Genomic DNA, 56718 nt, shown 5'->3' on the forward strand with positions numbered 1-56718 from the left:
GACCGTGAAACGACTCCACGCCGATGATAGTGCGGATACCCGTGTGAAAGTAGGTAATCGCCAGGCTCTCCCTTGAAACCCCCCAGTACGAAAGTACTGGGGGGTTTTGCTTTTGCGGCTTCGTTTACGCTGATCGGTACACTTGTGCCTGATTCTTTGCGCCGGGCGTCAGCTGCACGCATAATCACTGTTCCGGCTGCCTTTGCGCGTCGCCCCTCTTAAATCATCCGAATGCCAGCCGACGGCGAAGCCTCGTGGTTTCTTTACCTGCTCGAATGCGAGGGCAACACGATCTACACCGGCATTACAACGGATGTCGAACGACGTTTTGCCCAACATCAGGCGGGAACGGGTGCTAAATATACGCGATCGCGCAAACCCATCAGGATCCTGGGCTGGCAGCGCTTTGATAACCGCTCTGAAGCCTCAAAAGCCGAGGCGGCGGCAAAGAAGATGACTTCTGCGCAGAAGCGGGTGTTTTGCGTGAGATTGGCGGAAAAAGTGGCCAGGACTCCTGGTGTCGATCCTGTTTGAGCTTTACCCCCGTACCGTTATCCACCGCCCATCGGCGGAACCCTTCTTGCCCACCGACAGTGCCCTCTAACCTTCCTTAAGTCTGGTTTAAGGATCGCGCTTTAGGATGGTCCTGTCGCGTCCAGCCAGCCCGGACGCCTGAGGTAACCAAGAAAGGGAAAACGCCATGATTCGCCAGACGCTCGCACGCTCAGCCATCGGTATTGCTGCCCTGGCCGCTCTTGCCGGGGGGTATACCTATCTGCAGAAGGAAGTCATCACGCCGGGATATGCCGCACAGGCGCCCGTAACGGCCCAGGCCCAACCCCTGGCTGTGGCGGCTCCCACCGATTTTTCCAGCATTGTCGATCAGTACGGCCCGGCGGTGGTCAATATCAGCGTGACGGCGCGCGCGCAACGTACGTCGGCGCAAGTGCCGCAGGGTATGGACCCGGATGATCCGCTGTTCCAGTTTTTCAAGCGTTTCGGACCGCAATTCCAGGCCCCGCAGAATGGCCAGCAGCAACTGGTGCGTGGCCTGGGCTCGGGCTTTATCGTTAGCCCGGATGGCCTGATCCTGACCAATGCGCACGTGGTGGACGGCGCGCAGGAGGTGACTGTCAAGCTGACCGATCGCCGTGAATTCAAGGCCAAGGTCCTTGGTGCGGACGCACAAACGGACGTGGCGGTGATCAAGATCGATGCCAAGGAATTACCAACGGTACGCCTGGGCGACCCCTCGCGCGTGCGCGTGGGTGAGCCGGTGCTGGCCATTGGCTCGCCTTATGGTTTTGAGAATACCGTGACCGCCGGCATCGTCAGCGCGAAATCGCGCTCCTTGCCCGACGATACTTATGTGCCGTTCATTCAGACCGACGTAGCTGTCAATCCCGGCAACTCGGGCGGACCGCTGTTCAACCAGCGAGGCGAAGTGATCGGCATCAACTCGCAGATCTACAGCCAGACCGGTGGTTATCAGGGGCTGTCGTTCTCGATCCCGATCGACGTGGCAACCAAGGTGCAGGCGCAACTGGTGGCGCATGGCAAGGTCACGCGCGGCCGCCTCGGTATCGGCGTGCAGGAGGTCAACCAGGCCCTGGCGCAATCGTTCGGGCTGCCAAAGCCTAGCGGCGCGCTGGTCAATTCGGTCGAGCCGGACAGCCCGGCAGCCAAGGCTGGCCTGAAGCCGGGCGACGTGATCGTGCAACTCGGCAACGACGTGATCGATCACTCTGGCGACCTGCCGGAACATGTGGCGGATATCACCCCAGGTACGCAGACGTCGCTGAAGGTGATCCGCAAGGGCGAGCCCCTGACGTTGACGGTGAAGGTCGGTACGGCAAAGGATGCGGTCGTCGCCGGCAAGAGTCCCGCCAATGACACCGGCGGCAAACTTGGCCTCGCCGTGCGCCCGCTGAGTCCGACGGAGAGGCGCGACAGCGGCATTGACGGCGGGCTGGTGGTCCAGGATGTCGCGGGCCCGGCCGCAAAGGTCGGTATTCAGCCGGGCGACGTCATCCTGTCGATCAACGGTACGCCGATCAGTTCGGCGGAGCAGTTGCGGGCACTGGTGGCGAAGTCGGGCAAGCAGGTTGCACTGCTGGTGCAGCGCGACGATGCCCGTATCTTTATCCCGCTGGATCTGGGTTGAGAATGAAGTTAACAGCCGAGTTAACCACAGAGTTAACCGCGGTGTTAACATCGGCATGAAGTACGGGCGGGCCGGCGCGAAGGTATACGTGCCGGCCCGCCAAGCCTTATTGGGCGCCGAATTCCGGTGCAGAAGGGCTGCCAGAACGCTCGGTAACAGGTATTATCTCGACTGCGACGCAAGACACGCCGCGATGGCCTCGGCCATTGATGCGTAAATCATCTTGCTGACTCGATGACACAAGGAAGTCTATGCAGTTGGATTTCACCCGGACGTCCGCGACCACGGGGACCGAAAGGGCGCGGCGCCTGCCGCAAGCCAAGCCCGCCCCGCGCCGACGCAAGAAGGCCGAAGCCGCTCCGCATTGGGAGCGTGGCTACCGTTCGCACTTCTACCGCAATGAGCGCGGCGAGAAGCTGGGCGAGGTACGCCTGTCCGATCGCGGCGATATGCCGGTGGTCTATCACTGGGCGGCCGGTAATTACTCCGGCGCGGAGGGCTCGCTCGCACATGCCCGCATGCGCGTGGAAGAAACCATTGGCTTTGGCATGCGCCAGCTGGCGCTGTTTTAAGCAGACCGCCAACAGAACGTTTTTTTGCGAAGAACAGTACGCGCGCGCTCGGCGCCGCGTTTCAGCGGAGCGAACCGCTCCGGCACGGCCAGTCAGCTCCTCGCGTGGACATGACGCGGCCGGCACGGCAGACAGCTCTGCCTTCTCCCCGGCACCAACCTCCCAGTCGTCGGCAAGCGCTGTTCAATCGAGGCGGCGTTGCGCCAGCATAAAGACAGCTCCCGTCAGGGCAAGCACGGCGATCAGCCGGTAGAGATCCTCGCACGCGATCAGCCTGGCCTGTGTATCCACCAGTCCAGCCAGTTGCACGAGCGCGACCCGGTGGGCATGGATTGCATCGAGCCCGCGAGCGCCCAATACCGCTTGCGTTATGTCCATCCACTGCTGCGTCTGCTCCGGATGCTGRCCGAGCGCGCTGGTCAGGCTGGTATGCACGGCAAACTGCCGGTTCTGCAGGAGTACGGCGCCAAGCGCTGACGCAAAGGAGGCAGCGATCTGGCGAAGCAGGTTCTTGCTGCGATAGCCGTGGGCGAAATCGTCACCGGCCAGCGAACGAAAGGTCAGGCCCGCAATGGGGATGATGACCATCACGCCAAACAGTCCCTTGCCGACCAGCCCCCATGCCAGCGCAGCCGGACCGGCGTTGGGCGGCATCGAGGAAAACCACCAGGCCGCAGCGGCCATCAGCAAGAGGCCGCTCGCCATCAGCGGCTTCTTGCGCGGCAGGCGCGGAGCGAAGCGCAGGTAGATGAAGATGCCCGCCAGGCTAACCGTGGCCGCGAAGGTGTTGAGCCAGCCGGTTGTCGCCAGCGGCAGGCCTAGTGCCTGCTCGGCGTAGATCGGGAACACGTAGCCGCTCAGGTTGCTGATCAGGTAGTAAACAAAATACATGGCCAGCCCGGTCAGGTAGACCGGGTTGCGCAACGCCCGCAGATGGAGCACAGGCGTGCTGTGGTGCCATTGCTGCCAAAGGAACCCCATCAACAGGCCGATGCCCAGCGCGCAGATCAGGGCCAGCCGCAGCGGGTGCGAGAAGATATCGAAGCGGGCTTCCGTCATGGCGGCCTGCAAGCTCACCACGGCGGCACCGAAGAGCAGCAGCGGGCCCAGCGCGGGGCCGGAATCATCCTGATACGGCTCGGCATCGGGCAGCAGCAGCCAGGCACCCAGCGCTGCCAGCGCGGCGAAGGGCAGCACGCCATAGAACACGTCCTGCCACACGCCATGCTCGATCAGCTCCGCAGCCATGGCCGGCGCCAGCGCGGATGCCGTGAAAATACCGAGCATGAAGATGCGGGAGGCGCGCGGCCGGTCTGCCGGCGCAAACATCACATTGACCAGGATGCGGCAACTAGTAAACAGCGCGCCGCCACCGACGCCCTGCACGAAGCGCGCACCAACGAGCTGTGGCAGCGAATAGCTGGTGGCCGCCGCCAGCGTGCCCGCCATGAAGATCAGCAATGCGCCGGTAAGGTAATAGCGATAGCCAAAGCGTTGCGCCAGCCATTGTTGCTTGAGGATCATCAACATGCTGCCCACGGCGTAGGCGGCCTGGACCAGGGCGAAGCTGCGCGGGTCGGCATCGACGCCGCCGACGATATGGCTCGATGCGAACACGAACATGATGTTCTCGAGGAATTCCACTGACGTGGCCAGCGCGAGCAACAGCATGACCAGCGTCTGGCGCTGCCGATGGCTGAGCAGGCGCAGCCAGCGCAGTCCCAGCCGCAGCGGTTGCAGTGCGGAAGCTGTTTTCATGGTTCCAGCTTGAGCAGGTTCTGGTGCATGCGGCTCAGGGCGCGCGTGGAGGTGGCAAGGCCGCTTTCTCCCAACGGTTCCCAGGCCTCGGCGTAGGCAGCGTGCACGGCCGGCGCGACGCGCTGCAGCATGTGCAGGCCGGCGGCCGTCAGTACGAGTTCGGTACTGCGGCGGTCCTGTGCCGAGGCGTGCCGCCGCACAAGGCCACGCGCCACCAGGCCGTCCATCAGCCGGGTCATCTGGGTGCGCGTGGCGTCGAGCGTGATGCCAAGTTCGGACGGCAGGCTGGGCTGGCTGTCGTCGGTGGCGAGCATGCTGATCGCCAGGTATTGCTGCAGGTCCAGCCCGAACGGCGCCAGCGCCCGGTCGATGTGGCTGCGCAGCAGGCGCGCGGTGCGCATCAGGAGCCGGGAGGCCAGGATGAGGTCGCGCGGTGCTTCCGGATGGCTGGCACAGAAGCGGTCGATTCGGTCTTCGAACGACATGGTGGGGGAGTCGGGTGATGCCGGCGCAACAGAAACAGATTGCGCCCGGCTATTTAGTTACATACGTAACTATATCATATGAAACTAACCAGGGCGGCGACGTTCCTCAGCGCGCGAGCTGTCGCGACAGCCGCCGCAACGCTTGCCGCAGGCCCGCGAGTTCGCCGGAACGCAGCGCCGGGGCCTGGCGGCCGTAGCGCAGCCGGGTGTAGCGCTCGCTGAAATCCTGCACCGCTTGCGCGGCGGCAGGGAGGCGGCGCGCGGCCCGCGCGGCAAAATCCTGCGGTCCTTCCGCCGGCCCGCGCACGCACCCATGGCGTGCCAGGTCGCGACAGAAGCGGGCATACAAGGCTTGAACGGGATCGGCCTGGCGGCGCCTGAGCACAAGCGGCACGAGTACCAGCAAGCTCAGCGTCGCCAGCCCGGCCAGCAACGCCTGCGGCACGCTGTCGCCGATGCCGAGCTGCTGCATCAGGCGTGACTGCTGGCCGCGATCGTATTGCAGCACCCAGCGCTGCCAGGTGTAGACCATGCCGTCCATGCCCCAGCGCAGGTCGCGCAGCCAGCCGGGGTCCCGCACCGCACGCAGCGCTTCGATCTCGCTGGCCTCCAGCGCGGCGTCGATGCCGTGTTCGACACGGCTGGGCGCCACCGCGCTGGTGGGATCGACGCGCACCCAGCCGCGCCCCTCCAGCCAGATCTCCGCCCAGGCGTGGGCATCGGCCTGCCGTACGATGTAGTTGCCGCCGATCGGGTTGTACTCGCCGCCCTGGTAGCCGGTGATCACCCGCGCCGGCACACCGGCCGCGCGCATCAGGAAGACAAAGCTGCTGGCATAGTGCTCGCAGAATCCTCGCCGGGTATCGAACAGGAAGCTGTCGACCTGTTCGCGGCCAAGCGGCGCGGGCGACAGCGTATAGCTGAATGGTGCCGCGGCGAACAAGCGCAGTGCGGCCCGTGCCCGCTGCGCGGGATCCGCGTATTGCTCCGCCCATTCGGTGGCCAGCGCCCGGCTGCGCGGATTGCCGGGCGGTAGTGCCAGCGCCAGTTGTCGCGTCGGGAGATCGAGCGCCTGCGCCTTGGCCGGGGCCGAACGCGCGCGGTAGCGCAAGCGCCGGTCGATGGGATCGCTGGCGAAAAACTCGCCGTCGGCGTTGACTACCGCACCGGCACCCGGGTCGATCGCCTGGCCGCGGTCAAGCAGGAACAACCACTGGTGCTGATTGGGTTCGAGCGTGATGTTGTAGCTGATGCTGTTGCCAGCGGATGCCTTGCCTGCCATTTCGCCAAGGTCCCTGGCATAAGGCGGTGCCTCGTCGGTGGCCGGCAGGCCAGGTGCCGGCTGCGCGTGCCGCTGCCGCAAGGGCGCTGGCCGCCAGGTCTTGCCATCGAATTGCCACAGCACCAGCGCTCGCCAATACAGCGCGCTGGCGGGCAGCGGCTCCCCTTCCACGTCGGCGCGCAGCGCCACTTCTGTGGACTGCGTCAGCTGGCTCACGCTGCCCGGGCTCATGGTGTCGCTGATGCCGGTGGCGGCCACGGTCTCGGCTTGCGGCAGCCGCCACAGCGGGCGATCGAGGCGCGGGAACAAGACGAACAGCAGCAGCGCCCAGGGCAGGCCGATCAACACCAGGCGGCCGAGCAGCGGCCATGCCGCGAGATAGCCGCGGGCCTCGGGATGGCCCAGGAACAACCAGTTGCGCAGCAGCCAGGCGGCGATGGCAAGGCTATACAAGGCCAGCCAGAAAGGCTGGTCGAACAGGTACAGGCTCAGCAGCAGGTAAAAGCAGAGCTGGGTCACCAGCGTGGCGTCGGCCAGCACGCTGCTCTCCAGCAGCTTGAGCACGACGAAGGCGCCCAGCAGCGCCACCGACAGGTCGCGCCCCATGTTGCCGCCGGCTTGCCAGACCAAGGCGGCCGCGACCAGGATTACCAGCCCGGCGACGAGCGCGAGTATCAGGCGCGAGGGCAACGGCGCACGCTGGCGCCACAGCAGCCAGCGCCAGCTCATCAGCAACACCAGCAGGACGCTGATGGTGACGGGCAGGCTGCGTGCCTGCGGCGCGAGCACGAGCGCCAGCTGGCCCAGCAGCAAGCCATGCTCCTCGTGCGCGAGGGGGCGCGGCGACGGCTTCACGGCGTACCTTGCCCGGCCCGGTCCGGCCACAGCGCCAGGGCTTCGAGGCAGGCGCGGCGATGCGCGCCGCCGCGGCCGGGCGGAATTTCCACGCCGGGCAGGCGCAACCCGATCTCCATCGTATCGCCCGAGGCCAGCACCCAGGCGCACAGGCGCGAGAGCCGCGCTTCGGTGGCCAGTGCCGGCGGCAGTGCCTGCCAGTCCAGCCAGCACGCGGGCTGGCCGCCGGCCTGCCCGGTGCGGCTCAGCAAGCGGCCGGTGCGCGCGCTATGTTTCCAGGCGACGCGATGCAGCGGGTCGCCGCTGCGGTAGCGCCGCAACTGGTCTATGCCATCGTCCGACGGCAGGGACGCCACGCCATCGTCCCCGGGCTGCGCGGCGAACGGCAGCGGCGGCGCGCCGGCTTCTGGCTGCGGGTAGACCAACGCGACCAGCGGCAGGTCGGCATGACTCCATACGCGGAACAGGCCAAAAGGAAAACGGCTCGATAAGGTGACGCGCGGCAGCGCCAGCCAGCCGCGCCGGCCGGTGGGCAGATGCAGCGTGAGCAGGCCACTGGCATCCCGGGCCAGGCTCAGGCTTGCCGGCAGCGCCCCGGCCTGGGATGGCAGGCTTGCCTCGATGCCGATGCGTACCCGTGCGTCGGTGCCTGCAATGCCGGCGATCCGCAGGCTGAAGGCCGCGGGCTCGCCGGCAAACGCTGGCTCCGTGCCGGCGCCGGCGACTGTCATGTCGAGCAGGTTGCGGTAGGCGTGCCACATGCAGGCCATGCCGATGCCGCCGAGCAGGAAGGTGAGGGCGAAGCCCAGGCTGATGTTGTAGTTCAGCGAGGTCAGCAACATGGCCAGCAGCAACAGCGCGAAGCCCAGGCCGGCGCGGCCGGGCAGGATATACAAGTGGCGGCGATCGAGCGTCACCACGCCTTGCCGGGGCGGGCGCTGGCGCTGCAGCCAGGGTGGCGAGGCCCAGGCCCGGCGCTTGCGGGCAGGCGCGGCCGGGGTCGCCATGCGCGGCGATGAGAACGGCCGGCTGCGGGACATCGCGGATCAGGGAATGGCAACGTCGGACAGCAGGCGGGCGAGCGCCTCCTGTCCACCGCCGGCGGCGCCGGCCGGCAGCAGCCGGTGGCCGGCCACCGGCGCGAAGACCGCTTGTATGTCCTCGGGCAGCACCATATCGCGCTGGTGCAGCAGTGCCCAGGCGCGGGCACAGCCCAGCAGCGCCAGGCCCGCCCTGGGCGACAGCCCGGCGGCAAAGGCAGCGTTCGCGCGCGTGGCCTGCACCAGGGCCAGTGCATAGTCCACCAGGGCAGGGCTGGCATAGACCTGGGCCGCGGCTTGCTGCAGCGCGCCCACCTGCTCGGCATCCATCACGGGCGTACCGGCCGCGGGTGTCGCCCCGCCGAGGTAGAGCACGCGCTCGAAGGCCGGATCGGGATAGCCCAGCGACAAGCGCATGGTAAAGCGGTCGAGCTGGGATTCGGGCAGGGCGTGGGTGCCGATCTGGTCCAGCGGGTTTTGCGTGGCGATGACGAAGAACGGGGACGGCAGGGCATGGGTGACGCCGTCGTGGGTGACCTGCCCTTCCGCCATCGCCTCCAGCAAGGCGCTCTGCGTCTTCGGCGGGGCACGGTTGATCTCGTCGGCCAGCACCACCTGCGCGAACACAGGGCCCCGATGGAAGCGGAACTCGGCGCTGTCGCGCACGAAGACGGACACGCCGATCAGGTCGGCCGGCAGCAGGTCGCTGGTGAACTGCACGCGCTGGAACTGCAGGCCGAGCGTGCGCGCCAGCGCATGCGCCAGCGTTGTCTTGCCCACGCCGGGCAGGTCCTCCAGCAGCAGGTGGCCACGCGCCAGCATGCAGGCCAGCGCCAGCCGGATCTGCCTGGGCTTGCCCAGGACGATGCGGCCAAGCTGGGCTTCCGCCTCGGAGAGCGATGCGACGATGCGTGGGCGAGCTGTCACTTGAGGCCTTGCGGGTCGGAAGGAGGACCCGGCCATTGTAGCGGCGCGTGTGTATCGGGGAACAGTCTGTTTGCGCACGCAGCACATGCCGGGCGCGCCGGATTGCCCGGCTTCTGGCATTATCGAAGCTGTCGGCCCTGCCAACCCCACATCCCCTGCAATGAACTCCCCGCTTGCTGTACCGCCGGGCGCCGCTTCCACGGCGGTTTCCACGGTTTCCACCGCTTCGGCCATCGCCCCGACCGCCGCTGAATTGAACGAACTCAACCGAGTCTTCCACGCCGACGGGTATATCGTGCTGCGCGGCTTCGCCCCGCCGCAGGTCTGCGACCGGATCGAGCAGGTAACGCGCGAGCAACTGGCCGCGGCGGTCCCGCCTGTGGAGTACGAAGCCGAACTGGGTTATCCCGGCGCACCCGCCAGCCGCGAAGCCGCGGGCGGCGGCACGGTGCGGCGCTTGCGCCAGGCTTACGGGCGCGACGAGGTGTTTCGCCAATGGGCGGTCGACCCCGCGGTAACGAAGGTCGTGGCGACCCTGCTGGGCGAGCCGCCGCTCCTGACGCTGGCGCATCACAACTGCGTGATGACCAAGCATCCGCACTATGGCAGCCAGACCGGCTGGCATCGCGATACCCGTTACTGGTCGTTTGCCAGCCCGGAACTGGTGACGGTGTGGCTGGCGCTGGGCCGGGAGGACGAGAGCAACGGCGTGTTGCGCGTCATTCCAGGCTCGCACACGGTTGCCCTCGAACCGGGCCAGCTCGATGCGGCGGAATTCCTGATCGAATCGCATCCGGGCAGCCAGGCCCTGCTGCGTGGCGTGCGGCCCCTTGCCCTGGAGCGCGGGGACGTATTGTTCTTCGATAGCCGGCTATTTCACAGCGCGGGGCAGAATCTCTCGGAGGCGGTCAAGCTGTCGGCCGCCTTTGCGTATTTCGGTGCCGGCAACCATCCGCTGCCGGGCACGCGTTCGGCCGAATTCGGCAGCATTGCGCTGCCCATGCCCGCGGCAAGCTAACCGGCATCCACCATGCTGGCTCGTCGCGGGCCAGCGCCCTGGCCGGCCTGTGGGCGATGCCGCAATGCCGGGCGCATCAGGTGCGCAGGCCGACCAGGTTGGAGATCTTCTCGGACGCGGCCAGCAGTGGCGGCAGGAAGTTGCCGGCCATCTCGTCGGCGCTGGTGCGGTTGGCCTGGCCACTGATATTGATGGCGGCGATGACCTGGCCGCCGCGGCTGCGGATCGGCGCGGCCAGCGACACCAGCCCTTCTTCCAGCTCCTGGTCGTTCTGCGCCCAGCCGCGCGCGCGGATGCCGGCGATGATGGCCTTGAGCGTTTCGATGTCGGTGACGGTCCGGCTGGTACGGGCGCGCAGGTCGGTGGCGCGCAGCACGCGGTCCAGCTCCGCATCCGGCAGGCCCGCCAGCAGCACGCGGCCCATCGACGAGCAATAGGCCGGGAGCCGGCTGCCGATGGACAGGTTGATGGTCATGATCTTGCGCGCGGGCACCCGCAACACATAGACGATTTCGGTCCCATCCAGCACGGAGATCGAGCAGCTTTCATGCACTTCCTGCGACAGCGCTTCCATGATCGGCTCGGCCAGGTTCCAGAATGGCATCGAGGTCAGGTAGGCGAAACCGAGGTCGAGGATCTTCGGCGTCAGGCGGAACAGGCGGCCGTCGGCGCGCACATAACCCAGGCCCACCAGGGTCAGCAAGATGCGGCGCGCGCCGGCGCGGGTCAGGCCACTGGCCTGCGCGATCTCGCTGAGGGTCTGGGCCGGGTGTTGGGCGTCGAAGGCGCGGATCACCGAGAGGCCGCGTGCAAAGGACTGCACATAGGTATCGCTCGGCTTCTCCGTGCCCGCGGCGGCGGGCTCCACGGAAGCATCCGTGGCCGGGTTGTCGGGATTGTCGGGAGCGGCAGGGCTGGCCATCGGTCAGTTCGGCGGGTTGCCGAATACGCACGGAAAGGCCGAAAGGGTAGAGGAAATGCGCGCAGTACGCCAGTGGCGCATGGCCGGGGCGCCGCCGCCACGGTGAGAACCGGCGCAGGCGTCCCGGCTGCCGCATAATGTCGCGCGTTTGGGCAACATTGCTTGTAAAGGAAACATCGTCCGGTGAACGAGACAATCCAGTGGAATGATTGGGAGGCCTTCTGCTGCGTGGTGGAGCAGGGCACCTTCACTGCCGCCGCGGAGCAGCTGGACTGCCCCAAATCCCGGGTCTCGGCGGCCGTCGCACGGCTCGAGCTGGCGATCGGCTCCAAGTTGCTCCAGCGCACCACGCGGCGCATGCGCCTGACCGATGCCGGCAGCGCGGTGTATCGCGACGTGGCTCCGCTGTTCGCGCGGCTGCGCGAGATCCGCCAGGAAACGCTGGCGCGCGAGGAACGCGTGCAAGGGGTGCTGCGCATCGCCGCGCCCTACGAGTTTGGCGCGCACCAGCTTGGCGGCGTTATCTGCCGTACGCTGGCGGCCCACCCGGCGCTCGATGTGAAGGTGGAGATCACACAAGGCATGGTCGATCCCATCCGCGATGGGTTCGATGTGGCCTTTGTGGCGGTGGATGCCGATCTTCCTGATTCAGGGACGGTGGCGCGGCGTATCTATCACGTCGAGCGGGGACTATTCGCGGCGCCGGCGCTGGCCGCTGGCCTGCACCCGCAGTTGCTGCCAGAAGACCTGGCAAACCTGCCCACCCTGACCACACCCGGCGATGACATGTGGGAGTTCATGCGCGAGGGCGAGCGCGTGGCGGTGCCGATCCGGCCGCGCATGCAGACCGCCAACGCCGAACTCCGGCTCCAGGGCGCGCTGGCCGGCCTCGGCATCGCCCGCTTGTCGCTGATCTATTGCGAAGCGGAGGTGGCCCAGGGGCGCCTGGTCAAGGTATTGCCGGACTATCCGCCACCGCCGCTGCGGATCTTCGCCTTGCTGCCGGACCGCCGGTTGCAGCCGCGCAAGGTGCGCGTGTTCATGGAAGCGGTGGAAGCCATGATGGCATCCGGATTGCTGGGTAGCGGAAACGACGCAGCCGCGCCCGGCCCGTGAAGGCGGCGCGGCTGCGGGGTCATGCGCAAGGGGCGGCTGGCAGGCCGGCCCGTTGGCGCCTGGCTAGGCTGTGGCCACTTCTTGACGACTACGGTTGATAGGCCACAACTGCTGTCTCTTCCATCCCAGGTGAATGCCGGGGCGCAATCAGGCGCCGTCGCTGAAGCTGCTGCGGGCTTCGTTCGTGCCGCGGGCGCCGTCGGTGTACGGGTCACGCGGGCCGTTGTGGGCACCATCCGTGAACGGGTCGCGGCGGCCGTTGTGGGCGCCATCGGTGAACGGATCGCGCGGACCGGTGCGGGCGCCGTCGGTGAACGCGTCCACCGTGCGGCCGATGCTGCCGTCGAGGCGGGCGAGGTCGGAAACCGGCGAGTTGGCGTGCGCGGAGGCGGCAGCCATCGACAAGCCGATGGCGCAGAGGAGGGTAACGGCGAGGGTGCGGGGCTGTGTGAGAGTCTTCATGATGCTGCTTTTTCCTTCTGGCATGTCGTGGTGTGTTCCACGTTGCACGTACTGTAGGCGGCCTTCTGCCCAGGAAAAAGAGCTAATCCTCAAAACACTGTTCGTCAGTCTGGATAATCCCGCCCGGATTTTTGGCCTGGACGGCCATCCGCACCCGCGCCGGCTTGAGTCAGAGACCGAAACGTGCGCCAAACAGCCCTGCGCCAAGCCGGGCAATGATCATCAGCAGGATCTGCGCGATCACGAAAAGGACCAGCGGCGAGATGTCAAAGCCGCCCAGGCGCGGCACCACGCGGCGGATCGGACGCAGCAGCGGTTCCGTCAGGTGGTTGATGGCAGGCGTGACCGGCGAATGCGGATTGACCCAGGAAAGGATCGCCATCAGCAGCGTGACCCACATCACCATGCTGATGCCCCACTTCAATACGTTGAGAACGGCAATCAGCAGGACCAGCGGCAGGTAGGGCGCGAGGTCGCCTCCGGAAAGCAGCAGCACGAGCAGCAGGAACACCAGGGCGGTCAGCCAGGCGCCGATCAGGGTCGCCCAGTCGATGCCGCCAAGGCCCGGAATGACCCGGCGCAATGGCCTGACCAGCCAGTCGGTAACCTGGAATACGCCTTGCGAGACGGGGTTGCGCGTGGGTAGCCGTGCCCATTGCATCCACAGGCGCAGCAGTAGCGCCATGCCGAACAGGGTGAAGACGGTATCGAGCAGGAAAAGGGCGATTTCCGTGAACATCGGTTTCGGTTCCGGTGGCAGTAGTGATGTCGGCAGTCAGGAGTGTCTGCGGACGCACAGATTCTGCCATACCCGCACAGGCGGCGGTCGAAACCGGAGCCTGCCTTTGTCAACTGGCTAACGCCGATGAGTCGGGGGACCGCCGGAGGCAGCCCCTATAATGAGCGTCGAGCCAAGTTCCCCCAGCGTCCGCACGCTGCCCCGCCATGACCCGCCAGCCTGCCGCATCCCGATCCCTGCTCGACAAGCAGGACTTCGAAGCCCTCTCCGATTTCCGCTACCAGTTGCGGCGTTTCCTGCGGTTTTCCGAAGATGCCGCGCACAACGAAGGCCTGACCGTGCAGCAGTACCTGCTGATGCTGCATATCCGTGGCTGCGCCGGCAAGGACTGGGCTTCGATCGGCGAACTGGCGGAGCGCCTGCAAGCCAAGCAGCACGGCGTGGTGGCGCTGGTCAACCGCTGCGAGGCAGCCGGCCTGGTCAAGCGCAAGGCCAATCCGGATGACCGCCGGATCGTGGAAGTCCATTTGCTCGCCAAGGGCGAGCGTTTCCTGAACCGGCTGGCCATGCTGCACCGGAGCGAACTCGAATCGCTGCGCGGCACCTTCCGCGTAGCGCGCCTTACGGCCTTCAACGACGATGGCGCGGAGCGCGCCTGAGCCGTCGTGAAGCAGGCGGCCCGGGTTTTTCGACCCAAACCGCATGCGCCGTTACAGGCAGTTACCATTCACAAGGCTCGGTGACACCCGAGGCGGCCCCGCGGCCCTAGACTCGCGCGCATTCCCACTCGCGATATCCGCAGGAGCTACAAATGCCTTTCCCCTCTTTCCCCCTTCGTACCAGCGCGCTCGCCCTGCTTGCCGCGGGCGCCCTGGCCGGTTGCGTGACCGCGCCATATGGCGGCGGGTATGGTGGCTACGGGAGCTATGGCAACTCCGGCGCGTATGGCAGCAGCACGCAGGCAAGCGGCGGCTATCCCGTTGCCTATCCGCAGCAGGGCTACTCGCAACCGGCCTACCCGCAGCCGGAATATCCGCAGGCCGGCTACCCGCAGCAGGCGCCGGTGCAGGAGAGCTACCCGCAGCAAGGTTATCCCCAGCAGTCCTATCCGCAAGCGGGCTACCCGCAGGCTAATACGGCCCAGGGCGCCTACGGCAGCGATGCCTATGGCGTGCGCTACGGCAACGTCGAATACATCGAGATGTTGCCCGGGCAGGCGCCGGCAGGCGGCGTCGCCGGCGCGCTGATCGGTGGCGTCGTCGGCGGCCTGCTTGGCCACCAGGTGGGAGGCGGCCGTGGCAATACGGTGGCGACCATTGGCGGCGCGGTGGCCGGTGCCCTGGCTGGCAACGAGGTCGAGAAGCGTACTACTACGGCGCCGCCCGCGTACCGCATCCGGGTACGCACCACCGACAACGGCTATCTCACGCTGACGCAGTCGACGCCCTACAACCTGCGCAACGGCGACCGGGTCAAGGTGCAGAACGGCGTGGCGATGCCCTACTGAAGGCGTGGCTGCCGGGTCTTCCATTGCGTAAGGGGTTCCCAGGTGGCGTAGCCGGTGCCGTGCACCCGCTACGCCACATGGCGCGATCTGTCCCACACCAGGGCGCACAGCTCCTGGCTCAGGCGCCGAACAAGCTGGCGTAGTCTTCCCGCAGTTGCCGTTTGAGCAGCTTGCCGGCGGTGTTGCGCGGCAGGTCCGCCACGAACACGATGCGTTTGGGCACCTTGAACGGTGCGAGCGCGGCGCGGGCATGGGCGAGCATCCCCTCCTCATCCGCGCCCGCGCCGCGCTTGAGCACGACGCAGGCCGCCACCGCTTCCACCCACTTGGGATGCGGCAGCGCGAAGACGGCCACTTCGGCCACGCCTTCATGCTGGTACAGGCACTCTTCGACTTCCCGGCTCGATACGAGCACGCCGCCGGAATTGATCACGTCCTTGATGCGGTCAACCACGTACAGATAGCCCGCCTCGTCCATATAGCCAAGATCGCCGGAGTGGAACCAGCCGCCGCTGAAGGCTTCAGCGGTCTGTCCCGGCTTGTCCCAGTATTCGGTAAGCAACTGCGGCGAGCGGTGCACGATCTCCCCGAGCTCGCCGGGTTTGGCATCCTGCATCTTCTCATCGACGATGCGGGTTTCCACGTTGAGCACGGGCCGGCCTGCCGAGGCAGGGCGTTCCCGGTGCGCTTCCGGCCCGAGCACCGTGGCCAGCGGCCCGATCTCGCTCTGCCCGTAGCAGTTGTAGAAGCCCAGCGCCGGCAGGCGCTCCCGCAGCTCCAGCAACACCGGTAGCGGCATGATCGACGCCCCGTAGTAAGCCTTGGTCAGCGAGGTCAGCTCGCGCGGATCGAAGTCCTGGTGGCGCAGCAGCGCGATCCATACGGTAGGCGGCGCAAAGAAGCTGGTGATGCCGGCCTCGCGCACAGTGCGCAGGCAAAAACCCGGCTCGGGGCTCTGCGCCAGCAAGATGGTGCCGCCCATCAGCAGCAGCGGCATCAGGAAGACATGCATCTGCGCGGAATGGTATAGGGGCAGCGCGGCCAGCGAATAGTCTTCCGGCTTGATATCGCACGTTGCAATCGCGCTCATGTACTCGGCCAGCAAGGCGCGATGAGTCATCAGCGCGCCCTTGGGCGCCGACGTGGTGCCGGATGTATACAGGATCTGCGCCGGCATGGCCTCATCTAGCGTGGCAAGAATATCCGCGCCGGGGCCCTGGGCGGCGGCGAGCACATCGCGCGGGCCACCGCCATGCAGGCTGCCCAGCAGGGGGCAAGGCAGGCCGTCGACTTGCGCGGCCAGCGCCGGATCGGCGAACAGCGCGCTGGCGCCGGACTGGTTGACGATGTACTCCACTTCCCCGCGCGTCATCGAGAAATTCACCGGCACATGGATCAGCCCGGCACGCAGGCAGCCCAGCCACAGCAGCACATAGGCATCCGAGTTCTTGCCAAAAGCCGCCACCCGGTCGCCGGGGCGCAGGCCCCACCGTTGCAGCGCCGCGCCCACGCTGGCCGCCGCGGCCTCAAGCTCACGGTAGCTCCAGCTGCGCTCGCCGAAGCGCAGGGCGATCTTGTCGGGACTGCGCCTTACCGCACGGGCGAGGGCATCGGGGACGGTGTTGCGCAGGACGCGTTGCTGCTCTGACTGCATGGTGGTCTCCGTTCTGTTTTTTTTAGGGTCCAGCAAGTCTTGAGCCGATGCCGCAGCGGGTCATGGGTCGATCATGCACGGATCAGTACCGATGGCGGGCGATGATGCGCGATGGCTGCGGCGTTGGCGCTCGGGAGCCAGGATACGGGCGGGGCGCCCGCGGTGCAAGGCACCCGGGCGAGGGGGACGCTGGGGGAGGCGCTGCGCCGCAGCTTGTGCAGCGCAGCGATGCGGCGGACGGGCTTACAGCGCGCCGGCGAGGAAGGTCAGTGCGCGGCCATGTGCCAGCGCGGCAGAGGGCTGGTGATAGGAACCACGCGCCCAGCAGTTGAAGCCGTGATCGGCCTGGGCATAGACGTGGATCTCCGCGCGCGGATTGCCGGCCACCGCGGCGCGCACCTGCTCGACAGCCTCCGCCGGGATGTGCGCGTCGAGCGCGCCATAGTGGAACTGCACCGGCACCTTGATGCTGGCGGCTTCCTTCAGGTTGTTCTGGATGCCGCCACCGTAATACGGGACCGCCGCGTCGACCAGGCCGCGCGCGGCGCTCAGGTAGGACAGCAGGCCGCCGAAGCAGTAGCCGACCGCCGCAATCTTCGCACCCGCGCCGAGCTGGGCGCGCAGCGCCTTGGCGGTAGCGGCGATATCCTTCACCGCCAGTTCCACGTCGGTCTTCTGGCGCAGTTCCATGGCGCTTGCCCAGTCATCGCCGGAGTAGCCCAGTTCCACGCGCGGCGCGTGGCGCCAGAATACATCGGGCGCCAGCACCACATAGCCGTCGAGCGCGTACTGGTCCGCTACCGCGCGAATATGCTCATTGACGCCGAAGATTTCCTGTACAAGCACGATGCCCGGCGCGCTGGCGGCCTTGCCGGCGGGGGGCAGGGCCAGGTAGGCATCGAAGGCGCCGCCTTCGGTTTCGACACGGATCCATTGGCTGTTGTCGGGCATGGTGGCTTGCTCCATCGGTGTTGGGTTTGAGGAATGAAAAGGTAACGCGGGGATAAGACGGCGGTAAGGCAGTGACGGGACGTAAATCCGGCAAACCGCAAGTGTGCCACTGTCCGGCCAGACGTGCCGGGCGTGCAGCAACCCGTGCCGCCACGCCGCCGTGGCGGGCGCGCGCTTGCCACGCGCCCGCCACTTCCCTGCCGCGTCGGCGCCGGATCAGCTCGCAGGGTGAACGCCAGGCAGGAACTCGATTCCGGTGCGCTTCACCAGTTCGCCATAGGAGATCGGCTTGCCGGGCCGCGCGGCGTCTGAATTCTCGATCCAGTGCGCCCAGGCCCGGTTCGTCGACGGGTCATAGACCAGCTTGTAGAGATACGTCGGGACCCAGACTTTCCCGCTGCCGATCGTGCGCACGTTCCCGTCGAATACCGGGCCCGTAATGACATAGACATCGCCGGTCGCGCGCATCGCATACTTGCGCGTGGCCTTTTCGATGGAGGCCCACGCCTTGCGGTTGTTCTGGCTGTATTGCGGCACGACGTTAGCCAGCGTGAACGATTGCGCCATGGCCTGCGCGGTCGGCTGATCGGCAGCAGGCGACATGTGTCCCCGGTCCAGTCCTTCATTGCCCTTGTAGTCGTCCAGCTCTGCCCGCTCCGAGCGCGGCAGGCGCGCATCGGAGAAGAAACGGTTGGTTCGCTCTTCGTCCTTGGCATCCATCAACTGCGCGCGCGACAGGCGCTCGGCAACAAAAAGCGGTGTCTTGCTGCGGCCGGAGTGCATGACCGCGAATGCGTCGTAGCACAGCGCACGCAGCTTGAGTTCCGGCGAACCCGGCGCCTTGGGTGCTGCCTGTTGCGCGAAGAATTGAGGGCACTCGGAAAAGCCACCGGAAGCGCTGGCCAGGCCGGAGGTCAGGCACAGAGCCAGCGAGAGGAAAAGCTTCTTCATTCGGGAACGGAATCCTTAAAGATCAGGGTGAACACCGCAGGCGTGCGCCGTGCCGGCGTTCATCACAGTTAAGCCCGCGCAAGGCGACCGCATGGACGCGAGGGCAGGCCGTGCGGCGCCCGGACAGTGGCTCGGTCCGGGCCGCGGGCGTCGGGCATTCTGCCAGACCGGGGCGCAATGAGCGAGGGAGATAGCGCAGGGCGTCAATGAGAGGGATCTCATCTCGCACGGCAGCAGCTTTTATAATCGCGCTTTGCATAATCATCAGACGCCCTCACTTCCACGGCGCATATCACCATGCTTAACCGGCTGGAAATGCTTAGGATCTTCTGCGCGGCGGCGGAGTCGGCTTCGTTCAAGGCAGCCGCCACCCGGCTGGGCACGTCCCCGCAAACCGTGACGCGCGCGGTCAAGGACCTTGAGGAAGCCGTGGGCGAACCGCTGTTCCACCGCAATACGCGTCAGATCCGCATCACTGCCGCCGGTGAGCGGCTGGCCGAGCGCGCGCGCTCGGCATTGCTTGATGTGGACAGCTTGTTCGCGCATCCGGCCGGCCGCTCGGACACCGAGCTCAAGGGCACTGTGCGGATTACCGCGCCCAGCACGCTCGGCCGGCTGCACTTGCTGGCGGCGCTGCGGCAGGTGGCGCTGGCGCATCCGGGCATCACGCTCGATATCCGGCTCTCGGACCAGATTGCCGATGTGGTCGACGACGAAATCGATATCGGCCTGCGCCTTGGCATGTTCCGCGACCAGCGGCTGGTCGCGCGCATGACGACGCGGGTGGGCTTCCATGTGGTGGGCACGCCGGAACTGGTGGCGCGCGTGGGCAAGCCGGCCGACCTGGCCGGGCTGGCCGCGCTGCCCACCACCGGCCTGATCGACCGCAGCAGCGGCCGGGCCTGGCCGTGGTATTTCGCCCAGGGCGAGCAGTTCAACCCGCGCTCTCCGGCCTTTCTTACCGACGATCCGGAAACCGAGATGGAGGCGATCCTCTCCGGACTCGCTTACGGCCAGTTGCCCGACTACCTCGCGCAGCCCCACCTGCGCTCGGGCCGCCTGGTCAGCGTGCTGGACCGGCATGCACCGGCACCGTGGGGCTTGTATATCTATCGCTCGCGCCGCAGCCCGGTGCCGATGCGCATCCGGCTGGTATTCGACGCGCTGGTGGCCTACTTCACTGGCAGCGCCGCCGTGGCGCCCTGAGCTACCGTTCTCTCGCTCGCCGGCGAGAGGCCGGCGGCAGCTATCCGTGGAGATAATTCCATCCGGTGGAATACTGAAATCAAAACATTTCCATTTTTGTTGATGCCGTCAGCCAACATAATCGTCTCGTCGGCAGGCAAACCGCCTGCGCACGGATACGGAGTGGATGATGAGCACAAATATCGCAGGCAAGGTCGTTGTCATTACTGGCGCCAGCAGTGGACTGGGCGAAGCCACCGCGCGCCACCTGGGCGCCGCCGGCGCCTCGCTGGTGCTGGCCGCGCGGCGCGGCGATCGTCTGGAGACGCTGGCCGCGGAGATCCGCGCCAAGGGCGGCAAGGCCGAGGTGGCGATCGCCGATGTGAGCCGGCGTGCCGATGTCGAAGCCCTGGTGCAGAAGGCGGTCGACAGCTATGGCCGGGTCGATGTCATGATCAACAATGCCGGCCTCATGGCCATCGCCCCCATGAGCGAGACAAAGGTCGAGGAATGGGAGCGCATGATCGACATCAACATCAAGGGCGTGCTGTACGGCATCGCCGCCGCGCTGCCGGTGTTCCAGAAGCAGGGCGCCGGGCACTTCATCAATATTGCCTCGGTCGCGGGCGTAAAGGTGTTCAGCCCGGGCGGCACGGTGTACAGCGGCACCAAGTTCGCGGTGCGCGCCATCTCGGAAGGCTTGCGCCATGAAGCCGGTGGCGCCATCCGCACCACGGTGATCTCGCCGGGCGCGGTGGACTCAGAGCTCAAGCTGGGCAGCAGCCACGCGGAGAGTGCGAAGACGGTGGGCGAGTTCTACCGGCAGGCCATCCCGGCGGACTCGGTGGCACGCGCGATCGCCTACGCGATCGAACAGCCGGCCGACGTGGATATCAACGAAATCGTGTTGCGTCCTGCCGTGCAGGAATTCTGAGCAAGGTGGCAGGCAGCACGCGCTCCCGCGCATCAGGCGGCGCGCGGCGTCGTCTTTCGGGACCGCATGGCCGATGGCCGCACCTGTTGCAGCGCGCGCAGGCTCTGGATGGCGTCCTCAATGGCCTCGATACCTTGCGTGAGGCGGTCGCGGGCCTGGCCCAGCGCGGTCTGGGTCTCGGCGTCGAAGATGGCAAGGTGATCCAGCGAGTCGACCTCGGCCTGCAACTGGCCGACCAGTCGCCTTAACTGTGCGGTACTGTGTGAAGCGGTGGAGCGGATTGCCATTGCGGTCTCCGGAAAGGCAGGGCGCACATTCGTAAGGTAGAACGTATGCGCGGGAAAGGACAAACACTTTCTCGGCGCATGCATGCGTTTTACGCATTTGGCAACACATCGCAACGGGCAACGCGATGGCATGATCCTTGCCGGCGCAAACACCGAGCCCCGGCCGCACCGTCTCAGAAAATCTGCCGCATGCCAAGCATGACACCGAACCGCGTCGTGCCGGCGGACGCAGTCACGGGGCTGCCGCCCCAGTACTCCGTCTCGCGTCCCGCGGCCCCGCCGCGCGCCCTGACCGCATCGACTTCCAGGAACAGACTGGTTCGCTTGGAGAACGCGTAGTCCGCCACGGCGGCCACGGCATCCGCCGATCCTCCCCCGAGCCACTGGGAGGTGGCCTGGAACTGCGTGGTGACGCCGCCGCCTTGCTGGTAGCGATAGTACGCGGCCGACAGGTGCAAGGCCGGCATGGCCTGATGCCCGAGTCCGGCAAAGTAGATGCCGAAGCGCGCGGCGCCGGCATCCTCGTGGCGGCCCATATGCCCCAGGTAGAGGGTGGTCTTGCCGACGGCGTACGAGCCGCCCGCCGACCAGTTGCGGATGGTGCCGGCCCCGTCCGCCGTGCGCCGCTGGTCGTACGACAGGCCAAGCGCRAGCGGTCCCTTCTGGTACATGGCGCCGCCCCCGAGGGTCTGGCCTTTGCCGGCGCTGCCGGGCTGCTCGCCAAAGCCGTAGTCCAGTTGCACCGTCACCGGCCCCAGCGTGCCCTTGTAGACCACGCTGTTGTTGATGCGGTAGTCCTGGAAGAAGATATCGCCGCCGAGGTACAAGGGGTCCGACCAGAAATTGCCCCAGCCCTGGTCCAGCGGATTGAAGCTCCAGCCCACGTTGTTCAGGGCGTTGTACTGCCGGCCGAAGGTGAGGCTGCCCCAGGCGCCAGCCAGGCCGACATAGGCCTGGCGGCCGAACAGCGCGTTGTACGCGGTCTGGCCGTTGTCGATGCCGAAGCCGTTTTCCAGCAGGAACACCGCCTTGTTGCCGCTACCCAGGTCGTTCTCGCCCTTCAGGCCCCAGCGGCTGCCGCCGATGCCGCTCGCCACCAGTTCCGCCTGGTCGTGATGCAGGCCATCGATATTGCTGGTGTAGCGCACCGCGGTGCTGACCACGCCGTACAGGTTGACGCTGGATTGCGCGTGGCTACCGCCGGCGGCGGGCAGCAGCGCCCCCGCAAGCAGCCAGCGCAGGGCTGTCTTGTGCATTGATGTCTCCTCCGGTCTGTGGGATAGCCAGGTGGGCGGGTGCCGTCCCCGGATTGGCCGCTGCTTACAGGTCGAGCACGATCCGCTGTCCCCTGGCCCGGGAAACGCAGATCATCATGGTCTTCTGTGCGGCCTTTTCGGCGTTGCTCAGGTACTGGTCGCAGTGCTGCGCCTCGCCTTCGAGAATGCGCGTCTCGCAGGTGCCGCACACGCCTTCGCGGCACAGGCAGTCGACGCTTGCCGCGTTCTCGCGCTCGATGGCCTTGAGAATGGTTTCGCCGCTGGCCACCTCCACGGTCCTGCCGGATTTCGCCAGCACTACCGAGAAGGCGCCGCCGCCTTGGGGCGCCGCGGCGAACTGCTCCCAGTGCACGCGCTCCCTGGGAACGCCGTGCGCCGCCGCCGCGTCCTGCACGGCTTCGATCAGCGGCTGCGGCCCGCATACATAGACATGCGCGCCGTCCTGCAGCCTGCCCAGCAGCGTGCCGAGGTCGAGTTTCTGCCCCAGGCTGTCGGCGTAGAAGCGGAAGCGGCCGCTGTCCGGCGCGGCGGCGAGCTCGTCGCGAAAGGCGCCATGCTCCGGGCTGCGAAAGGCGTAGTGCAGCTCGTAGTCCGCGCCGCGCCGCCGCAGTTCGTGCAACTGCGACATGAACGGCGTAATGCCGATGCCGCCGGCGATCAGGACGTGGCGCCGCGCCTCCTCGCGCAAGCCGAACAGGTTGTTCGGCGTGGTGATCGTCAGCGTATCGCCGGCGCGTACCTTGTCATGCAGGAAGGCGGAGCCGCCCTTGGATCGCTCCTCGCGCCGGACACCGATCTGGTAGCAACTGCGGTCCTCGGGCGAGTTCATCAGCGAGTACGCATTGCTGTAGCGCTGGCCGCTGTCTTCCATCTGCACGATCACATGGCCGCCGCCGGAGAAGCCCGGCATGGGGCCGCCTTCCGGAAGCGCCATCGTGAAGCGCTTGATCTGTGGCGTGACGTCTTCGATGCGGGTGACGGTGACGCGCATCGACTGGTAGGGGTTGCCCATGCTGCTTCCTTCTTTCTTCAGGCTTGGTATCACTCTCGTGCGTGGCTTACAGCGCCATGCAGAGGTATTTCTTTTCCAGGTAGTCGTCGATGCCGTAGCGCGAGCCTTCGCGGCCCAGGCCAGACTGCTTCACGCCGCCAAACGGTGAGACTTCGTTGGAGATCATGCCGGTGTTGATGCCGACCATGCCGTACTCGAGCTGTTCGGCGACACGCCAGACGCGGCCGATGTCGCGGCTGTAGAAGTAGGCGGCCAGGCCATAGATGGTGTCGTTCGCCATGCGCACCACATCCTCCTCGCACGAGAAGCGCACGACCGGCGACACCGGCCCGAAGATTTCCTCGTCGAGCACGCGCATGCCGGGCTTGACCCCGGTCAGGACGGTGGGCGCGAAGAACTGCTCGCCGGCGGCGTGCGGCTGGCCGCCGATGCGCAACTGCGCGCCCTTGGCGACGGCGTCGTCGACCAGCTCGCTGACCTTGGCCACCGCCGTGGGCGTGATCAGCGGACCGATCTCGCTGCCGGCGTCGAAGCCGTTGCCCACGCGCAGTTCGGCCACCTTGCTGGTGAACAGGTCGACGAAACGGTCGTACACCGCGTCATGCACGTACAGCCGGTTCACGCACACGCAGGTCTGCCCGGCATTGCGGTACTTCGCCTGCAGGGCGCCTTCGACGGCCGCTTCCACGTCGGCATCGTCGAACACAATGAAGGGTGCATTGCCGCCCAGCTCCAGCGACACTTTCTTGATGGTGCCGGCGCATTGCGCCATCAGCAGGCGGCCCACCGGCGTCGAGCCGGTGAACGACAGCTTGCGCACCAGCGGATGGCTGGTGAACTGCTTGCCGATGGCGACTGCGTCGCCGGTGACGATATTGAGCACGCCCGCCGGAATGCCGGCCCGCAGGGCCAGTTCGGCCAGCGCGAGCGCCGTGAACGGCGTCTCGTTGGCGGGCTTCACCACCATGGTGCAGCCGGCGGCGAGGGCCGGCGCCGCCTTGCGAGTGATCATTGCCGCGGGGAAGTTCCAGGGCGTGATGGCCGTGCAGACGCCGATTGGCTCCTGCACTACCAGCAGCCGCTTGTCCGCCGTGGGCGAGGGGATCACGTCGCCGTAGAGGCGCTTGGCTTCCTCGGCGAACCACTCGATGAACGAGGCGGCATAGCGCACCTCGCCCAGTGCTTCCTGCAGGGGCTTGCCTTGCTCGTGCGTCATCAGCACGGCCAGGTCTTGCTCGTGCTGCAAGATCAGTTCGAACCATTTGCGCAGCAGGCCGGCGCGCTCCTTGGCGGTGCGCTGCTTCCAGGCCGGCAGCGCGGCGTTGGCCGCCTCGATGGCGGCGACGGTTTCCGCCTCGCCCATCCGCGGCACGGTACCGACCTGTTCGCCCAGGGCCGGATCGAACACCGCCACGGTGTCGCCGGAGGCGGCGTCGCACCAGCGGCCATCGATGCAGGCCTGTTGCCGGAACAGCGTGTTGTCGTTGCGTTTCATGCTGGCTCCCTTGGCTCAGACGGGCTGGTATTGCTTGGCCATCTTCTGATGGAAATGCACGATGCCGTGCTCGCTGATGCCGCTGCGCTGCTGGTCGACCATGATGCGGCCCTGGCCGCGATAGCCGCGCGACTTCAGGCCGCGCTGCACGCTCTCCACCAGGCGCAGGTCTTCAGGTCGGAACACGTCCCGGTACCACTCGACGAGCTTCTGCTGCTCCTCGGTCAGTTCCTTGTTCAGGAAGTAGATCTCGTAGTGCTGCAGCGTGACTTCGGCGCTGGCCGGGAACTCGTAGATCACCGTCATGAAGTTGGCGCCGGGCGGCACGTTGAACATCGTGCAAGGCCAGGCCCAGAAGCCGGCGAAGCTCGGGTCCTTGACCGACTCGTCGAGCTTGAACGACTTCTCGGACGACTTGGCATGGCCGAACTGCAGCGACCAGTTCTCGTGCAGCGTGTGCCAGTACTTGTCCACTTGCACCGAGTCCGCGAAGCTGGGATGGGCCGGGCCGCAGTGGTAGCACTCCATGTAGTTGTCAACGATGCTCTTCCAGTTGGCCGGGGTCTCGGTCACGAAGCGCGCGCCCAGGTGCAGGTCGTCGATCACGGGGCAGGCTTCGCGCATGCGGGCCTGCAGGCCCGGCAACTGCGCTTCCACCGTGCCGGCGTCCGGGTTGAGGTTGATAAAGACGAAGCCGGCGTACTCCTCGACCCTGACCGGCACCAGGCTGGATTTGTCCTTGTCGAAGTGGGCGACGTTCTCGCAATTGCGCGCATGGGCCAGCTCGCCGTCGAGCTTGAAGGTCCAGGCGTGGTACGGGCRGGTGATCACGTTCCTGGCGCGGCCGCTGCCCGACAGCAGTTGGTGGCCGCGATGCGGGCACACGTTGTAGAACGCGCGCAGCACGTTGTCGCGGTCGCGCAGCACCACGATGTTCTCGCCGATCACCTCGCGCGTGATGTAGTCATTGGGCTGGGCCAGTTCGCTGCGATGGGCGATGCAGATCCAGCTGTTGGCGAAGACCTTTTCTTTCTCGAACTCGAAGATCGCTTCGTTGGTGTAGTACGACTTGGGCAGGGTCCAGGCGTTTTCGGGGTCGGCGCAAAAGTCTGGAGCGAGCGGAGCAATGTCTTTCATGATCGTTGTCTATGATGGTTAACTGTTAATCTATATTTAACAAATCGGACAAAAAGGAGACCCGTTGCCGGGCCGGCGTTTCAAAGCGTGGCGGCGGCGGACTGGTCGCGCGGGAGGGCTTCGGGTGGCTGGCCGGCGGGCGCAGGGGCGCCGGCGTTGCGCTCGGGCACGAAGCCAGCTTCGATGTCGTGCGCGGGCACCGTACCGAAATCCTGCAGCAGCCAGCGGAACAGGCCGAACAGCTTGATGGCCAGGATCACCAGGAACGGGATCGCGGTCAGCACCACGGCGGTCTTCATGGTGTCCAGCGATGCCTTGGTGAACAGCATGGCCAGGGGCACCAGCGTCAGCAGCACGCACCAGAACACGCGGCTGCCTGGCGCGGGGTCTTCGCCTTCGCGCATATTCCGTGTGGTGGTGGCGGCCACCGCATAGGCCACGGCATCCACGTGCGCCGCCAGGAAGATGATCATGATGAACAGGTAGGCCGCCAGGAACAGCTTGCCGGCAGGCAAGGCCAGCAACAGCATTTCCACCGCGGATTCGCCGCCATGCTCCTTCAGGATGCGCGGCACGTCGATGGCGCCGCTGATGTACTGGTGCATGCTGTAGCTTTCCAGCGCGCCGAAGAAGAACCAGCAACCGACGCTGCCGCCGAGCAACAGCGCGTAAATCACTTCCTTGATCTTGCGGCCCTTCGACACGCGGGCCACGAACATCGCCACGCCCGGCGAGTACGACACCCACCACAGCCAGTAGAACACCGTCCAGCCGCGGCTGAAGGTGCCGTCGCCGGTGGGATCGGTAAACAGGCTCATGTGGATGTAGTTCTGCAGCATCAGGCCCAGGCCGTTGACGACATTGTTCGCAGTGAACAGCGTCGGGCCCACCGCGAGCACCACGGCGGCCAGCAGCAGCGCGCCCCAGCACACCATATGGCTAAGGCGCTGCATGCCGCCGTCGATGCCGACATAGGCGCTGAGCGAGAAGATCACGGAGACGCCGACGATCACGATCAACTGCGTGACGAACGTATCGGGCACACCGCTCAGGCCCGACAGGCCGCGCGTGAAGGTGGAGGCTGTCAGGGCGATCGATACCGTCAGTGCGCCGAACATGGTCAGCAGGAAGATCAGGTCCACCGCCCGGCCCACGGGACCGCTGGCCTTGAAGCCGGTCACGGCCTGCACCATCGAGGCCAGGTTCAGGCCCTTGTTCTTGCGCACATGGAAGTGATACGCCATGGCGAGCGAGGGCAGGGCGTAGACCGCCCAGGCGCTCAGGCCCCAGTGGAAGAACGAATAGCTGATGCTGTACTCCAGCGCCTGGCGCGTACCGGTGGCGATGTTCAGGCCCGGCGACTGGTAGTAATAGACCCATTCCATCACGCCCCAGTACATGGTCGACGACCCCATGCCGGCGCAGATGAACATGAAAACCCACGACAGCGTGGCGTATTCCGGCTTGCCTTCGCCCAGGCGCACATTGCCGTACTTGCTGAACGCCAGCGCCAGGCAGGCGATGACGCAGCCGAAAACGAACACCTGGACAAAGGATCCGAACGAGCGCGTGGCCCAGTTGAACAGTTGCGACGCGGTGGCGGCTGCCTGGCTGGGCCACATGGTCATGGCGACCACGGTGGCGGCGACCGCAGCCACGGTGCAGCCTGTCAGGAACAAGTCCCTGCTGCTTTTTGTAGTACTCAATTTAGTCTCCTCCTCCATGCGTCCGTGCGCACGGAATGGTTGGCAGTTGCGGGGCATGGGGCCTTCTCCGGGCTCCTTGATGATTTTTGGAAAGTTAACCAATAAGTTACGATAACCATTGGTTAACGAAGCGTAGTCTAAGGAAGAATTCCGGCTTGCACAAGCGGGATTTCGCTTTACCTGTGCGCGCTCCTGAAAAATGCCGGGGTGGGCGTGGAGAACGATGCACTTCGTGCCGTGCCGCGCGTTCGGGACGCGTTGCGGAAGGTGTTCGCGTGTCGGCGGTGTATCCTTTCGGACTCTTAGGATTCGTTACTGGCCTGACCTCGGGTGACCCAGGCTCATGCGGCCGCTACCATGACAGAAAACAGCTTTGCTTTCCGCCTGAAGGAATTGCTCGAGCACAAGAAGCTCACGCTCCAGGCCGTCGCCACCGCGCTGGGGCTGTCGCGCCCCGCCGTCCATAAATGGACGCGCGGCGGCGAGATCGACTATGACAACCTGCGCAAGCTGGCCGCGTTCCTCAACGTCAACTGGATCTGGCTGCGCTACGGCGAAGAGGCCCAGCGCGAGGCCGAGTCGTCCAGCGCCGTGCCGTTGCCGATGACGATGACGGATGTGCGGCGCAAGTACACCGCCGAGATCATGGATAGCGAAGCCCGGATGAAGCTGGCGCAGGAGGCCGCGCGCATCGTGACCTGGGAGTGGAACCTCATCACCGATGCCGTCACCTATTCGCCGAACGTGGAAAGCGTGTACGGCTGGCCGATCGCCAGCAATGCCGACTTCTGGAAGCGCGCGCACCCCGACGATATCCCGATGATGGAGCGGATCTACGAGGACTCGCTGCGCACCGGCGAGCCGCACGAGTTCGATTTCCGCATCCTGCCGCCGGATGGCGGCATCCGCTGGATTTCCTCGCGCGCGACGCCGATCCGCGATGTCGAAGGCCGCCTGGTCAAGATGGTCGGCATCAGCATGGACAACACTGCGCGCAAGAAGGTGGAGCAGTCGCTGCGCGATCAGCAGGCGCGCTTTCGCGCGGTCTTCGAGCTTGCCTCCGAAGGCATGGCGCTGATCGGGATCGGCTGGCAATGGGAGTCGGTCAACGCGGCGCTGACCGGCATGCTCGGCTATGCGGAGGCGGAGCTGGCGGATATCACCTTGCCAGATCTGCTGGCGGGCGATGGCGAAGCGCTGCAGGCCCTGCTGACGGGTAGCGAGGAGCGTTGCGCGTTCGAAGCCCGCCTTGTGCGCAAGGACGGGCGGCAGTTGCCGGTCAGCATCCGGGCCGCGCTATGCCGCGACGAAGAGTCCGGGCAGCCGACGCACGTGATCGTGGCCGTCCAGGCGACCGGCAAGGCGACGGGCAAGGCGACGGGCAAGGCGACCGGCAAGGTGAAATAGCGCCGCGCCCCGCGGCGCGAGGCACGGCCAGAGCGCTTCAGGCGGCGAGGGCTTGCGCATCGGCCTGGCGCACCAGCGCGGCGATCGCCTCGCCCACGTCCCCGGTATGCGCGTCGCCGCCCAGGTCAGGTGTGCGCGGGCCCCGCGCCAGCACGGTCTCGATGGCGCGCACGATGGCGTCGTGCGCCTCGCGGCAGCGCGCGCTGCCGGCTTCATCCATGCCTTCGGCGCCGCCGAGGAACTCCAGCATCAACGCACCGGACCAGATCATGGCGATCGGGTTGGCGATGGCCTTGCCGTAGATGTCGGGGGCGGAGCCATGCACCGGCTCGAACAGCGACGGGAACTTGCGGTCCGGGTTGAGGTTGGCGGAGGGCGCCAGACCAATGGTGCCGGCGCAGGCGGGGCCCAGGTCGGAAAGGATGTCGCCGAACAGGTTGGAGGCCACCACCACGTCGAAGCGGTTGGGCTGGAGCACAAAGCGTGCGGTGAGGATGTCGATGTGCTGGCGGTCCACCGTCACGTCGGGATAGTGCTGCGCCATCGCGTCGGTGCGCTCGTCCCAGTACGGCATACTGACCGCAATGCCGTTGGACTTGGTGGCCACGGTGAGGTGCCGGCGCGCGCGCGAGTTGGCCAGTTCGAAGGCATAGCGCAGCACGCGGTCGGTGCCGACTCGGCTGAATACGGATTCCTGCAGCACCACCTCGCGCTCGGTGCCCTCGAACATGCGGCCGCCCAGCGAGGTGTACTCGCCCTCGGTGTTCTCGCGCACCACGAAGAAGTCGATATCGCCCGGCTTGCGGTTTGCCAGCGGGCAGGGCACGCCCTCGAACAGCCGCACCGGGCGCAGGTTCACGTACTGGTCGAAGTCGCGGCGGAACTTCAGCAGCGAACCCCACAGCGAGACGTGGTCGGGCACCTTGGCGGGCCAGCCCACGGCGCCGAAATAGATCGCATCGAACCCTTCCAACTGCTCGCGCCAGTCGGCGGGCATCATGGCGCCGGTCCGCAGGTAGTAGTCGCAATGCGCCCAGTCGAAGCGCACGAATTCCAGGCCCAGCGAAAAGCGCTCGGCGGCGGCTTCGAGTACGCGCAGGCCCTCGGGCATGACTTCATTGCCGATGCCGTCGCCAGGGATGACGGCAATGCGGAAGGGTGCGGGGGAGGTGGTTGTCATGGCGGATGGTTCACAGTCTGGATTGGGATGGCCCATGGTAAGGAATTCCCGTCGGAATATAATCGGCCAATCCGTGAACCGATAAAACACACTTCGTGAAGAATGACCTGCTCAACGAGGACCTGCGCGTCTTCATCGAAGTCGCCCGCAAGTCGAGTTTCTCCGCCGCCGCGGAGGCGCTTGGCGTGTCGCCGGCCTATATCAGCAAGCGCATCCATATGCTGGAAGCTGCGCTTGCGGTCAAGCTGTTCCACCGCACCACCCGCCGCGTGGTGGTGAGCGAGGAGGGCGAGCGGGTCTACGCGCTGGCGCAGCGGATCCTGGACGATATCGATCATCTCTACGAGGAAGTCTCCAGCACGCGCCGCAACCCGCGCGGCCTGCTGCGGGTTTGCTCCAGCTTTGGCTTCGGGCGCCGGGTGGTGGCGCCGGCCATCTCGGAACTGTCCACCCTGTACCCCGCGCTCCAGGTGCGCTTCGAAGTGTTCGACCGGCTCGTTGACGTGGCGACCGAAGGCTTCGATCTCGACATCCGCGTGGGCGATGAGATCGCGCCGCACCATATCGCGCGCCGGCTGGGCGACAACCGCCGCGTGCTGTGCGCGTCGCCCGCCTACCTGGCACGCCGCGGCCGGCCGCGCACGCTGGCCGACCTGGCCAGCCACGACTGCCTGGTGATCAAGGAGCGCGACCATCCCTTTGGCGTGTGGAAGCTGCGTAACGGCAACGCGGAGCACACCGTCAAGGTCACCGGGCCGCTGTCCTCCAATAACGGCGAGGTCGTGGTGCGCTGGGCGATGGATGGACGCGGCATCGTGCTGCGTTCACTGTGGGATGTGGGCCCGATGCTGGCCAGCGGCGAACTGGAGCAGATCCTGCCGGAGTGCGGTCAGGACGCGAATATCTGGGCGGTGTACCCGTCGCGCCTGACCAGTTCGGCCAAGATTCGCGTTTGCGTGGAATTCTTCGAGACGTTCTTTCGCGAGCGGGCCGCCTCGCATGGAGCCATGCGAGGCTGATACCGGCTTAGTCCGCGTGAATATTCGCCGCCTGCGCGATCTTGCGCAGGCGCGCGATCTCGCTGGTGACGCGCGCGCGGTACTCGGCGGCGCTGCCGTACTCCGGCTCGAATCCGTTCGCGGTCATGCTTTGCTGCAGCGCCGGATCTTTCATCATGCTGGCGATGGCGGTCTCCAGCGTCTGGCGTACCGGGACGGGAATCCCCTTGGGCGCGACGATGGCGAACCAGGTGCTGAGCGACACGCCGGGAAAACCGCTTTCGATCGCGGTTGGCACCTGGGGCAGCAGCATCGAGCGCGTGGTGCTGGTGACGGCGATCGCCTTGACCTTGCCGCCCTTGATCTGCGGGGCCGCCGCCACCACGGTATCGACCGACAGCGGGATCTGGTTGCCGATCAGGTCGGCCATGGCCGGTGCGCTGCCCTTGTAAGGCACGTGCAGCAAGCCCATGCCGGTGGCCGCGTTGATCATCTCGCCGGCAAAGTGCGCGGTGGTGCCGGCACCATAGGAACCGTACGACATGCCGCCCGGCGTGGCCTTGGCCACGGTTACCAGTTGCTTGAGCGTATCCGCCTTGACCGCGGGGTTGGCCAGCAGCACCAGCGCGGTCGAGCCCACCATGCCAAGCGGCTCGAAACTCATTAGCGAATCGTAGGGCAGGCGCGAGTAGGTGACCGGGTTGACGGTGAACGTGGTGGCCGCGCTGAGCAGCAGGGTATAGCCATCCGGCGCGGATTTCGCCACGTAGTCCGCGCCGACGATGGTGCCGGCACCGGCCTTGTTCTCGACCACCACGGACTGCTGCAGGACTTCGCCGAGCTTGCGCGCCACCAGGCGGGCGAGCACGTCGGTGGAGCCACCGGGCGGGAACGGCACCACCAGCTTGACCGGTTTGTCCGGGTACGGCGCGGCCAGCGCCGGCCAGGCGGCAGCCAGGGCCGCGCAGGCCGCCACAACCAGCGCGAAGCCCCGGGCCACGCTGCCGGTGCCATTCAGGGTCCATCTCGTCATGCGCGTTGCAAACATCTGTGTTTCCCCTTGGTGTTGCGATCAATGTGGTCGATGGGATCGAATGGCCGCCGCCAGCCATGGCCCCTTACAAAGCCGGCCGGATGCGCCCGGCCGGATTGGCCTGCTCGAACAATTGCGCGAATGCCAGCAGCGCGCGTTCGCCGCGATACTTGCCGACGACCTGCAGGCCCACCGGCAAGCCGTCTTCCGTGAAGCCGCAAGGCACCGAGATGGCGGGATGCCCGGTGATGGTGATGCGGTAGCAGGAACGCATCCAGCCAATATAGCTCGGCATGGCCACGCCATCGATGCTTTGCGGGTATTCGGTTTCGACCGCGAACGGCAGGACCTGCGACACCGGCGCAATCAGGAAGTCGTAGCGTTCCAGCAGCGCCTGCATGCGCGCGAACATGCGGCTGTGCGCACGCTCGGCTTCGGCTATCGCAGCGCCGTCCTGGGTCAGTCCCAGGTCGATATTCCAGCGCACGGTGTCCTTCATCAGTTCGCCGTGCTCGGCCCGCGCGGGGCCGTAGTTGGTCGCGAACGCCAGCGCCCGCAGCACCTCGAAGGCATGGTCCGCGCCGCTGAAGTCCGGCTGGGCTTCATCCACCGTGCAGCCCAGCGCCTGGCAGTGACGAATGCCATCCTGCAGGATGCGGCTCACCGCCGGCTCGAACGGCAGCCCGCCCAGCGTCGGGCTGACGGCGATGCGCAGGCCCTTGCCATCGAGGCGGGGCGGCGCGGCGAATTCCGCCGCGCCGTTGGCCATGGCCAGCGGGTCGGCGGAATGGTCGCCTGCCAGCACGCTGAACATCAGCGCCACGTCGGCCACTGAGCGGCCCATCGGTCCACCCACCGTGAGCGTGTTGAACGCATGGCTGGCCGGCGTCATCGGCACCCTGCCGATCGAAGGCCGCAAGCCCACCACATTGCAAAAGCTGGCCGGGTTGCGCAGCGAGCCGCCCATGTCGGAGCCATCGGCCAGCACGACCATGCCCGCGGCCAGCGCGGCGGCGCTGCCGCCACTGCTGCCGCCGGCGGAGACGTCGTGCCGGTAAGGGTTGCGGGTGGCGCCGAATACAGCGTTGAAGGTGTGCGAGCCGGCGCCGAACTCCGGCAGGTTGGTCTTGCCCAGCATGATGGCGCCCGCTGCGCGTTGGCGAGCCACCACGGCGCTGTCCTGGACCGGCACGAAGTCCCGGTACACGGCGGACCCGAAGGTAGTGCGCACCCCGGCGCTGAGGAACGAATCCTTGTGCGCCACCGGCAGGCCGAACAGCGGGCCGGGCGCGGCGCCGCGCGCCAGCGCCGTGTCGGCCGCATCGGCGGCGGCCAGCGCCTGCTCGAAGGTGGTGGTGACGATGGCGTTGATGGCGGGGTTGACGCGTTCGGTGCGCGCAATGTGCGCGCTGACGGCTTCGCGCACGCCCAGTTCGCGGCTGCGGATGGCGGCGGCCATCTCCACGGCGCCGAGGTAGCAGATGTCTTCCATGAGGTCCTGGTCTCCTTCGTTGGCTTGTGGTGCTCTCTCTCGACCCGCCGCGACGCATCAAGCTGTGGTCCGGAAGGCAGAGCGAGGCAGGGGCATGGCATAACGATAATGGCAGCCGTCCCTGCGTTGGCGTGGGCCGTGTCGCAATGCCAACAGCGTTCCCGGCGCTCGCGGGCGGCTTCGCGCACACCTATGGCGTGGCGCGGCGCATTATCCGCACCGCCGAGGTGCCGTTTGCGCGAGAAGGTGCCGCAGCGGCGGCAATGGGCGGCATTTCGGCACCATCGGCGCCCGGGGCGGACAGAAAGCTGCTTTCTAAAATCGGCAAGGCAAATACCGCGCGGGCTTATCATTGCGCAAAGGCCGACGCACCCGCTGGCGGTGGCAGCGGCCTGTCTTCCCCACCAGCGAAACAGCAACCATGAAGCTCACGTCGATCCACGCCGTTCCTCTCGCCTATTTCCTGGAAGTAGCGGAGCGCGGCTCGCTCAGCGCGGCGTCGGCCTCGCTGCATGTGGCGGTATCGGCGATCAGCAGGCAGGTGGCGCGGCTCGAGGCCGAACTGGGCGCGCCGCTGTTCGAGCGCGAGCCGCGCGGCATGCGGCTGACCGAGGCCGGCCTCGTGGTGCAGCAATACGGGCGCCGCGCCTTCCTGGATGCGCAGACCTTGCAGGCTGACCTGCAGGGTCTGCTCAGCGTGGCGCACAGCACGGTCAGGCTGGCCTGCACCGACGGCTTTGCGCGCGACTACATGCCGTACGCAATGGCCTTGTTCCAGCGCCGCTATCCCGGTGTGAGCTTCTCTCTGGAAGTGTGCGCCCCTGCCGCCGCCACGCGCATGGTGCGCGAAGGCCTGGCCGATCTGGCCCTGACGTTTGCCATCGCGGCGCAGGAGGGCATCGAGGTAGTGTATTCGGAGGCTGCGCCGGTCTATGCCTATGTGGCGCGCAAGCATCCGCTCGCGGCGCTCAAGCGCGCCAGCCTGAAGGAGGTGGTGGCATACCCGCTGGCGCTGCCCAGCGAGACCAATACCATCCGCCAGCTATTCGACCTGGCCTGCGGGCTGGAAGGCCTGCRCCCGCGCATATTGCTCAGCAGCAATTCGCTGAGCGCGCTGGTGGGTTATCAGGCGTACGCGGATGCGGTGTACCTGACCGGGTCCCTGGCGGTGCGCAACAACCTGCGCGCGGAGCGCCGCGTACTGGTGCCGATCGCCAGCCGGGCCATGCAGCAGCGCGCCCTGCAGATCCAGACCATGGCGGGGCGCCACTTGCCGCCGGCGGTGCGCGCCTTTGCCGAATGGCTGGAGGAGGACATCGCCGGGCGGCGCCGTGCCGTGCCGGGCCTTCCCGCGCGCCGGCGTGCCGGCGTATCGGGGGCCGCTTCGGCATGATCCGGCACTGGCCCGGTGAGCGCTGCAACAATCCCTTGTCAGCGCGTAACCGCGCTTGGGCTTTGCGTTGCCCGCTGCCTATGATGGAGGGGTGTATCGCGCGCACCGGACTGGCCGGCGTGCACGATCGTCTGCGGCCATCGGGCCAAGGAGAGCGGACATGTCAAACCACACCTACAAGCTGGTCGAGATCGTTGGCTCATCGCCGGACGGTTGCGATGCGGCGATCCGTAGTGCCATCGACAAGGCGAGCGAAACCATCAAGAACATCGACTGGTTCGAAGTGGTAGAGACGCGCGGCCACATTGCCGATGGCAAGGTCGCGCACTTCCAGGTCACGCTGAAGATCGGCTTTCGCGTGAGCTGAGCCGCGCGGCGGCGTCCGCGTGGCTGAACAGCCGGTTAAGCACCGCGTCGGGCGCGTCACGCAGGAAGTCGAGCATCTTTTCGACAAAGGGCGCAGTGGCGGTGCGCGGCACCTCTCGCACCCAGCGGATGGCCTCGTGCTCCTGGCCGCACAGCGCCAGCGCGCGCGCATAGTTGAACTGGCCACGGAAGTCGCCGCCCTCGGCCGCGCGGCGATAGTAGTCCATCGCCATGGCCGCGTCGCGTTCGACTTCCCAGCCGTCTTCGTAGAAGCCGCCCACGATGTTGAGCGACTTCGCATGTCCCATGCCGGCGGCCCGCCGGTACCAGTCCAGCGCTTCGGTCCGGCTGGCGGCTATGCCGCGGCCGAGCACCAGCGCGGTGGCCAGGTTGTACATGCCCCAGTCGGAGCCGCGTTGCGCGGCCAGTGTGTACCACTGCGCCGCTGCGTTGTCGTCTTGCGTGGTGCCCCAGCCGTTTTCATAGCAACGGCCAGCCATGTTCGCGGCGCCGGCATGGCCCGCGTGCGCGGCGTGCTTGAACCAGGCGAAGGCGCGCGCATCGTCGCGGTCAAGCCCGTGGCCGGCGAGGAACCACTGGCCCAGGATCATCTGCGCATCGAGGTTGCCCTGCACGGCCGCACCGCCCAGCCAGGGCAGCGCGAGGCGCGGGGGCTCGCGCAGCTTGTCCGCCAGCCCGGCGGCGCCGAGCTGGTCGAGTTCGCCTGGGGAGGCGATGCGGAAGGGGAGTGTGTGCAGTGTGTCCATGCGGGGCGGATAAAGTAAAAACGGCACACCGCGCCGCGAGGGTGGTGTGCCGTGTGCCGGCGCCGCGGTGTTTGCCGGGCGCTTGCGGCCGCTTAATAGCGCACGTTCAGGCTCAGGATGCCCTGGCGTCCGGGAGCGATCGACGCATAGTGGCTGGCGTAAGCCTGGTTGTAATAGACCTTGTCGGCCAGGTTCATCACATTGAGTTGCAGCGCCACGTTCTTGTTGATGCGATACGAAGCCATCGCATCGAAGCGCCAGTAGGAGGGCACCCACTTGTTGCTGGCTTCGCTGCCCCACACCTTGGACACATAGTAGGCACCGCCGCCCACCGTGAAGTTGGGGAACAGTTGATAGGTGCTCCACAGGCTGAAGCTGTCCGCAGGCGTATTGGGGAAGGACTGGCCGTTGGTGGCGCCAAAGGCCGAACCGGCCCCGCCGTTGTTGCGCAGTTCGCTCTTCAGGTGGGTATAGCCGCCGAACACAGCCCATTTGTCGGTGACGTTGCCGGAAAAGCCCAGTTCCACGCCATCAACGCGCTTGTCGCCGGCCATGGCAGCAGTGCCATCCTGCATCGTGATGCGGGCGTTGGTGGTTTCCACCCGGAAGATCGCCGCGGTCAGCGCCAGGCGCTTGCGCAGCACGTCCCACTTGGTGCCGATTTCGAAGGCGCGGTTCTTTTCGGGGGCAAGGTTGGAACCGGGATTGCGGCCATTGCGATCCGGTGCCAGCGCGTTGCCGTCGCTGCCCTGGGCCAGGAAGGAGCCGGCCGGCGTCGACGAGGTGCCGTAGGAGATATAGAAGCTGGCGTTCTCCACCGGCTTGTAGACCACGCCCAACTGGTAGTTGAAGAGGTTGTCGTCGCGTGCATACTCGGCGCGGGTGCCGTTGGCGGCGCGAGCTGCCTGGAACTCGGTGCTGTAGTGGTCGAAGCGCACGCCGGCATTGACCAGCCACTGCTTGTTCAGCTCGATCGAGTCGAAGGCGTAGACCGAGCTGGTGTTGGTCTTCGAGTTGGTCGGGTTGTTCACGCGGCTGATCGCGCCGGCCCAGGGATCGCTCGGGTTCGGGCTATACAGCGTGGTGCAGTTGTAGCCGCCGGCCGCGCCCGGGCCCTTCGGGCAGCGGTTGTTGCCCGTGTCCACGTTGTAAGTGTCGTTCTGGCTTTTTTCCTGCGCGAACTCCACGCCGAAGGCGTACTTGTGCTTGATCGAACCGGTGGCGAACTCGCCGGACAGGTCCGTCTGGTTGGCGATGGTATTGGCGGTGGAGATGCGCGTATTGGCGCGGCGCCAGATCATGTCGTAGTACAGGTTGCCCTGGCTGTCGTCAGGCTGGGTCCAGATGTAGTCCTGCGTCGTGCGTGCGATACGGGTCTGGTTGCGGAATTTGAGCGCCGGGCTGAAATCGTGCTCGAAGCGGATCGTGCCCATATCCGCGTTGTCCTTGCGGAAATCGCGGTCCGCCAGGCCGTAGTAGGTGTTGCGCGGCACGTTTACCGGCGAGCCGTCGCCGGCCACGCGCGTGCGCGGGCGGCCGTCGGTGCGGGCGTTGAAGGTGGGGTTGTTATAGGGGATGCCGGTGTCTGGCGTGTCATCAGACTGCATGTGGTAGTAGGACAGCGTCAGGCGCGTGTCGGTACCCAGGCCAAACGCCACGGACGGTGCAATGCCCAAGCGATTCTGGTGGGTGGTATCGCGCCCGGCGACACCGGCATCGTAAGCCATGGCATTCAAACGGAAGGCCGCATGTTCGGCGAACTTCCAGTTGCCGTCGACGGTGGCGCGCTTGTACTCCGCATTGCCGACGCCGATGTTGCCTTCGGCGAAGCTGGTCAGCTTGGGCGCCTTGCTGACGATATTGATGCTGCCGCCGGCCGAGCCGCGGCCGTCATAGGCGCCAGCCGGGCCCTTGGTGACCTCGACAGACTCGACATTGAACAATTCACGGCTCTGCGAACCGATGTCGCGGAAGCCATCGAGGAAGGTGCTGGCCTGCGCGTCATAGCCACGGATAAAAGGCCGGTCGCCAACCGGGTTGCCGCCTTCGCCGGCGCCAAAGGAAATGCCGGGTACCGTGCGCAGCACGTCGCTCAGGCTGGTCGAAGCGGTGCTCTGGATCACTTCCTGCGGAATGACCGTGATCGACTTGGGCGTGTCGAGCAGGGCGCCGGGCGTCTTGATTGACGAAGCGGTATCCGCCTTGAAGCCGCTTTCCGATGCGCCGTTGACGGTTACCGCCGGCAATTCGACCGCTGCCAGTTTGGTATCAGCGGATTGGGCAGCCACCGGAGCGGCTGCCACGGCCATGCCTACCGCACCGGAGAGGCGCGGGATGACGTTGTGTTTTTTGTTCTTCCTGATAACGACAGCGGTTTGCACAAAAATCCCCGATTGCTTGAATAATGTTGCGAATGAGATGGATTATCATTTGTGTTTATATGTCAGTCAAGACATACATATGAAGCGTCTGTAGCGAAAACGTTACATTTTGGCTTGGCGACACGGTGCTGCCTGCCATGGCCTACCCGCGCGGGTGGCCATGGCTCTTCGTGTTAACCGGCGTTCAATAGCGCAGGTTCACGTTGAGAATCGCAGTGCGCCCGGGGGCAATCGAGGCGTAGTGCGCCGGATAGGCCTGGTTGTAGTACACCTTGTCGGCCAGGTTCATCACGTTGAGCTGCATCGACACGTTCTTGTTCAACTGGTAGGCGGCCATGGCGTCGAAGCGCCAGTAGGCCGGCACCCAATTGTTGCGGGCCTGGCTGCCCCACACCTTGGATACGTAGTAAGCGCCGCCGCCCAGGGTGAGGTTGGGGAATAGCTGGTAGGTACTCCACAGGCTGAAGCTGTCCGATGGCGTGTTGGGGAAGGCGTGGCCATCGCTCGCGCCGAAGTCGGCGCCGGATCCGCCGTTGTTGCGCAGTTCGCTCTTCAGGTGGGTGTAGCCGCCGAAGACCGCCCACTGGTCGGTGACGTTGCCGGAAAAGCCAAGTTCGACGCCGTCCACACGCTTGTTACCGGCCATGGCCGCGAGGCCGTCTTCCAGGGTGATGCGCGCGTTGGTGGTTTCCACCCGGAAGATGGCGGCGGTTAGTGCCAGGCGCTTGTGCAGTACATCCCACTTGGTGCCGAGTTCAAAACTGCGATTTTTCTCGGGTGACAGCGCGCTGCCTGCCTTGGTCGGCGCCAGCCCGCTCGGCTCGCTGCCTTGCCCGACCACGGCACCTGCGGGGGTGGACGAGGTACCGTAGGACGCGTAGATGCTGGCGTTTTCCACCGGTTTATAGACCACGCCGAACTGGTAGTTGAAGAGATTGTCGTCTCGCGCATACGTACTGCGCTGGCCGGCGCCGCTGCTGGCTCGGGAGGTCTGAACCTCGCCGCGGTAGCGGTCCAGGCGTAGTCCGGCATTCACCAGCCATTGCTTGTTGAGCTCGATCGAGTCGAAGGCGTAGACCGATGCGGTGGTGGCCTTGTGGTTGGTCGGGTTGTAGGTGCGGGTGATCCGGCCGTTCCACGGGTCGTTCGGGTTCGGGCTGTACAAGGTGGTGCAGTTGTAGCCACTGGCCGCGCCCGGACCACTTGGGCATCGTTTGTTGCCTGTGGCTACGTCGTAGCTATCGTTTTCGCTTTTGTCCTGGGAGAACTCCACGCCGAAGGCGTACTTGTGCTTGAGGGTGCCAGTGAGGATCTCGCCAGACAGGTCGGTCTGGTTGGCCAGCGTATTGGATATGCCGTGGCGCTGGTTGGTCCGGCGCCAGACCATGTCGTAATAGATATTGCCATCGAAGCTGCCGTCGGGCCGCGTCCAGAGATAGTCCTGCATGGTGCGGGCGATGCGCGTCTGGTTGCGGAACTTGAGCGCGGGGCTGAAATCGTGTTCGAAGCGGATCGTGCCGACGTCCGCACTGTCCTTGCGGAAGTCGCGGTCGACCAGGCCGTAGTAAGTGTTGCGCGGCACCTTGAGCGGCGAACCGTCGCCGGCCAGCCGCGTGCGCGGGCGGCCATCGGTGCGCGGGACAAAGTTCGGATTGTTGTAGGGCATGCCGGTGTCGGGCAGCCCGTCCGATTCCATGTGGTAGTAGGACAGCGTCAGCCGCGTATCGGTGCCAAGGCCGAAAGCCACCGAAGGGGCAAAGCCCCAGCGCTCCTGGTGCGTGGCGTCGCGGCCGGGCACGCCGGCATCGTGATACATGGCGTTCATGCGCACGGCCGTGCGTTCGCCGAACTGCCAGTTGGCGTCGGCGGTGGCGCGCTTGTAACTGGCGTTGCCAACGCCGAAGTTGCCTTCGGCGAAGTTGCCGAGCCTGGGCGCCTTGCTGACGATGTTGATGCTGCCGCCGGCCGAGCCGCGTCCGTCGTAAGCACCGGCGGGGCCCTTGGTGACTTCCACCGATTCGATATTGAACATTTCGCGCGACTGCGCACCGATGTCGCGGAAGCCATCCAGGAAGGTGCTGGCCTGCGCATCGTAGCCGCGGATGAACGGCCGGTCGCCGACCGGGTTGCCGCCCTCGCCGGCGCCGAAGGCGATACCGGGAACGGAGCGCAATACCTCGCTGAGGCTGGTCGACGCCGTACTCTGGATCAGTTCGTGYGGGATGACGGTGATGGACTTGGGGATGTCGAGCAGAGGTCCGGGCGTCTTGATCGACGAGGTGCCGTCAGCCTTGAACTCGCTGTGCTGCGAGCCGCTGACGGTGACAGGCGGCAACTCCACCGCTGCCACTTTCAGGTCCCCGCCTGCCTGGGCGGCCACCGGCGCGGCCGCGATGGCGGCGCCAACCGCGCCCGTGAGGCGCGGGATCGCGTGCTTCTTTCTTCTGGTCCTGATAACTAGGGCGCTTTGCATGATTCTCCGTCGGCTGCGGTGGATTGAATAAGAATAAGTGTCATTCGTATTCAATCCGAGAAGCGTCGGAAAAATCTGCAATGCGTTGGGAAATTTCCCAAATGCGTGTTCTGATCGAACCGGCAGCGGCAGGCCGCGCTCAAACGCGGTCCGCCGCCAGGGTACCGTCCGCTGGCGCCTCAGAAGGTCCTCTTGCCGCCCTGGTAAGCGCTCACGATGCGGTTCATTTCCGCCACCAGCGCGGCGGGCTCACCGTGCAGGGTGCGCGCGATGCCTTGCATATAGCCGAGCAGTTCCTGCCTGGCGGCTTCGGCGAAGTCCATGGTCACCGCCTGGTCCTCGTACAGCAGCACGTAGGAGCGGGCGAAGCCGTAGAGCAGGAAGTAGGCAGCAGCGTGCGCCGGATCCGTGTCGATCAGTTCGCGCGTGGCGTTCTTCACCGTCACGAAGGCGTCGGTGCCAGGGAGCGAGTCCTGGAATTGCTGGAGGGTGGTTTCAAGCGTCATGGCGCAATGTGGGCTAGTGAAAACTGGGTCGGATACAAGGTGAGGGGACGCGCCGGCGATGGATCCGCGTGTCCGCTCATACGCTGTTCAGCATGCGCCGCAGCAGCGCGGCACCATCGCGTCCCTTATAGGCGCGCTGCCACAGGTCATTGACCATGGCGGTGTAGAGCCGTACCGCCTCGGGCGCGGCCGTCACCGTGGCGATGCCGGTGGAGACATTGGGAAACTCTCCGAAACGGAACGGGCTGGTTGCCACGTAGGCCTTGCCCGGCCGCTCGAAGACCTGGAAGGTGACATTGGGCATGCTGCCGTCGACAATGCCGATCTGCAGGCCGATCGGCTGCGCGTCGAGCAGCTCGATCACGCGTTCGATCTCGCGCCGGGCAGCCAGCGAGCGTTCCATGCGCACCGCCGGCGGCAGGTCCAGGCGCCCCACCAGCCCGAAATGCACGAAGCGCTCGAGCGAGCGCAGGTCGATCAGGCTGGTAATGGGCGGCACGCTGCGCGCGAACGATTGCTTGCGTTCCTCCAGCAGGGCCAGCAAGGCATCGATGGTCGCCGCCGGCGCCGGCTGCGGGCTCTCGGCCAGCATCTGCCGCAGATGGCCGGCGTAGTGGGGCGATGTCAGCAGGTAGGAAACCGGTTCGAAATGGGCAAGGATGCGGGTCGCGCCATGTTCGAGCTGGCGCATGCGCTCGATATAGGCCACCGCCGAGTGGTAGTACTCGGACTCGACCCCAAGCATCGACGCCAGCGAAGTGCCAAGCAGCTGCGCCAGCCGGCCGAGCGTCTCGATCTTGACAATGTCGCCCTTTTCCATGCGGTAGATCGCTGCGCGCGACACGCCGAGCTGCTCCGCAATGGCCTCCGCCCGCATCTCCGCCCCCAGCCGATAGGCGCGCAGCCGATTGCCGATCTCGACGAAATCAACGGGTGGGCCTGCGGCAAGGAGAGCGTCCATCTTGTGAGAATCTCAAAAATAAGACAGGGCCTATCCTAGCACGGCCCGCCGTCGCATGGGGAGAGATGTATCGAGCCAGGAAGCAACGCTGTCAGGCTTTCCCTTGCTGCAGGCCTGGCTGGTCAGGGCAACGCGGCGACGACGCCGATGCGCCCGCGAGTGCTCGGGCGTTGTGAATCAATGTGCATTTCTGGTGGGTAAGAGGGGACAATCTCCATTCGTCTGTCTCGTAAATGAGACTTGGCTAGATTTTTGGATGGCATGTATATTGCGGACCGCACGCCGGGATGGTAATCCGCCGATCCTTCGCATCACGCAAGACACACAAACTACACAAGACACAGAGATAGGAGCGCCCCTGGCGCAGAAAAGGAATCCGATGAAGAAGGCCCTTGCCACGGCGCTGTGCGCCGCCGTTACGCTCACTCTTGCCGTTGCCGCCGCGCCCGCCGGTGCCGCTGGCTATCCGGAACGCCCGGTCACCATCGTCGTGCCCTACGCCGCCGGCGGCAGCAACGACATGGTGGCGCGCGTGCTGAGCCAGCGTCTTGGCCAGGATCTCGGGGTTTCGGTGGTCGTGGACAACGCGCCGGGCGCCAGTGGCACCATCGGTGCCATCAAGACCATCAACGCCCCGGCCGACGGCTATACCTTGCTGCTGGGCTCCAACAGTGAAATCTCGATCGCCAGGCTGACCAACCCGAAGATCAAGTACGACGGCCAGCGCGATCTGGTGCCGCTGCGCATGGTCGGCTCGCAGCCCATGGTGCTGGTGTCCGGCGCGCAATCGGGCATTCGTGGCGTGGATGGCTTCCTGGCGCTGGCCAAGAGCAGGAAGGCGGTGAACTATGGCACCTCGGGCATCGGCACGCCGCTGCATCTGTCGGGCGAACTGATCCGCGGCGCCAGCAAGGTGGATATGACCCACGTCCCCTACAAAGGTGGCGCGCCGGCGATCGCCGACCTGATGGCCAACCAGATCGAGTTGGGCGTGCTGGTGCTGTCGACGGCGCTGCCGCAGATCAAGTCAGGCAAGCTGCAGGCGATCGGCGTGACTTCGGCCACGCGTTCGCATGCCGCACCCAATATCCCCGCGCTGGCGGAGAACAAAGCGCTGGCTGGTGTCGATATGCGTTTGTGGTTCGGGTTGTTCGCGCCGGCCAATACGCCCAAGGCGGTGACCGACAAGCTGGCCGACGCGCTCGCCCGCGCGATCAATGCGCCGGAGGTCAGGAACAATCTGTCCGAGGCTGGCGTGGACGTCGATGCAAAGGACGCGGTCGCCTTCCGTGGGTTTATCGCCAAGGAAACCGAGGCTTACCGCAAGATCGTCAGCGAAGCGAATATCCAGGAGTAAGCATGCCGATGCCCGGGCTCTCCGGGCATTGTGCCTGCATCCTTACAGGATGCGGATCTGCTTGACCTTGAACTTAGAGTCGCCGAAGAGTTCCTTGTCGTATTCGCCCAGCAGTTCCACCTGGGTGGACGCATCCACCGGCTGGCCGGCCGGCCACAGCTTCTTGTCGATCTTGATCCGGATCTGCCCGGTGCCGTCGTCGAACTGGTAGAGCTCGTGGCCGACGTTGTTGACGATTTTCCCGCGCAGCACGGCGTGCTGGTCGTCCTTGCCTTGCTCCGCCAGGGCCTTGACGGTAGTCGCCGGTACCGTGGAAGGGCCTACGTACTGTGCCTGTGCCATGACGGCCGTAGCCGTCAGAACTGCCGCGATCAGGATGCGTTTCATGGTTTCTCTCTCAAGAATGATTGGAACGTACCGGCTGGGGGGCGGCCACCTGGCCGGGCCATTGTGCCGGAGCCGGTGCTTTTGCACCAGCACGCAGGCGATTGTGGGTGGCAGGGGCTGAACCGAAGCTGAACGGCGAACGGGCAACGTTATGATGGCGCCTGTCGCGCGGTCCGCTCCGGACCATGCCCGGCTCACTCGCGCTCACTGCGGCCATCCACCAAAGGGATTCACATTGCGTTTTCTTCACACTGCCGACTGGCACCTCGGGCGCGTGTTTCACGCGCGCAGCCTACTCGAAGACCAGGCCTGGGTGCTCGATCAATTTGTCGCGCTGGTGCGCGACGCGCGGCCCGATGCGGTGCTGATCGCCGGCGACGTTTATGACCGCGCGGTGCCGCCTCCCGAAGCGGTCGCATTGCTCGACGACGTGCTGGCGCGCATTGTGGTGGACGCGGGTGTGCCGGTGGTGATGATCTCGGGCAACCACGACAGCGCGCAGCGGCTCGGTTTCGGCGCGCGCCTGCTGACGGCGCAGGGTTTGCATGTGGCTGGCCGCACCGAGCGCGAGGCGACCTGCGTGACCTTGTCCGACCCGGACGGCGAAGTGAAGATCTATGCCTTGCCTTATGCCGAGCCCGCTGCGGTGCGCGATGCCTTCGGCGTGGACCTGCCCGGCCACGAGGCGGCGCTCGCGGCGCGCCTGGAAGCGATCCGCGCGAGCCATCCGGCGCACGCGCGTTCGGTGGTGGTGGGGCATGCCTTCGTGATCGGCGGCGAGGCCAGCGAATCGGAGCGGCCGCTTTCGGTGGGCGGCAGCGGCGCCGTTGCCGCTGGTGTGTTCGACGGCTTCGACCTGGTCGCGCTCGGCCATCTGCACCGGCCGCAGACCTTTGGCCAGCGCATTCACTACGCCGGCTCGCTGCTGAAATACTCGCTGTCCGAAGTTACGCACGCCAAGTCCGTCTCGCTGATCGAGCTGGCGGGCGATGGCACGGTGACGATCGAACCGATTGCGCTCTCGCCCCGGCGCGACTTGCGCATCATCGAAGGGCAACTGGCCGACCTGCTGGCGCATGGCGCGGAGGACCCGCACCGCGACGACTATATCCACGCGGTGCTGACCGATACCGGCGCGTTGCTCGATCCGATGGCCCGCCTGCGCCAGGCCTATCCCAATGCCCTGGCCATCGAGCGCGCCGTGCTGGCGCGATCCGGCGAAGCCAGCGCCCCGGGCCAGCGCCTGCGCCAGCTCGATACCGCCGAGCTGTTCGCCAACTTCTTCAAGGAGGTCGCGGACGAAGAACTGGACGACGACAAACGCCGCGTGCTGGCCCAGTTGCTGGAAGGCATGGCCGCCGCCGAGAGGGAGTCCGCATGAGACCGCTACGCCTGAAGCTGCAGGCCTTCGGCCCGTTTGCCGCCAGCGAGGAGATCGATTTCAGCCAGCTTGGGGAGCGTGCCTTCTTCCTGATCCACGGCCCCACCGGCGCCGGCAAGACCACGCTGCTCGACGCCATCTGCTTCGCGCTCTACGGCGATACGTCCGGTGGCGAGCGCAGCGCGCAGGACATGCGCAGCGCCAACGCCGATCCGGGTTTGCGCACGGAAGTGACGTTCGAATTCAGCCTGGCAGGCCAGCGCTACCTGGCTACGCGTTCGCCCGCGCAGGAGCGGCCGAAGCTGCGCGGAGAGGGCACTGTCAAGGAAACGCCCAAGGCCCAGCTCGACACCATGGGCGAGGGTGGCTGGACCAGCATGGCCAGCCAGCCCAACAAGGTCGATGACCATGTGCGCAACCTGCTGGGTTTCGACAGCAGCCAGTTCCGCCAGGTGATCGTGCTGCCGCAGGGACGTTTTCGCGAACTGCTGACTGCCGATTCCAAGAGCCGTCAGGCGATCCTGGAGCGCTTGTTCCGCACCGAGTTGTACCGGCGCGTGGAAGAACTGCTCAAGGGCCAGGCCGCCGGCATCCGCCAGCAGGCCGAGCGGCTGCGGATCGAACAAACGGCCTTGCTGCAGCAGTATCAGCTGGAATCCGTGGACGCCTTGCGCGAGCAGGCAGCGGCGTTGCAAGTCCGGCTGGATGAACTCAGGCAGCGCGACGGCGCGGCGCGCACCGTGCTTGAACTTGCCACGCTGGCGAGCAAGCAAGGCGAGCAGACAGAAGCCCGCCTGCGCGAACAGCGCGAGACCGAGGCTGCCCATGCCGCGCTGATGGCGCAGCGGCCCGAGGTGGAAGCCGAGCGCCAGCGGTTGCTGGCCGCGCGCCGGGCCGCGCAGGTCCAGCCTTTCGAGCAGCATCTCGGACAGGCTGCGCAGGAACACCTGCAGGCGCAGCAAGCGCTTGCCGCGGCGAATGCGCGCGCCAGCGAAAGCGCCGTGGCGTCGGCGGCGGCAGCGGCGGCGCTCGAAGCCGAAATGGCGCGCGCCAGCGATCGGCAGGCGGCGCAAAAGCGTGTGACGGAACTGGAGGCCATGCTGCCGCAGGCGCAACGGCTTGGCGTGCTGCGGCAGGACTTGCAAAGCGCCGCCCGTGGGCAGACACAATCGGCGGCGGCCCATGCTGGTGCCGTGCAGGCGCAGCAGCAAGCGGCTGCCGCGCTGAAACAGGCGGAGGCTGAACTGGCCCAGGCCCAGGAGGGCGCTCGCGGACTAGAGACGATCCAGCTGCGGCTGGCGGGCCTGGCGCAGCAGGCGGCCACGCTGGACAAATACGCGGCCACGCTGGCGCACTGGGAACAGGCGCGCCGCCAGGCCGAAGCCGGCCGGCTTGCTGCCGGGCAAGCCGCCACACTTCAGGCGGCAAGCGCGCTCCGCTTGCGCGAGACGGAGCAGGCCTGGCGGGCAGGACAAGCCGCGCGGCTGGCTGCGGGCCTGCACGACGGCGAGTCGTGCCCGGTATGCGGCAGCGCCGAACATCCTCAGATGGCCCGGCCTATCGAGGCCCCGGTCTCCGACGAAGTGCTCGATCACGCCCGCGAGGCCGCGCGGCTTGCCGACCAGGCCGCGCACAGCGCGGCCAGCCAGGCGCAAACCGCGCAGCAAGCGCTGACGCACCGTCAGGAGCAACTGGACGAACTGCGCGAAGCCGTGACCGCCGCGGACATGCCGGCAGGCGCGGCGCAGGATCCGGCCGCTGCCAAGGCGCAACTGGCCGAGGCTATCCAGGCGTTACGCGCGCAGCAGCTGGCCGCCGGGGCGGCGGCTGGACGGTGCGCGCCGCTGGCAGCGGAACTGGAGCGGCTGCGCGGCGCGTTTGCCGCCGCCGATGCGTCCATTCGCGTAGCCGACGCGGCTGCGCAGGACGCCGGCCAGCGTCACGCCAAGCTGCAGGGCGAGTGGCAGGCGGCCAGCGCCCAGGTGCCGTCCGAATGGCGTGAGCCAGAGCGGCTCACCCTCGCGCTGGGGCAGGCACGGCAGGATCTGGCCGCGCGTGAAGCCGCGCTGGCCGCCGCGCAGTTGGCGGACAAGCAGGCCGGCGCCGGCCTGGCCGCGGCCCAGGCCGCGCAAGCCGGCGCGCAAGCCACCCTGGCCAGCCATGCGCTGCGCGAGCAGCAGGCTGGCGCAGCGTTCGCAGACGCGCTTGAGCAGGCGGGCTTTGTCACGCGCGAGGCCTATGCCGAGGCGCGGATGCCTGCCGCGCAGGTGGCGCAACTCGACGCCCGCGTCCATCGCTTCGACCTCGACCTGGCTGCCGCCGCGGACCGGCGCGAGCGCGCCGCGGTCGCCGCGCGCGACCTGGCCGCGCCCGACCTGCCGGCACTCAGGCAGGCCCAGGCGGATGCCACCAGCGCGCTCGAAGCGCTGGTCCGGGAGCAGGCCGACCTCAACCGCAGCCGCGAAAACCTGCTGCAATGCCAGCAGCGCCTGGACGCGCTGGCTGCCGCGGGCGCGGACATCGAACGCAGCTACGCGGTGCTCGGGCGGCTGGCCGAAGTGGCCAACGGCAACAATCCGCGCCGCATCACCTTCCAGCGTTTCGTGCTGGCGACCTTGCTCGACGAGGTGCTGGAAGCCGCCTCGCTGCGCCTGATGCGCATGAGCCGCAACCGTTACGAACTGCAGCGCGTGCGCGAACTGGGCGACAAGCGCGCCGCCGGCGGGCTCGATCTGGAGGTGTTCGACCATGACACCGGCATGACGCGCCCGGCGAATACCTTGTCCGGCGGCGAGGGTTTCCTGGCATCGCTCTCGCTGGCGCTGGGACTGGCCGATGTGGTGCAGTCGCGCGCGGGCGGGATCCAGCTCGATACGCTGTTTGTCGACGAGGGCTTCGGCACGCTCGATCCCGAGAGCCTGGATTTCGCCATCCGCACGCTGATCGACCTGCAGCAGGCGGGGCGGCTGGTGGGCATCATTTCCCACGTGGCCGAGCTGCGCGAGCGTATCGACGTGCGCCTGGAAATCCGTCCCGGGGCGGGCGGCAGCCGGGCCGAGCTGCAATTGCCATGAGGGGCGGGAGGTGACTGCCTCGCGGCAGCCCGAAGCGCGTAAGCTATGGTTTGCTCAGGCATACGCGGGCAGGTGCGCAAGGTAGCTTTCAACTGGCCTACGATCGTGTCCGACAAACGCACAAGCGATTTGCCGCCGCCTTGACCACCGTCGGATAGGGAGTGTAACCTGTTCATTCTGCGAATTGAAGTTCGCAGTTAGAACAAACCAGAATAATAAGAAAAACCAAAGTCTGTTGGATTCGTGTCCGGCGGTGCACTTTTGCAAGGAATTGCAAGGCGCGCAAGCCGGATGGCTCTTCCGGCAGGACTGTCCGGAGACAGCGTTTGCGTGCCGCCTGATTTCCCTCCTTGGCGGCCGGTTCCGGATAGTTCGTCCGGACTCTCGGAACTGGAACGCAAGTGATCAACAAGCTATTCGACTCCGTGGAATCGGCCATGGCCGACATCCACGACGGCGCCACTATCCTGATTGGCGGTTTTGGCATGGCAGGCATGCCGGCGGAGCTCATCGACGCGCTCATCGCCCAGGGCGCGCGTGACCTGACCATCGTCAATAACAACGCCGGCAATGGCGACACTGGCCTGGCGGCGCTGCTGAAGACCAAGCGCGTTCGCAAGATCATCTGCTCCTTCCCGCGCCAGTCCGATTCCTACGTCTTCGATGCCCTGTACCACGCCGGCGAGATCGAGCTGGAACTGGTGCCCCAGGGCAACCTGGCCGAGCGCATCCGCGCCGCTGGCGCCGGCATCGGCGGCTTCTTCACCCGCACCGCGTACGGCACGCCGCTGGCCGAAGGCAAGGAAACCCGCATCATCGATGGTCAGGGCTATGTCTACGAGACACCGATCCACGCCGACTTCGCGCTGATCAAGGCGCTGCGCGCCGACCGCTGGGGCAACCTGACCTACCGCAAGACCGCGCGCAACTTCGGCCCCATCATGGCGATGGCCGCCAAATGCCCCATCGTGCAGGTCAGCGAGATCGTCGAACTCGGCGAGCTGGACCCGGAACACATCGTGACGCCGGGGTTGTTCGTCAAGCGCGTCGTCAAGATCGACGGCGCCAGCCAGGCTGCCGCCTGAGCGCCAAGGAGATCCAGAATATGCAACGCCTGACCCGCGATCAGATGGCCGCCCGCGTGGCCAAAGACATTCCCGACGGTGCCGTGGTCAATCTCGGCATCGGCCTGCCCACCCTGGTTGGCAATCACCTGCCGGCCGACCGTGAAATCCTGCTGCACAGCGAGAACGGCCTGCTCGGCATGGGCAAGGCACCGCCCGCCGGCGAGGAAGACGGCGACCTGATCAACGCCGGCAAGCAGCCTGTCACGATCAAGCCGGGCGGCTCGTATTTCCACCACGCCGATTCGTTCGCCATGATGCGCGGCGGCCACCTCGACTTCTGCGTGCTCGGCGCCTTCCAGGTGTCGGTGAAGGGCGACCTGGCCAACTGGCATACCGGCGCGCCCGGCGCGATCCCGGCCGTGGGCGGCGCCATGGACCTGGCCATCGGTGCCAAGGAAGTGTTCGTGATGATGGAGCACCAGACCAAGCAGGGCGAGAGCAAGATCGTGGCGGAATGCACGTATCCGCTGACTGGCATGACCTGCGTCACGCGCATCTATACCGACCTGGCTACCATCGATGTCACGCCCGACGGGCTGGTGGCGCGCGACCTGGTCGAAGGCTTGTCCTTCGACGAACTGCAACGCCTGACCGGCGTGCCGCTCAAGCAGGGCGCTTCTGCCTGAGTGCCGGCCTGACCGGCGGGGCCACCCCCGGCGAGCAGCCTTCCAAGCTTCACGCTTTCACGTACAAGCAAGAGAGAGACAACCATGACCGAAGCCTTTATCTGCGACGCCATCCGCACCCCCATCGGCCGCTACGGCGGCAGCCTGTCCGGCGTTCGCCCGGACGACCTGGGCGCGGTGCCGCTCAAGGCCCTGATGGCACGCAACCCGAACCTGGACTGGTCCGCCATTGACGACGTGATCTACGGCAACGCCAACCAGGCCGGCGAAGACAACCGCAACGTGGCGCGCATGTCGCTGCTGTTGGCAGGCCTGCCGCAAAGCGTGCCGGGCGCCACCATCAACCGCCTGTGCGGCTCGGGCATGGACGCTACCGGCACCGCCGCGCGCGCGATCAAGGCCGGCGAAGCCGGCCTGATGCTGGCCGGCGGCGTGGAAAGCATGAGCCGTGCGCCGTTCGTGATGGGCAAGGCCACCAGCGCCTTCTCGCGCGATGCGCAGATTTTCGACACCACCATCGGCTGGCGCTTCATCAACCCGGCCATGCGCGCGGCCTACGGCGTGGACTCGATGCCCGAGACCGCCGAGAACGTCGCCACCGATTACAAGATCAGCCGCGAAGACCAGGACCTGATGGCGCTGCGCAGCCAGGAAAAGGCATCGCGCGCCCAGGCCGACGGCACGCTGGCGCAGGAAATCACCGCGGTGACGATCGCCCAGAAGAAGGGCGATCCGCTGGTGGTGGAGCGCGACGAACACCCGCGCGCCACCAGCATGGAAGCGCTGGGCAAGCTGCGCGGCGTGGTTCGCGCCGACGGCACGGTCACGGCTGGCAATGCCTCGGGCGTGAACGACGGCGCCTGCGCCATCCTGCTCGCCAGCGAAGCCGCGGCCCGCCAGCACGGCCTGACGCCCAAGGCCCGCATCGTCGGCATGGCCACCGCCGGCGTGGCGCCGCGCGTGATGGGCATCGGCCCGGCGCCGGCTTCGCAAAAGCTGCTCAAGCAACTCGGCATGACCATCGACCAGATGGACGTGATCGAGCTGAACGAAGCGTTTGCCGCGCAAGGCCTGGCCGTGCTGCGCGAACTCGGCGTGGCCGACGACGACGCTCGCGTCAACCCGAATGGCGGTGCCATTGCGCTGGGCCACCCGCTCGGCATGAGCGGCGCCCGCCTGGTTACCACCGCCATGTACCAGTTGCACCGTACAGGCGGCCGCTACGCGCTTTGCACGATGTGCATCGGCGTGGGCCAGGGCATCGCCATGGTGATCGAGCGCGTCTGATCGCAGCGGGTGTGGTTTCGGCGCCCGCGGGTTTCGGCCCGCGGGCGCCGTCTGCTAAAGAATGCCGCATCGCCGCCGTTAGTACCCGGTGGATGCGCAGGCTTTGAAGTTTCCCAACGCAAAGAAGCAGTGCGACTGGGCCGACTGGCTCGCCGGCTCTGGTCGCATCCCTTTCCAGCATGACCCGGCGCAGTTGTGGCCGGTCGGAGTACAAGATGTCCCTTCCCGTTGCCACGCTCGTTACCGGCGCCAGTTCCGGTATCGGCCGTGCCATCAGCGAAATGCTGCTGGCCGATGGCGTGACGCAGGTGGTCAATGTCGACTATGTCGCGCCCGCCTGGTCCCATCCCAATATGACGTTTTTTCAGGCCGACCTGACCGATGCCGCCGCGACCCGCGCCGTGGCCGAGCAGGTGACCTCGCGCTTTGCCGTCACCCGGCTGGTGAACAATGCGGGCGCCACCCGCCCCGGTACCGCCGACACCGCGCGCGTGGAAGACCTGGACTATGTCGTGGGCCTGCACCTGCAAGCCACCCTGCTGCTGACCCAGGCCTGCCTGCCCGCGATGCGCGCGGCGGGCTTCGGCCGTATTGTGAACATGGCCTCGCGCGCGGCGCTGGGCAAGCCGGAGCGCGTGGTGTATTCCGCCACCAAGGCCGGCCTGATCGGCATGACCCGCACGCTGGCGATGGAGCTGGGCGGCGACGGCATCACGGTCAACGCCGTGGCGCCCGGCCCGATCGCCACCGACCTGTTCCGCAAGAGCAACCCCGAAGGCAGCGAGCAGACCAAGCGCATCCTCGCCAGCATCGCGGTCAAGCGCATGGGCACGCCGGAAGACGTGGCGCGCGCCTCGATGTTTTTCCTGTCGCCGGAGAACGGTTTCGTGACCGGCCAGGTGCTCTACGTTTGCGGCGGCACCACGCTCGGCGTCGCACCCGTGTAGTAGTCCCTGGGCGTGACCGGGGCAATCGCGCCACGTTATCACGCCACAGCATTTAGTCAGTAAAAACTAAAAAGATGACCCGCGCCACAAGTGCGGGCTTACAGCGATCTATCCTGGAGTAAACATGAAATCCGATTCCCAAGCCCGCACCCTGCACAACAGCGCGCGCCGTCGCCTGCTGGCCGCCGGCGTGGCACTGGCCGCAACCGTTGGCGGCATGACCGGTGCAGCCTACGCCCAAGGTACCTACCCGACCAAGCCGATCACGATGATCGTGCCGTTCTCGGCCGGCGGCACCACCGACATCCTGGCGCGCATCGTCGGCCTGCAACTGGGCAAGGTGCTTGGCCAGCCGGTGGTGATCGACAACCGCCCGGGTGCTGGCGGCAATATCGGTGCATCGATCGCGGCCAAGGCGCCGGGCGATGGATACACGCTGTTCATGGGCACCATCGGTACCCATGCGATCAACCAGTCGCTGTACTCCAAGCTGCCGTACGATCCGGTCAAGGATTTCGCGCCGATCTCGCGCGTGGCGATGGTGCCGAACATCGTGGTGGTGAACCCCAAGGTGCCTGTCAACAACGTCAAGGAACTGATCGCCTATGTGAAGGCCAACCCGGACAAGCTGTCGTACGGTTCGTCGGGCAGCGGTTCGTCGATGCACCTGTCGGGCGAGTTGTTCAACTCGATGACCGGCCTGCATATCCAGCACATCCCCTACAAGGGCAGCGCACCGGCGGTGAACGACCTGCTGGGCAACCAGATCGGCCTGATGTTCGACAACATGCCGTCGTCGTATCCGCACGTGAAGGCCGGCAAGCTGCGTGCCATCGCCGTAACTTCGGCCAAGCGCTCGCCCGCGCTGCCGAACGTGCCGACCGTGGCGGAATCCGGCGTGCCGGGTTATGAAGCTACCTCCTGGTTCGCGCTGTACGCCACCGGCGGCACGCCGCAGCCGATCATCGATCGCCTGAACGCGGAAGTGGTGAAGATCCTGGCCATGCCGGAAGTGAAGAAGCAGATGGCCGACCAGGGTGCCGAGCCTCGTCCGGAAAAGCCGGCTGAACTGGCCGCGTTCATGAAGTCGGAAACCGCCAAGTGGGCCAAGGTGGTGAAGGCTTCGGGCGCCACGGTGGACTGATCGGTTCCTGATCGCCAGCCCGGCCCGGACGCAATGCCCGGCCTGCCGGCAGCCACGAGCCGGCCCTTCGGGGCCGGCTTCTTTACGTCCATGGCACAGAAAAAAGCCCGCGATTTCTCGCGGGCTTAATCCTGGCCCGCTCGAACAGGGCAGGAGGAGACAAGGGAGGAAACGACGGAAAGACGCGGCCGGCGCGGATCAGGCCAGGCTGTACTTCACGACCTGCTCTTCGACACCGACAAAGCGCACCAGCTGGCGCAGGCCGCTCGCGTACTCCTTGATATGGTGCCCTTCCGGCGTGTCCGGCAGGCGGTAATACACCGGCATGGTTGCCGCCGGTGCCGCTTGCCAAACTACAGGAGGGCCATCCGTTTCCCACTGGACATCCCGGTCTTCGGCGAAATCTGTTTGTCCTTGCATGGACCACTCCTGGTGAATGACGGGCATGCGCTGCGCCGCGGCCGAGAACCGGCGACAKGCATGCGAAATGACTATGTCTGCAAATGTATTGCAGACAGCGGCAAAATGCCATTCAGCATTTTTAATATCTGGATCTGGTCTGTCGCTTATTTGTCATATTTCCCGCAATTAACCGCCAGAAACCGCGCGCATCGATGGCGGCGGCCCTCTCCGGGGCCGCGGGGCTGGCAGTGCGGACGGCGGCGACCCGGGACGGTCGCGCCGTGCGCGGTTTTGCACTTCCTTTGCGCTACCATAGGCGCTTGCCATCAAAGCCACGCCGGGAGGGAAGACTTCACTGCCTGGCGACGGGCTCTCACGTTACCCTTCCCGCATGTCCGTTCAGCACGCACTCCTGACTTCCTTATTGGAAAGACCGTCTTCCGGCTACGAGCTGGCGCGGCGCTTCGACCGTTCAATCGGTTATTTCTGGCATGCCACGCACCAGCAGATCTATCGGGAACTGGGCCGCATGGCCGAACATGGCTGGATTGCCGAGGAAGAGGGCGAGGGCGAGAGCGATGCGCGCAATCGCAAGAAGGTTTATTTCGTGCTGCCGCCGGGGCGCGACGAGCTTGCGCGCTGGGTGCTTGCGCCTACCGCCGGGTTGGACCTGCGCGACGAGATCCTGGTGAAGTTGCGGGCGGATGCCGTCGTGGGTCCGCTAGGGTTGAGGCCGGAGATGCAGCGCCTGATCGGACTGCACCAGGAGCGGCTCGACACCTACCGCCAGATAGAGAGGCGTGATTTCTCCGCCGCGCAGCCCACGCGCGCGCAGCAACTGCAACATGCACTGCTGAAGCGGGGTATCCGCTATGAGGAAGATTGGGTGTCCTGGGCGGAGGAGCTATTGCCGCTGCTGGATAAGCAGGACGATCCGGCTTGAGGCGCTGGCCGCCATTGGCGCCGAGATAAGGTCCCCCCTCCAAAGGCGCGGGGGAAAGGGCAATCCGCCGCCGAATGCGACGGACTGCCCGCGACGACGTAATCAGGCCAGGTCGGCTGCCGTGGCGCCGCTGGTGTGCGCCGTTTGCGGGGCAAGGCCCAGCCGGCGGCGTGCCAGCGCATATTCCTCGGCGAAGCGGCGCACCAGGTCGGCTGCCGGCACCACGCGCTTGATGGCGCCCACGCCCTGCCCGGCGCCCCAGATGTCCTTCCACGCCTTGACGCTGCCCGAGCCGAAATTCATCTTGGACGGGTCCGATTCCGGCAGCGCTGCCGGGTCGAGCCCGGCGTTGACGATACTCTGGCGCAGGTAGTTGCCGTGCACGCCGGTGAAGAGGTTCGAGTAGACGATGTCCGACGCGTTGCTATCGACGATCATCTGCTTGTAGGCGGCCTGCGCGTTGGCTTCCTCGGTGGCGATAAATGCCGAACCCACGTAGGCCAGGTCGGCGCCCGCGGCCAGCGCCGCCAGGATGCCGTCGCCGCTGGCGATGGCGCCCGACAGCAGCAGCGGGCCGTCGAACCACTCGCGGATTTCATGCAGCAGCGCAAACGGCGACAGGACGCCGGCATGGCCGCCCGCACCCGTGGCGACCGCGATCAGGCCGTCGGCGCCTTTCTCGATGGCCTTGCGCGCGAAGGTGTTGTTGATGATGTCGTGCAGCACGATGCCGCCATACGAGTGCACCGCGTCGTTGACCTCGGTGCGCGCGCCCAGCGAAGTGATGACGATGGGCACCTTGTAGCGCACGCACAGTTCCAGGTCGTGATCGAGCCGGTCGTTCGACTTGTGCACGATCTGGTTGACCGCGAATGGCGCGGCCGGACGATCTGGATGCTTGGCGTCGTGTTCGGCCAGTTCGGTGGTGATGCGGTCCAGCCAGTCGTTGAGCACCGGGCCCGGACGCGCGTTTAGCGCGGGGAAGGAGCCGACCACGCCGGCCTTGCATTGGGCGATCACCAGGTCGGGGTTGGAGATGATGAACAGTGGCGAGCAGACTACCGGCAGCGAAAGACGGTCCTGCAGGATGGCGGGAAGAGACATAGCGTTCTTTTGCGAAGTTGAAACGGTGAGTGGAAGATGCCGGTATCAGGCGCTGGCGCCCTGCAGTACGGACTTCTGGCTGGCAAGCCGCGCGCCCATGGCGGCGGCAAGCGCGTCCAGGCCGCTCTTGGGACGGACCATGACCTCGAAGTCGTCGATCTTGCCGGCGTCGTTGAAGCGGATCATGTCGATGGCCTTGACGGACCTGCCGTCGACTGTCGCACTGAACTCCAGCACCACGCTGCGCCCGTCGTCGCTGACAAAAGTGCGGTGATAGCGGAAGTCCTGGAATACCTGGTTGACCGATTCCAGCACCATGCGCAGGGCGATGCGCCCCGGGTACGGTGTGTGGGCGACGGGCGAGTGGAATACCACCTCATCGGCCACGATGCTGTCCAGGTCGGCCATGGAATGGGTGGCGATCATGCGGTGCCAGATTGCCAGCGAGGCCTGCGCCGCCGCTGACAAGGTTGCTTGGGTCACGGTGTCTCCTCCGGAGTGGGCCGAGGGCGCGGAAATCGCCCGTTCCGGCGCGCTGGGCTGCAT

Annotated in this window: 52 protein-coding genes; 23 read left to right on the forward strand and 29 right to left on the reverse strand. The window is 66.3% G+C overall.

From position 1 onward, the window contains the following. Positions 1-231 precede the first annotated feature (231 nt). The 3 genes from AC1DT6_RS27565 (at position 232) to AC1DT6_RS27575 (ending at position 2736) form a co-directional block, all read left to right on the forward strand. Positions 232-534, forward strand: a complete 303-nt coding sequence (locus tag AC1DT6_RS27565; RefSeq protein ID WP_441631855.1) for a GIY-YIG nuclease family protein — start codon at positions 232-234, stop codon at positions 532-534. 166 nt (positions 535-700) lie between these two features. Then, positions 701-2164: a DegQ family serine endoprotease gene (locus tag AC1DT6_RS27570; protein ID WP_441631857.1), complete on the forward strand. Its 1464-nt coding sequence runs from the start codon at positions 701-703 to the stop codon at positions 2162-2164. Between the two features lie 251 nt (positions 2165-2415). Then, positions 2416-2736 carry a hypothetical protein gene (locus AC1DT6_RS27575; protein ID WP_045235519.1) on the forward strand — a complete coding sequence of 107 codons (321 nt, stop codon included), beginning with the start codon at positions 2416-2418 and terminating at the stop codon, positions 2734-2736. Positions 2737-2919: 183 nt separating this feature from the next. Here the strand turns inward: AC1DT6_RS27575 and AC1DT6_RS27580 are convergent, their stop codons facing one another. From AC1DT6_RS27580 to AC1DT6_RS27600, 5 genes are all read right to left on the reverse strand, one after another. Then, a complete protein-coding gene (locus tag AC1DT6_RS27580; protein ID WP_441631859.1) occupies positions 2920-4494 on the reverse strand; it encodes an MFS transporter in 1575 nt (524 codons plus the stop codon). Continuing rightward, complete coding sequence (locus tag AC1DT6_RS27585) at positions 4491-4979, reverse strand: MarR family winged helix-turn-helix transcriptional regulator (protein ID WP_441631861.1); 489 nt, start codon at positions 4977-4979, stop codon at positions 4491-4493. Before AC1DT6_RS27585 ends, AC1DT6_RS27580 begins: the two co-directional genes overlap by 4 nt. Before the next feature lie 106 nt (positions 4980-5085). Next, on the reverse strand, positions 5086-7116 hold the full coding sequence (locus tag AC1DT6_RS27590; RefSeq protein ID WP_441631863.1) for a transglutaminase TgpA family protein: 2031 nt from the start codon (positions 7114-7116) through the stop codon (positions 5086-5088). Further along, positions 7113-8156, reverse strand: coding sequence for a DUF58 domain-containing protein (locus AC1DT6_RS27595; protein ID WP_441631865.1), 1044 nt, complete (start codon positions 8154-8156; stop codon positions 7113-7115). The genes AC1DT6_RS27590 and AC1DT6_RS27595 overlap by 4 nt, the downstream gene beginning before the upstream one ends. A 6-nt stretch (positions 8157-8162) precedes the next feature. Next, the gene (locus AC1DT6_RS27600) at positions 8163-9083 is read right to left on the reverse strand and encodes an AAA family ATPase (RefSeq protein ID WP_441631867.1); all 921 of its coding nucleotides are present in this window, start codon (positions 9081-9083) and stop codon (positions 8163-8165) included. 160 nt (positions 9084-9243) lie between these two features. Here AC1DT6_RS27600 and AC1DT6_RS27605 point away from each other — a divergent pair, with 160 nt between their 5' ends. Then, a complete protein-coding gene (locus AC1DT6_RS27605) occupies positions 9244-10101 on the forward strand; it encodes a phytanoyl-CoA dioxygenase family protein (protein ID WP_441631869.1) in 858 nt (285 codons plus the stop codon). A gap of 76 nt (positions 10102-10177) precedes the next feature. On the opposite strand, the gene AC1DT6_RS27610 is transcribed toward AC1DT6_RS27605, so the two are convergent. Beyond that, the gene (locus AC1DT6_RS27610) at positions 10178-11023 is read right to left on the reverse strand and encodes an IclR family transcriptional regulator (RefSeq protein ID WP_441631871.1); all 846 of its coding nucleotides are present in this window, start codon (positions 11021-11023) and stop codon (positions 10178-10180) included. Positions 11024-11206: 183 nt separating this feature from the next. On the opposite strand from AC1DT6_RS27610, the gene AC1DT6_RS27615 reads away from it, so the two are divergent. Beyond that, positions 11207-12139 carry a LysR family transcriptional regulator gene (locus tag AC1DT6_RS27615; protein ID WP_441631873.1) on the forward strand — a complete coding sequence of 311 codons (933 nt, stop codon included), beginning with the start codon at positions 11207-11209 and terminating at the stop codon, positions 12137-12139. Positions 12140-12286: 147 nt separating this feature from the next. On the opposite strand, the gene AC1DT6_RS27620 is transcribed toward AC1DT6_RS27615, so the two are convergent. Further along, entirely contained in the window at positions 12287-12601 is a 315-nt protein-coding gene (locus AC1DT6_RS27620; protein ID WP_441631875.1) for a hypothetical protein, read from the reverse strand. A 169-nt stretch (positions 12602-12770) separates the two neighbouring features. Beyond that, positions 12771-13340 (reverse strand): YggT family protein, encoded by a 570-nt coding sequence (locus tag AC1DT6_RS27625; protein WP_276288986.1) that lies wholly within the window; start codon positions 13338-13340, stop codon positions 12771-12773. 206 nt (positions 13341-13546) lie between these two features. On the opposite strand from AC1DT6_RS27625, the gene AC1DT6_RS27630 reads away from it, so the two are divergent. Together AC1DT6_RS27630 and AC1DT6_RS27635 are read left to right on the forward strand one after the other, a co-directional pair. Continuing rightward, complete coding sequence (locus AC1DT6_RS27630; protein ID WP_045235510.1) at positions 13547-13999, forward strand: MarR family winged helix-turn-helix transcriptional regulator; 453 nt, start codon at positions 13547-13549, stop codon at positions 13997-13999. A 152-nt stretch (positions 14000-14151) separates the two neighbouring features. Continuing rightward, on the forward strand, positions 14152-14847 hold the full coding sequence (locus AC1DT6_RS27635; protein ID WP_441631877.1) for a glycine zipper 2TM domain-containing protein: 696 nt from the start codon (positions 14152-14154) through the stop codon (positions 14845-14847). A 118-nt stretch (positions 14848-14965) separates the two neighbouring features. Here AC1DT6_RS27635 and AC1DT6_RS27640 read toward each other — a convergent pair whose 3' ends face one another. The 3 genes from AC1DT6_RS27640 to AC1DT6_RS27650 all read right to left on the reverse strand — a co-directional run bounded on the left by AC1DT6_RS27640 (position 14966) and on the right by AC1DT6_RS27650 (position 18403). Next, the gene (locus AC1DT6_RS27640; protein ID WP_441631879.1) at positions 14966-16501 is read right to left on the reverse strand and encodes an acyl-CoA synthetase; all 1536 of its coding nucleotides are present in this window, start codon (positions 16499-16501) and stop codon (positions 14966-14968) included. Between the two features lie 243 nt (positions 16502-16744). Then, positions 16745-17452, reverse strand: a complete 708-nt coding sequence (locus AC1DT6_RS27645) for a dienelactone hydrolase family protein (RefSeq protein WP_441631881.1) — start codon at positions 17450-17452, stop codon at positions 16745-16747. A gap of 216 nt (positions 17453-17668) precedes the next feature. Next, positions 17669-18403, reverse strand: coding sequence for a DNA/RNA non-specific endonuclease (locus AC1DT6_RS27650; RefSeq protein WP_441631883.1), 735 nt, complete (start codon positions 18401-18403; stop codon positions 17669-17671). 297 nt (positions 18404-18700) lie between these two features. Between AC1DT6_RS27650 and AC1DT6_RS27655 the strand changes: the two genes are divergently transcribed. Then, positions 18701-19609 carry a LysR family transcriptional regulator gene (locus tag AC1DT6_RS27655; protein WP_441631885.1) on the forward strand — a complete coding sequence of 303 codons (909 nt, stop codon included), beginning with the start codon at positions 18701-18703 and terminating at the stop codon, positions 19607-19609. Positions 19610-19778: 169 nt separating this feature from the next. Next, positions 19779-20522, forward strand: coding sequence for an SDR family oxidoreductase (locus AC1DT6_RS27660; RefSeq protein ID WP_441631925.1), 744 nt, complete (start codon positions 19779-19781; stop codon positions 20520-20522). 32 nt (positions 20523-20554) lie between these two features. Here the strand turns inward: AC1DT6_RS27660 and AC1DT6_RS27665 are convergent, their stop codons facing one another. The 6 genes from AC1DT6_RS27665 to AC1DT6_RS27690 all read right to left on the reverse strand — a co-directional run bounded on the left by AC1DT6_RS27665 (position 20555) and on the right by AC1DT6_RS27690 (position 27436). Next, positions 20555-20809, reverse strand: coding sequence for a hypothetical protein (locus AC1DT6_RS27665; RefSeq protein ID WP_441631887.1), 255 nt, complete (start codon positions 20807-20809; stop codon positions 20555-20557). Between the two features lie 173 nt (positions 20810-20982). Further along, positions 20983-22065, reverse strand: a complete 1083-nt coding sequence (locus tag AC1DT6_RS27670) for a porin (protein WP_441631889.1) — start codon at positions 22063-22065, stop codon at positions 20983-20985. Between the two features lie 64 nt (positions 22066-22129). Next, positions 22130-23098, reverse strand: a complete 969-nt coding sequence (locus tag AC1DT6_RS27675) for a PDR/VanB family oxidoreductase (protein WP_441631891.1) — start codon at positions 23096-23098, stop codon at positions 22130-22132. A 46-nt stretch (positions 23099-23144) separates the two neighbouring features. Continuing rightward, complete coding sequence (locus AC1DT6_RS27680) at positions 23145-24593, reverse strand: NAD-dependent succinate-semialdehyde dehydrogenase (protein WP_441631893.1); 1449 nt, start codon at positions 24591-24593, stop codon at positions 23145-23147. Positions 24594-24608: 15 nt separating this feature from the next. Beyond that, a complete protein-coding gene (locus tag AC1DT6_RS27685; protein WP_477115092.1) occupies positions 24609-25730 on the reverse strand; it encodes an aromatic ring-hydroxylating oxygenase subunit alpha in 1122 nt (373 codons plus the stop codon). 80 nt (positions 25731-25810) lie between these two features. Continuing rightward, positions 25811-27436, reverse strand: coding sequence for a BCCT family transporter (locus AC1DT6_RS27690; RefSeq protein WP_441631897.1), 1626 nt, complete (start codon positions 27434-27436; stop codon positions 25811-25813). 357 nt (positions 27437-27793) lie between these two features. Here AC1DT6_RS27690 and AC1DT6_RS27695 point away from each other — a divergent pair, with 357 nt between their 5' ends. Further along, positions 27794-28843: a PAS domain-containing protein gene (locus AC1DT6_RS27695; RefSeq protein WP_441631899.1), complete on the forward strand. Its 1050-nt coding sequence runs from the start codon at positions 27794-27796 to the stop codon at positions 28841-28843. Between the two features lie 37 nt (positions 28844-28880). On the opposite strand, the gene AC1DT6_RS27700 is transcribed toward AC1DT6_RS27695, so the two are convergent. After that, complete coding sequence (locus AC1DT6_RS27700) at positions 28881-30023, reverse strand: tartrate dehydrogenase (RefSeq protein ID WP_441631901.1); 1143 nt, start codon at positions 30021-30023, stop codon at positions 28881-28883. 95 nt (positions 30024-30118) lie between these two features. Between AC1DT6_RS27700 and AC1DT6_RS27705 the strand changes: the two genes are divergently transcribed. Then, a complete protein-coding gene (locus AC1DT6_RS27705; RefSeq protein ID WP_441631903.1) occupies positions 30119-31042 on the forward strand; it encodes a LysR substrate-binding domain-containing protein in 924 nt (307 codons plus the stop codon). Positions 31043-31049: 7 nt separating this feature from the next. Here AC1DT6_RS27705 and AC1DT6_RS27710 read toward each other — a convergent pair whose 3' ends face one another. Both AC1DT6_RS27710 and AC1DT6_RS27715 read right to left on the reverse strand, forming a co-directional pair. Continuing rightward, entirely contained in the window at positions 31050-32054 is a 1005-nt protein-coding gene (locus tag AC1DT6_RS27710) for a Bug family tripartite tricarboxylate transporter substrate binding protein (RefSeq protein ID WP_441631905.1), read from the reverse strand. An 85-nt stretch (positions 32055-32139) separates the two neighbouring features. Beyond that, positions 32140-33546: an amidase gene (locus tag AC1DT6_RS27715; protein ID WP_441631907.1), complete on the reverse strand. Its 1407-nt coding sequence runs from the start codon at positions 33544-33546 to the stop codon at positions 32140-32142. A 146-nt stretch (positions 33547-33692) separates the two neighbouring features. Between AC1DT6_RS27715 and AC1DT6_RS27720 the strand changes: the two genes are divergently transcribed. The 3 genes from AC1DT6_RS27720 to AC1DT6_RS27730 all read left to right on the forward strand — a co-directional run bounded on the left by AC1DT6_RS27720 (position 33693) and on the right by AC1DT6_RS27730 (position 35306). Further along, a complete protein-coding gene (locus tag AC1DT6_RS27720) occupies positions 33693-33971 on the forward strand; it encodes a hypothetical protein (protein WP_477115093.1) in 279 nt (92 codons plus the stop codon). After that, positions 33968-34939, forward strand: a complete 972-nt coding sequence (locus tag AC1DT6_RS27725; protein WP_477115094.1) for a LysR family transcriptional regulator — start codon at positions 33968-33970, stop codon at positions 34937-34939. The genes AC1DT6_RS27720 and AC1DT6_RS27725 overlap by 4 nt, the downstream gene beginning before the upstream one ends. A gap of 160 nt (positions 34940-35099) precedes the next feature. Continuing rightward, positions 35100-35306 carry a dodecin gene (locus tag AC1DT6_RS27730; protein ID WP_045235494.1) on the forward strand — a complete coding sequence of 69 codons (207 nt, stop codon included), beginning with the start codon at positions 35100-35102 and terminating at the stop codon, positions 35304-35306. Here AC1DT6_RS27730 and AC1DT6_RS27735 read toward each other — a convergent pair. From AC1DT6_RS27735 to AC1DT6_RS27755, 5 genes are all read right to left on the reverse strand, one after another. Continuing rightward, positions 35275-36072, reverse strand: coding sequence for a tetratricopeptide repeat protein (locus AC1DT6_RS27735; protein ID WP_441631912.1), 798 nt, complete (start codon positions 36070-36072; stop codon positions 35275-35277). The two genes, AC1DT6_RS27730 and AC1DT6_RS27735, sit on opposite strands and share 32 nt — an antisense overlap. 92 nt (positions 36073-36164) lie before the next feature. Further along, positions 36165-38381, reverse strand: a complete 2217-nt coding sequence (locus AC1DT6_RS27740) for a TonB-dependent receptor (RefSeq protein ID WP_441631927.1) — start codon at positions 38379-38381, stop codon at positions 36165-36167. A 256-nt stretch (positions 38382-38637) separates the two neighbouring features. Further along, positions 38638-40926 carry a TonB-dependent receptor gene (locus AC1DT6_RS27745; protein ID WP_441631914.1) on the reverse strand — a complete coding sequence of 763 codons (2289 nt, stop codon included), beginning with the start codon at positions 40924-40926 and terminating at the stop codon, positions 38638-38640. 179 nt (positions 40927-41105) lie between these two features. Further along, positions 41106-41432 (reverse strand): hypothetical protein, encoded by a 327-nt coding sequence (locus AC1DT6_RS27750; protein WP_045235492.1) that lies wholly within the window; start codon positions 41430-41432, stop codon positions 41106-41108. Positions 41433-41508: 76 nt separating this feature from the next. After that, positions 41509-42393, reverse strand: coding sequence for a helix-turn-helix domain-containing protein (locus AC1DT6_RS27755; RefSeq protein WP_276289405.1), 885 nt, complete (start codon positions 42391-42393; stop codon positions 41509-41511). Positions 42394-42772: 379 nt separating this feature from the next. Here AC1DT6_RS27755 and AC1DT6_RS27760 point away from each other — a divergent pair, with 379 nt between their 5' ends. Further along, positions 42773-43750, forward strand: coding sequence for a Bug family tripartite tricarboxylate transporter substrate binding protein (locus AC1DT6_RS27760; RefSeq protein WP_441631917.1), 978 nt, complete (start codon positions 42773-42775; stop codon positions 43748-43750). A 42-nt stretch (positions 43751-43792) separates the two neighbouring features. Here AC1DT6_RS27760 and AC1DT6_RS27765 read toward each other — a convergent pair whose 3' ends face one another. After that, positions 43793-44137 (reverse strand): YgiW/YdeI family stress tolerance OB fold protein, encoded by a 345-nt coding sequence (locus tag AC1DT6_RS27765; protein ID WP_441631919.1) that lies wholly within the window; start codon positions 44135-44137, stop codon positions 43793-43795. Between the two features lie 235 nt (positions 44138-44372). Between AC1DT6_RS27765 and AC1DT6_RS27770 the strand changes: the two genes are divergently transcribed. From AC1DT6_RS27770 to AC1DT6_RS27800, 7 genes are all read left to right on the forward strand, one after another. Further along, the gene (locus AC1DT6_RS27770; RefSeq protein ID WP_441631921.1) at positions 44373-45518 is read left to right on the forward strand and encodes an exonuclease SbcCD subunit D; all 1146 of its coding nucleotides are present in this window, start codon (positions 44373-44375) and stop codon (positions 45516-45518) included. Then, positions 45515-48592, forward strand: a complete 3078-nt coding sequence (locus AC1DT6_RS27775; RefSeq protein ID WP_477103890.1) for an AAA family ATPase — start codon at positions 45515-45517, stop codon at positions 48590-48592. The genes AC1DT6_RS27770 and AC1DT6_RS27775 overlap by 4 nt, the downstream gene beginning before the upstream one ends. Positions 48593-48993: 401 nt before the next feature. After that, a complete protein-coding gene (locus tag AC1DT6_RS27780) occupies positions 48994-49677 on the forward strand; it encodes a 3-oxoacid CoA-transferase subunit A (RefSeq protein WP_441635438.1) in 684 nt (227 codons plus the stop codon). Positions 49678-49697: 20 nt separating this feature from the next. Beyond that, positions 49698-50345, forward strand: a complete 648-nt coding sequence (locus AC1DT6_RS27785) for a 3-oxoacid CoA-transferase subunit B (RefSeq protein WP_043357060.1) — start codon at positions 49698-49700, stop codon at positions 50343-50345. An 84-nt stretch (positions 50346-50429) separates the two neighbouring features. Next, positions 50430-51632 carry a 3-oxoadipyl-CoA thiolase gene (gene pcaF, locus AC1DT6_RS27790; RefSeq protein ID WP_441635435.1) on the forward strand — a complete coding sequence of 401 codons (1203 nt, stop codon included), beginning with the start codon at positions 50430-50432 and terminating at the stop codon, positions 51630-51632. 215 nt (positions 51633-51847) lie between these two features. Next, positions 51848-52579 (forward strand): SDR family NAD(P)-dependent oxidoreductase, encoded by a 732-nt coding sequence (locus tag AC1DT6_RS27795; protein ID WP_045235484.1) that lies wholly within the window; start codon positions 51848-51850, stop codon positions 52577-52579. A 124-nt stretch (positions 52580-52703) separates the two neighbouring features. Beyond that, positions 52704-53723, forward strand: a complete 1020-nt coding sequence (locus tag AC1DT6_RS27800) for a Bug family tripartite tricarboxylate transporter substrate binding protein (protein WP_045235483.1) — start codon at positions 52704-52706, stop codon at positions 53721-53723. Between the two features lie 198 nt (positions 53724-53921). On the opposite strand, the gene AC1DT6_RS27805 is transcribed toward AC1DT6_RS27800, so the two are convergent. Next, on the reverse strand, positions 53922-54143 hold the full coding sequence (locus tag AC1DT6_RS27805; protein WP_441635432.1) for a hypothetical protein: 222 nt from the start codon (positions 54141-54143) through the stop codon (positions 53922-53924). 373 nt (positions 54144-54516) lie between these two features. Between AC1DT6_RS27805 and AC1DT6_RS27810 the strand changes: the two genes are divergently transcribed. Next, positions 54517-55068 (forward strand): PadR family transcriptional regulator, encoded by a 552-nt coding sequence (locus tag AC1DT6_RS27810; RefSeq protein ID WP_441635430.1) that lies wholly within the window; start codon positions 54517-54519, stop codon positions 55066-55068. Positions 55069-55170: 102 nt separating this feature from the next. Here the strand turns inward: AC1DT6_RS27810 and AC1DT6_RS27815 are convergent, their stop codons facing one another. Further along, positions 55171-56172 (reverse strand): NAD(P)H-dependent flavin oxidoreductase, encoded by a 1002-nt coding sequence (locus tag AC1DT6_RS27815; protein ID WP_441635428.1) that lies wholly within the window; start codon positions 56170-56172, stop codon positions 55171-55173. A 45-nt stretch (positions 56173-56217) separates the two neighbouring features. Further along, positions 56218-56598, reverse strand: a complete 381-nt coding sequence (locus AC1DT6_RS27820; protein WP_441635444.1) for a nuclear transport factor 2 family protein — start codon at positions 56596-56598, stop codon at positions 56218-56220. Between the last annotated feature and the right edge of the window lie 120 nt (positions 56599-56718).

The sequence above is a fragment of the Cupriavidus sp. 01L45 genome (assembly GCF_056399885.1).

Excerpts from the sequence above, each read along its gene's own strand:
- AC1DT6_RS27720 (WP_477115093.1), top strand. The coding sequence starts at position 33,693 with ATGCCAACAGCGTTCCCGGCGCTCGCGGGCGGCTTCGCGCACACCTAT.
- AC1DT6_RS27740 (WP_441631927.1), bottom strand. The coding sequence starts at position 38,381 with ATGGCCGTGGCAGCCGCTCCGGTGGCTGCCCAATCCGCTGATACCAAA.
- AC1DT6_RS27565 (WP_441631855.1), top strand. The coding sequence starts at position 232 with ATGCCAGCCGACGGCGAAGCCTCGTGGTTTCTTTACCTGCTCGAATGC.
- AC1DT6_RS27610 (WP_441631871.1), bottom strand. The coding sequence starts at position 11,023 with ATGGCCAGCCCTGCCGCTCCCGACAATCCCGACAACCCGGCCACGGAT.
- AC1DT6_RS27715 (WP_441631907.1), bottom strand. The coding sequence starts at position 33,546 with ATGGAAGACATCTGCTACCTCGGCGCCGTGGAGATGGCCGCCGCCATC.
- AC1DT6_RS27805 (WP_441635432.1), bottom strand. The coding sequence starts at position 54,143 with ATGCAAGGACAAACAGATTTCGCCGAAGACCGGGATGTCCAGTGGGAA.
- AC1DT6_RS27760 (WP_441631917.1), top strand. The coding sequence starts at position 42,773 with ATGAAGAAGGCCCTTGCCACGGCGCTGTGCGCCGCCGTTACGCTCACT.
- AC1DT6_RS27570 (WP_441631857.1), top strand. The coding sequence starts at position 701 with ATGATTCGCCAGACGCTCGCACGCTCAGCCATCGGTATTGCTGCCCTG.
- AC1DT6_RS27820 (WP_441635444.1), bottom strand. The coding sequence starts at position 56,598 with ATGATCGCCACCCATTCCATGGCCGACCTGGACAGCATCGTGGCCGAT.
- AC1DT6_RS27640 (WP_441631879.1), bottom strand. The coding sequence starts at position 16,501 with ATGCAGTCAGAGCAGCAACGCGTCCTGCGCAACACCGTCCCCGATGCC.
- AC1DT6_RS27625 (WP_276288986.1), bottom strand. The coding sequence starts at position 13,340 with ATGTTCACGGAAATCGCCCTTTTCCTGCTCGATACCGTCTTCACCCTG.
- AC1DT6_RS27605 (WP_441631869.1), top strand. The coding sequence starts at position 9,244 with ATGAACTCCCCGCTTGCTGTACCGCCGGGCGCCGCTTCCACGGCGGTT.
- AC1DT6_RS27730 (WP_045235494.1), top strand. The coding sequence starts at position 35,100 with ATGTCAAACCACACCTACAAGCTGGTCGAGATCGTTGGCTCATCGCCG.
- AC1DT6_RS27735 (WP_441631912.1), bottom strand. The coding sequence starts at position 36,072 with ATGGACACACTGCACACACTCCCCTTCCGCATCGCCTCCCCAGGCGAA.
- AC1DT6_RS27675 (WP_441631891.1), bottom strand. The coding sequence starts at position 23,098 with ATGGGCAACCCCTACCAGTCGATGCGCGTCACCGTCACCCGCATCGAA.
- AC1DT6_RS27775 (WP_477103890.1), top strand. The coding sequence starts at position 45,515 with ATGAGACCGCTACGCCTGAAGCTGCAGGCCTTCGGCCCGTTTGCCGCC.
- AC1DT6_RS27700 (WP_441631901.1), bottom strand. The coding sequence starts at position 30,023 with ATGACAACCACCTCCCCCGCACCCTTCCGCATTGCCGTCATCCCTGGC.
- AC1DT6_RS27630 (WP_045235510.1), top strand. The coding sequence starts at position 13,547 with ATGACCCGCCAGCCTGCCGCATCCCGATCCCTGCTCGACAAGCAGGAC.
- AC1DT6_RS27800 (WP_045235483.1), top strand. The coding sequence starts at position 52,704 with ATGAAATCCGATTCCCAAGCCCGCACCCTGCACAACAGCGCGCGCCGT.
- AC1DT6_RS27660 (WP_441631925.1), top strand. The coding sequence starts at position 19,779 with ATGAGCACAAATATCGCAGGCAAGGTCGTTGTCATTACTGGCGCCAGC.
- AC1DT6_RS27620 (WP_441631875.1), bottom strand. The coding sequence starts at position 12,601 with ATGAAGACTCTCACACAGCCCCGCACCCTCGCCGTTACCCTCCTCTGC.
- AC1DT6_RS27810 (WP_441635430.1), top strand. The coding sequence starts at position 54,517 with ATGTCCGTTCAGCACGCACTCCTGACTTCCTTATTGGAAAGACCGTCT.
- AC1DT6_RS27595 (WP_441631865.1), bottom strand. The coding sequence starts at position 8,156 with ATGTCCCGCAGCCGGCCGTTCTCATCGCCGCGCATGGCGACCCCGGCC.
- AC1DT6_RS27680 (WP_441631893.1), bottom strand. The coding sequence starts at position 24,593 with ATGAAACGCAACGACAACACGCTGTTCCGGCAACAGGCCTGCATCGAT.
- AC1DT6_RS27695 (WP_441631899.1), top strand. The coding sequence starts at position 27,794 with ATGACAGAAAACAGCTTTGCTTTCCGCCTGAAGGAATTGCTCGAGCAC.
- AC1DT6_RS27665 (WP_441631887.1), bottom strand. The coding sequence starts at position 20,809 with ATGGCAATCCGCTCCACCGCTTCACACAGTACCGCACAGTTAAGGCGA.
- AC1DT6_RS27765 (WP_441631919.1), bottom strand. The coding sequence starts at position 44,137 with ATGAAACGCATCCTGATCGCGGCAGTTCTGACGGCTACGGCCGTCATG.
- AC1DT6_RS27585 (WP_441631861.1), bottom strand. The coding sequence starts at position 4,979 with ATGTCGTTCGAAGACCGAATCGACCGCTTCTGTGCCAGCCATCCGGAA.
- AC1DT6_RS27655 (WP_441631885.1), top strand. The coding sequence starts at position 18,701 with ATGCTTAACCGGCTGGAAATGCTTAGGATCTTCTGCGCGGCGGCGGAG.
- AC1DT6_RS27795 (WP_045235484.1), top strand. The coding sequence starts at position 51,848 with ATGTCCCTTCCCGTTGCCACGCTCGTTACCGGCGCCAGTTCCGGTATC.
- AC1DT6_RS27750 (WP_045235492.1), bottom strand. The coding sequence starts at position 41,432 with ATGACGCTTGAAACCACCCTCCAGCAATTCCAGGACTCGCTCCCTGGC.
- AC1DT6_RS27815 (WP_441635428.1), bottom strand. The coding sequence starts at position 56,172 with ATGTCTCTTCCCGCCATCCTGCAGGACCGTCTTTCGCTGCCGGTAGTC.
- AC1DT6_RS27635 (WP_441631877.1), top strand. The coding sequence starts at position 14,152 with ATGCCTTTCCCCTCTTTCCCCCTTCGTACCAGCGCGCTCGCCCTGCTT.
- pcaF (WP_441635435.1), top strand. The coding sequence starts at position 50,430 with ATGACCGAAGCCTTTATCTGCGACGCCATCCGCACCCCCATCGGCCGC.
- AC1DT6_RS27650 (WP_441631883.1), bottom strand. The coding sequence starts at position 18,403 with ATGAAGAAGCTTTTCCTCTCGCTGGCTCTGTGCCTGACCTCCGGCCTG.
- AC1DT6_RS27755 (WP_276289405.1), bottom strand. The coding sequence starts at position 42,393 with ATGGACGCTCTCCTTGCCGCAGGCCCACCCGTTGATTTCGTCGAGATC.
- AC1DT6_RS27575 (WP_045235519.1), top strand. The coding sequence starts at position 2,416 with ATGCAGTTGGATTTCACCCGGACGTCCGCGACCACGGGGACCGAAAGG.
- AC1DT6_RS27785 (WP_043357060.1), top strand. The coding sequence starts at position 49,698 with ATGCAACGCCTGACCCGCGATCAGATGGCCGCCCGCGTGGCCAAAGAC.
- AC1DT6_RS27645 (WP_441631881.1), bottom strand. The coding sequence starts at position 17,452 with ATGCCCGACAACAGCCAATGGATCCGTGTCGAAACCGAAGGCGGCGCC.
- AC1DT6_RS27710 (WP_441631905.1), bottom strand. The coding sequence starts at position 32,054 with ATGACGAGATGGACCCTGAATGGCACCGGCAGCGTGGCCCGGGGCTTC.